At 36.0% G+C, this 57,671-nt stretch carries 57 protein-coding genes (1 of these 57 cut by a window edge); 38 read left to right on the forward strand and 19 right to left on the reverse strand.

Annotated elements, in window-relative coordinates; genetic code table 11:
* The first annotated feature begins 115 nt into the window (after window positions 1-115).
* The 5 genes from aroC (at window position 116) to miaA (ending at window position 3,734) form a co-directional block, all read left to right on the forward strand.
* Complete coding sequence (aroC, locus tag BAZ10_RS10290) at window positions 116-1,177, forward strand: chorismate synthase (protein ID WP_078771976.1); 1,062 nt, start codon at window positions 116-118, stop codon at window positions 1,175-1,177.
* Entirely contained in the window at window positions 1,177-1,755 is a 579-nt protein-coding gene (locus BAZ10_RS10295) for a thioredoxin family protein (RefSeq protein WP_078771977.1), read from the forward strand. Before aroC ends, BAZ10_RS10295 begins: the two co-directional genes overlap by 1 nt.
* A 10-nt stretch (window positions 1,756-1,765) precedes the next feature.
* Window positions 1,766-2,317, forward strand: a complete 552-nt coding sequence (locus BAZ10_RS10300) for a TlpA family protein disulfide reductase (RefSeq protein WP_078771978.1) — start codon at window positions 1,766-1,768, stop codon at window positions 2,315-2,317.
* A 57-nt stretch (window positions 2,318-2,374) separates the two neighbouring features.
* Complete coding sequence (locus BAZ10_RS10305; RefSeq protein ID WP_059326054.1) at window positions 2,375-2,713, forward strand: YkvA family protein; 339 nt, start codon at window positions 2,375-2,377, stop codon at window positions 2,711-2,713.
* Between the two features lie 85 nt (window positions 2,714-2,798).
* On the forward strand, window positions 2,799-3,734 hold the full coding sequence (miaA, locus tag BAZ10_RS10310) for a tRNA (adenosine(37)-N6)-dimethylallyltransferase MiaA (protein WP_078771979.1): 936 nt from the start codon (window positions 2,799-2,801) through the stop codon (window positions 3,732-3,734).
* Window positions 3,735-3,796: 62 nt separating this feature from the next.
* On the opposite strand, the gene BAZ10_RS10315 is transcribed toward miaA, so the two are convergent.
* The 4 genes from BAZ10_RS10315 to BAZ10_RS10330 form a co-directional block, all read right to left on the reverse strand.
* Window positions 3,797-5,209, reverse strand: a complete 1,413-nt coding sequence (locus tag BAZ10_RS10315) for an efflux transporter outer membrane subunit (protein ID WP_078771980.1) — start codon at window positions 5,207-5,209, stop codon at window positions 3,797-3,799.
* Window positions 5,210-5,224: 15 nt separating this feature from the next.
* On the reverse strand, window positions 5,225-8,401 hold the full coding sequence (locus tag BAZ10_RS10320) for an efflux RND transporter permease subunit (protein ID WP_078771981.1): 3,177 nt from the start codon (window positions 8,399-8,401) through the stop codon (window positions 5,225-5,227).
* Between the two features lie 72 nt (window positions 8,402-8,473).
* Window positions 8,474-9,637, reverse strand: a complete 1,164-nt coding sequence (locus BAZ10_RS10325) for an efflux RND transporter periplasmic adaptor subunit (protein WP_078771982.1) — start codon at window positions 9,635-9,637, stop codon at window positions 8,474-8,476.
* Window positions 9,638-9,885: 248 nt separating this feature from the next.
* Entirely contained in the window at window positions 9,886-10,482 is a 597-nt protein-coding gene (locus tag BAZ10_RS10330; protein WP_078771983.1) for a TetR/AcrR family transcriptional regulator, read from the reverse strand.
* Between the two features lie 230 nt (window positions 10,483-10,712).
* Between BAZ10_RS10330 and BAZ10_RS10335 the strand changes: the two genes are divergently transcribed.
* The gene (locus BAZ10_RS10335) at window positions 10,713-11,267 is read left to right on the forward strand and encodes a thioredoxin family protein (RefSeq protein WP_078771984.1); all 555 of its coding nucleotides are present in this window, start codon (window positions 10,713-10,715) and stop codon (window positions 11,265-11,267) included.
* Window positions 11,268-11,384: 117 nt separating this feature from the next.
* Here BAZ10_RS10335 and BAZ10_RS10340 read toward each other — a convergent pair whose 3' ends face one another.
* From BAZ10_RS10340 to BAZ10_RS10360, 5 genes are all read right to left on the reverse strand, one after another.
* Entirely contained in the window at window positions 11,385-11,807 is a 423-nt protein-coding gene (locus BAZ10_RS10340) for a DUF1330 domain-containing protein (RefSeq protein WP_078771985.1), read from the reverse strand.
* A 4-nt stretch (window positions 11,808-11,811) separates the two neighbouring features.
* Window positions 11,812-12,150, reverse strand: a complete 339-nt coding sequence (locus tag BAZ10_RS10345) for a GIY-YIG nuclease family protein (RefSeq protein ID WP_078771986.1) — start codon at window positions 12,148-12,150, stop codon at window positions 11,812-11,814.
* A gap of 11 nt (window positions 12,151-12,161) precedes the next feature.
* Window positions 12,162-12,587 carry a MarR family winged helix-turn-helix transcriptional regulator gene (locus BAZ10_RS10350; protein WP_078771987.1) on the reverse strand — a complete coding sequence of 142 codons (426 nt, stop codon included), beginning with the start codon at window positions 12,585-12,587 and terminating at the stop codon, window positions 12,162-12,164.
* 206 nt (window positions 12,588-12,793) lie between these two features.
* Window positions 12,794-13,285, reverse strand: a complete 492-nt coding sequence (locus tag BAZ10_RS10355) for a DinB family protein (RefSeq protein ID WP_078771988.1) — start codon at window positions 13,283-13,285, stop codon at window positions 12,794-12,796.
* A 5-nt stretch (window positions 13,286-13,290) separates the two neighbouring features.
* Window positions 13,291-13,929, reverse strand: coding sequence for an MBL fold metallo-hydrolase (locus BAZ10_RS10360; RefSeq protein ID WP_078771989.1), 639 nt, complete (start codon window positions 13,927-13,929; stop codon window positions 13,291-13,293).
* 92 nt (window positions 13,930-14,021) lie between these two features.
* On the opposite strand from BAZ10_RS10360, the gene BAZ10_RS10365 reads away from it, so the two are divergent.
* Both BAZ10_RS10365 and BAZ10_RS10370 read left to right on the forward strand, forming a co-directional pair.
* Entirely contained in the window at window positions 14,022-14,828 is an 807-nt protein-coding gene (locus BAZ10_RS10365) for a GLPGLI family protein (protein WP_078771990.1), read from the forward strand.
* Between the two features lie 4 nt (window positions 14,829-14,832).
* Window positions 14,833-15,642, forward strand: coding sequence for a GLPGLI family protein (locus BAZ10_RS10370; protein WP_078771991.1), 810 nt, complete (start codon window positions 14,833-14,835; stop codon window positions 15,640-15,642).
* Window positions 15,643-15,674: 32 nt separating this feature from the next.
* Here BAZ10_RS10370 and BAZ10_RS10375 read toward each other — a convergent pair whose 3' ends face one another.
* Window positions 15,675-16,556 (reverse strand): AraC family transcriptional regulator, encoded by an 882-nt coding sequence (locus tag BAZ10_RS10375; RefSeq protein ID WP_078771992.1) that lies wholly within the window; start codon window positions 16,554-16,556, stop codon window positions 15,675-15,677.
* A gap of 136 nt (window positions 16,557-16,692) precedes the next feature.
* Here BAZ10_RS10375 and BAZ10_RS10380 point away from each other — a divergent pair, with 136 nt between their 5' ends.
* Window positions 16,693-17,961: a M24 family metallopeptidase gene (locus tag BAZ10_RS10380; RefSeq protein ID WP_078771993.1), complete on the forward strand. Its 1,269-nt coding sequence runs from the start codon at window positions 16,693-16,695 to the stop codon at window positions 17,959-17,961.
* Between the two features lie 56 nt (window positions 17,962-18,017).
* On the opposite strand, the gene hemH is transcribed toward BAZ10_RS10380, so the two are convergent.
* Both hemH and BAZ10_RS10390 read right to left on the reverse strand, forming a co-directional pair.
* Window positions 18,018-19,049: a ferrochelatase gene (hemH, locus tag BAZ10_RS10385; protein WP_078771994.1), complete on the reverse strand. Its 1,032-nt coding sequence runs from the start codon at window positions 19,047-19,049 to the stop codon at window positions 18,018-18,020.
* A gap of 33 nt (window positions 19,050-19,082) precedes the next feature.
* The gene (locus tag BAZ10_RS10390; RefSeq protein WP_024564724.1) at window positions 19,083-19,961 is read right to left on the reverse strand and encodes a NifU family protein; all 879 of its coding nucleotides are present in this window, start codon (window positions 19,959-19,961) and stop codon (window positions 19,083-19,085) included.
* Between the two features lie 157 nt (window positions 19,962-20,118).
* Between BAZ10_RS10390 and BAZ10_RS10395 the strand changes: the two genes are divergently transcribed.
* The 13 genes from BAZ10_RS10395 to BAZ10_RS10455 all read left to right on the forward strand — a co-directional run bounded on the left by BAZ10_RS10395 (window position 20,119) and on the right by BAZ10_RS10455 (window position 32,471).
* Window positions 20,119-20,637: a gamma carbonic anhydrase family protein gene (locus BAZ10_RS10395; RefSeq protein WP_078771995.1), complete on the forward strand. Its 519-nt coding sequence runs from the start codon at window positions 20,119-20,121 to the stop codon at window positions 20,635-20,637.
* A gap of 118 nt (window positions 20,638-20,755) precedes the next feature.
* Complete coding sequence (locus BAZ10_RS10400; RefSeq protein WP_078771996.1) at window positions 20,756-22,903, forward strand: helix-turn-helix domain-containing protein; 2,148 nt, start codon at window positions 20,756-20,758, stop codon at window positions 22,901-22,903.
* 47 nt (window positions 22,904-22,950) lie between these two features.
* On the forward strand, window positions 22,951-23,949 hold the full coding sequence (locus BAZ10_RS10405; protein WP_078771997.1) for an LLM class flavin-dependent oxidoreductase: 999 nt from the start codon (window positions 22,951-22,953) through the stop codon (window positions 23,947-23,949).
* Between the two features lie 573 nt (window positions 23,950-24,522).
* Window positions 24,523-26,169 carry an apolipoprotein N-acyltransferase gene (gene lnt / locus BAZ10_RS10410; RefSeq protein WP_078771998.1) on the forward strand — a complete coding sequence of 549 codons (1,647 nt, stop codon included), beginning with the start codon at window positions 24,523-24,525 and terminating at the stop codon, window positions 26,167-26,169.
* The gene (locus BAZ10_RS10415; protein ID WP_078771999.1) at window positions 26,169-27,029 is read left to right on the forward strand and encodes an ROK family protein; all 861 of its coding nucleotides are present in this window, start codon (window positions 26,169-26,171) and stop codon (window positions 27,027-27,029) included. Before lnt ends, BAZ10_RS10415 begins: the two co-directional genes overlap by 1 nt.
* Window positions 27,030-27,048: 19 nt before the next feature.
* Window positions 27,049-29,328, forward strand: a complete 2,280-nt coding sequence (locus BAZ10_RS10420) for a GH92 family glycosyl hydrolase (protein WP_078772000.1) — start codon at window positions 27,049-27,051, stop codon at window positions 29,326-29,328.
* Window positions 29,329-29,347: 19 nt separating this feature from the next.
* Window positions 29,348-29,845 carry a cupin domain-containing protein gene (locus BAZ10_RS10425; RefSeq protein WP_078772001.1) on the forward strand — a complete coding sequence of 166 codons (498 nt, stop codon included), beginning with the start codon at window positions 29,348-29,350 and terminating at the stop codon, window positions 29,843-29,845.
* A 157-nt stretch (window positions 29,846-30,002) separates the two neighbouring features.
* Window positions 30,003-30,239: a 50S ribosomal protein L28 gene (gene rpmB, locus BAZ10_RS10430; protein WP_009085749.1), complete on the forward strand. Its 237-nt coding sequence runs from the start codon at window positions 30,003-30,005 to the stop codon at window positions 30,237-30,239.
* 7 nt (window positions 30,240-30,246) lie between these two features.
* Window positions 30,247-30,429, forward strand: a complete 183-nt coding sequence (gene rpmG / locus BAZ10_RS10435) for a 50S ribosomal protein L33 (RefSeq protein WP_009085751.1) — start codon at window positions 30,247-30,249, stop codon at window positions 30,427-30,429.
* A 20-nt stretch (window positions 30,430-30,449) separates the two neighbouring features.
* Window positions 30,450-30,599 carry a DUF4295 family protein gene (locus BAZ10_RS10440; RefSeq protein WP_009085754.1) on the forward strand — a complete coding sequence of 50 codons (150 nt, stop codon included), beginning with the start codon at window positions 30,450-30,452 and terminating at the stop codon, window positions 30,597-30,599.
* An 80-nt stretch (window positions 30,600-30,679) separates the two neighbouring features.
* Window positions 30,680-31,156: a RidA family protein gene (locus BAZ10_RS10445; RefSeq protein WP_245803793.1), complete on the forward strand. Its 477-nt coding sequence runs from the start codon at window positions 30,680-30,682 to the stop codon at window positions 31,154-31,156.
* 11 nt (window positions 31,157-31,167) lie between these two features.
* The gene (gene ftsY / locus BAZ10_RS10450; protein WP_078772002.1) at window positions 31,168-32,130 is read left to right on the forward strand and encodes a signal recognition particle-docking protein FtsY; all 963 of its coding nucleotides are present in this window, start codon (window positions 31,168-31,170) and stop codon (window positions 32,128-32,130) included.
* An 80-nt stretch (window positions 32,131-32,210) separates the two neighbouring features.
* Window positions 32,211-32,471 carry a GlsB/YeaQ/YmgE family stress response membrane protein gene (locus BAZ10_RS10455; protein WP_078772003.1) on the forward strand — a complete coding sequence of 87 codons (261 nt, stop codon included), beginning with the start codon at window positions 32,211-32,213 and terminating at the stop codon, window positions 32,469-32,471.
* 76 nt (window positions 32,472-32,547) lie between these two features.
* On the opposite strand, the gene sppA is transcribed toward BAZ10_RS10455, so the two are convergent.
* Entirely contained in the window at window positions 32,548-34,305 is a 1,758-nt protein-coding gene (gene sppA / locus BAZ10_RS10460; protein ID WP_078772004.1) for a signal peptide peptidase SppA, read from the reverse strand.
* A gap of 28 nt (window positions 34,306-34,333) precedes the next feature.
* Here sppA and folK point away from each other — a divergent pair, with 28 nt between their 5' ends.
* The 6 genes from folK to BAZ10_RS10490 all read left to right on the forward strand — a co-directional run bounded on the left by folK (window position 34,334) and on the right by BAZ10_RS10490 (window position 41,820).
* Window positions 34,334-34,768 (forward strand): 2-amino-4-hydroxy-6-hydroxymethyldihydropteridine diphosphokinase, encoded by a 435-nt coding sequence (gene folK, locus BAZ10_RS10465; RefSeq protein WP_078772005.1) that lies wholly within the window; start codon window positions 34,334-34,336, stop codon window positions 34,766-34,768.
* 64 nt (window positions 34,769-34,832) lie between these two features.
* Window positions 34,833-36,371 carry an OmpA family protein gene (locus BAZ10_RS10470; RefSeq protein ID WP_078772048.1) on the forward strand — a complete coding sequence of 513 codons (1,539 nt, stop codon included), beginning with the start codon at window positions 34,833-34,835 and terminating at the stop codon, window positions 36,369-36,371.
* A 479-nt stretch (window positions 36,372-36,850) separates the two neighbouring features.
* On the forward strand, window positions 36,851-38,305 hold the full coding sequence (locus tag BAZ10_RS10475; protein ID WP_078772006.1) for an OmpA family protein: 1,455 nt from the start codon (window positions 36,851-36,853) through the stop codon (window positions 38,303-38,305).
* Window positions 38,306-38,393: 88 nt separating this feature from the next.
* Entirely contained in the window at window positions 38,394-40,295 is a 1,902-nt protein-coding gene (locus tag BAZ10_RS10480) for a RecQ family ATP-dependent DNA helicase (protein WP_078772007.1), read from the forward strand.
* Entirely contained in the window at window positions 40,296-41,243 is a 948-nt protein-coding gene (fmt, locus tag BAZ10_RS10485) for a methionyl-tRNA formyltransferase (RefSeq protein ID WP_078772008.1), read from the forward strand.
* Window positions 41,244-41,250: 7 nt separating this feature from the next.
* Window positions 41,251-41,820 carry a histidine kinase gene (locus BAZ10_RS10490; protein ID WP_078772009.1) on the forward strand — a complete coding sequence of 190 codons (570 nt, stop codon included), beginning with the start codon at window positions 41,251-41,253 and terminating at the stop codon, window positions 41,818-41,820.
* Window positions 41,821-41,906: 86 nt separating this feature from the next.
* On the opposite strand, the gene ribB is transcribed toward BAZ10_RS10490, so the two are convergent.
* Entirely contained in the window at window positions 41,907-43,034 is a 1,128-nt protein-coding gene (gene ribB / locus BAZ10_RS10495; RefSeq protein WP_078772010.1) for a 3,4-dihydroxy-2-butanone-4-phosphate synthase, read from the reverse strand.
* A 338-nt stretch (window positions 43,035-43,372) separates the two neighbouring features.
* Here ribB and BAZ10_RS10500 point away from each other — a divergent pair, with 338 nt between their 5' ends.
* Window positions 43,373-44,707: a trigger factor gene (locus BAZ10_RS10500; RefSeq protein ID WP_078772011.1), complete on the forward strand. Its 1,335-nt coding sequence runs from the start codon at window positions 43,373-43,375 to the stop codon at window positions 44,705-44,707.
* Window positions 44,708-44,757: 50 nt separating this feature from the next.
* On the opposite strand, the gene BAZ10_RS10505 is transcribed toward BAZ10_RS10500, so the two are convergent.
* Window positions 44,758-45,162 (reverse strand): winged helix-turn-helix transcriptional regulator, encoded by a 405-nt coding sequence (locus BAZ10_RS10505; RefSeq protein ID WP_078772012.1) that lies wholly within the window; start codon window positions 45,160-45,162, stop codon window positions 44,758-44,760.
* Window positions 45,163-45,197: 35 nt separating this feature from the next.
* Here BAZ10_RS10505 and BAZ10_RS10510 point away from each other — a divergent pair, with 35 nt between their 5' ends.
* Window positions 45,198-46,199 carry a quinone oxidoreductase family protein gene (locus BAZ10_RS10510; protein ID WP_078772013.1) on the forward strand — a complete coding sequence of 334 codons (1,002 nt, stop codon included), beginning with the start codon at window positions 45,198-45,200 and terminating at the stop codon, window positions 46,197-46,199.
* A 38-nt stretch (window positions 46,200-46,237) separates the two neighbouring features.
* Here the strand turns inward: BAZ10_RS10510 and BAZ10_RS10515 are convergent, their stop codons facing one another.
* Window positions 46,238-46,819: a DUF3109 family protein gene (locus BAZ10_RS10515; protein WP_078772014.1), complete on the reverse strand. Its 582-nt coding sequence runs from the start codon at window positions 46,817-46,819 to the stop codon at window positions 46,238-46,240.
* 9 nt (window positions 46,820-46,828) lie between these two features.
* Window positions 46,829-47,725: a DUF6427 family protein gene (locus BAZ10_RS10520; RefSeq protein WP_078772015.1), complete on the reverse strand. Its 897-nt coding sequence runs from the start codon at window positions 47,723-47,725 to the stop codon at window positions 46,829-46,831.
* Window positions 47,726-47,769: 44 nt separating this feature from the next.
* Here BAZ10_RS10520 and BAZ10_RS10525 point away from each other — a divergent pair, with 44 nt between their 5' ends.
* Window positions 47,770-48,000 (forward strand): hypothetical protein, encoded by a 231-nt coding sequence (locus tag BAZ10_RS10525; protein WP_078772016.1) that lies wholly within the window; start codon window positions 47,770-47,772, stop codon window positions 47,998-48,000.
* A gap of 50 nt (window positions 48,001-48,050) precedes the next feature.
* Here BAZ10_RS10525 and BAZ10_RS10530 read toward each other — a convergent pair whose 3' ends face one another.
* Window positions 48,051-48,656, reverse strand: coding sequence for an RNA polymerase sigma factor (locus BAZ10_RS10530; protein ID WP_245803794.1), 606 nt, complete (start codon window positions 48,654-48,656; stop codon window positions 48,051-48,053).
* 234 nt (window positions 48,657-48,890) lie between these two features.
* On the opposite strand from BAZ10_RS10530, the gene BAZ10_RS10535 reads away from it, so the two are divergent.
* The 7 genes from BAZ10_RS10535 to BAZ10_RS10570 all read left to right on the forward strand — a co-directional run bounded on the left by BAZ10_RS10535 (window position 48,891) and on the right by BAZ10_RS10570 (window position 57,358).
* On the forward strand, window positions 48,891-49,886 hold the full coding sequence (locus tag BAZ10_RS10535) for a FecR family protein (RefSeq protein WP_078772017.1): 996 nt from the start codon (window positions 48,891-48,893) through the stop codon (window positions 49,884-49,886).
* A gap of 2 nt (window positions 49,887-49,888) precedes the next feature.
* A complete protein-coding gene (locus BAZ10_RS10540; RefSeq protein WP_078772018.1) occupies window positions 49,889-53,182 on the forward strand; it encodes a TonB-dependent receptor in 3,294 nt (1,097 codons plus the stop codon).
* A 228-nt stretch (window positions 53,183-53,410) separates the two neighbouring features.
* Window positions 53,411-54,691: a hypothetical protein gene (locus BAZ10_RS10550; protein ID WP_245803795.1), complete on the forward strand. Its 1,281-nt coding sequence runs from the start codon at window positions 53,411-53,413 to the stop codon at window positions 54,689-54,691.
* Between the two features lie 63 nt (window positions 54,692-54,754).
* A complete protein-coding gene (locus BAZ10_RS10555) occupies window positions 54,755-55,498 on the forward strand; it encodes a hypothetical protein (RefSeq protein ID WP_078772021.1) in 744 nt (247 codons plus the stop codon).
* An 84-nt stretch (window positions 55,499-55,582) separates the two neighbouring features.
* The gene (locus BAZ10_RS10560; protein ID WP_245803796.1) at window positions 55,583-56,953 is read left to right on the forward strand and encodes a S41 family peptidase; all 1,371 of its coding nucleotides are present in this window, start codon (window positions 55,583-55,585) and stop codon (window positions 56,951-56,953) included.
* The gene (locus tag BAZ10_RS10565) at window positions 56,950-57,129 is read left to right on the forward strand and encodes a hypothetical protein (RefSeq protein WP_078772023.1); all 180 of its coding nucleotides are present in this window, start codon (window positions 56,950-56,952) and stop codon (window positions 57,127-57,129) included. Before BAZ10_RS10560 ends, BAZ10_RS10565 begins: the two co-directional genes overlap by 4 nt.
* Before the next feature lie 13 nt (window positions 57,130-57,142).
* The gene (locus BAZ10_RS10570; protein ID WP_034869499.1) at window positions 57,143-57,358 is read left to right on the forward strand and encodes a hypothetical protein; all 216 of its coding nucleotides are present in this window, start codon (window positions 57,143-57,145) and stop codon (window positions 57,356-57,358) included.
* A 22-nt stretch (window positions 57,359-57,380) separates the two neighbouring features.
* Here the strand turns inward: BAZ10_RS10570 and BAZ10_RS10575 are convergent, their stop codons facing one another.
* Window positions 57,381-57,671: the 3' portion of a universal stress protein gene (locus BAZ10_RS10575; protein WP_009085808.1), read on the reverse strand. 153 nt of this gene lie beyond the right edge of the window; 291 of the gene's 444 nt are visible here — the last part of the coding sequence; its start codon lies beyond the right edge, outside the window — the gene reads right to left on this strand; the stop codon is at window positions 57,381-57,383.

The raw sequence follows: 57,671 nt of genomic DNA on the forward strand, positions 1-57,671 counted from the left end.
TCCCTTTTTTATATGTCTTTCGGGCAAAACTATATTTTCGGAATAATTGAAATAGATAAATGAGACCTCTTTTAGAGTAGTTTTTTATTCCAAAATAACCTAATTTTGTATTACTATGTCGAATCAACTAGGTAATTTACTTACACTTAATACTTTTGGAGAAAGCCACGGACTGGCTTATGGTGGAATTATAACAAATTTTCCGGCAGGGCTGGAGGTGGATCTTGAAGCCGTACAGCATGAGCTGGACAGAAGAAAGCCGGGACAGTCTGCAATCGTTACCCAGCGTAAAGAAAGCGATACGGTTAAATTCCTTTCAGGGATTTTTGATGGAAAAACAACCGGTACACCAATAGGCTTTATTATAGAAAACGAAAATCAGAAGTCTAAAGACTACGACCATTTGGCTCAGGCTTACAGACCTTCGCATGCAGATTATACCTACGACCAGAAATTTGGTTTTCGTGACCATCGTGGTGGCGGGAAGTCTTCTGCAAGAGAAACTATTAACTGGGTCGCAGCTGGAGCACTGGCAAAGCAATTATTGGCAGATGTACAGATTAACGCTTACGTATCTTCAGTAGGTGATATTTTCTGTGAAAAGCCATATCAGGATTTAGATTTTAGTAAAATCGACGATAATATTGTTCGCTGTCCGGATGAAGAGACTGCTGAAAAAATGATTACCAGAATCAAGGAAATTAAAAAGCAGGGAAATACAATTGGTGGTACGATTACATGTGTAATCAAAAATGTACCAACAGGCTGGGGAGAACCTATTTTTGGTAAGCTTCAGGCTGAATTAGGAAAGGCTATGCTTAATATTAATGCATGCAAAGGATTCGAATATGGTTCAGGTTTCTGTGGTGCTAAGATGTTGGGAAGTGAGCATAATGATCTGTTTAATGAAGACGGAACCACAAAAACAAACCTTTCGGGAGGAGTTCAGGGTGGTATTTCCAACGGTATGGATATCTACTTCAGAGCTGCTTTTAAGCCTATTGCGACTATTCTGCGTCCGCAGGAAAGTATTGATAAAGATGGCAATTCGGTAACTGTGGAAGGTAAAGGTCGTCACGATCCTTGCGTATTGCCACGTGCTGTACCGGTAGTAGAGGCTTTAGCTGCATTTGTACTGGCAGATATGATGTTAATTAATAAAACGAGAAAACTATAATGGATATTAAAAAATTCTGGGACGAGGCTGTTACTTATAACGAATACTTAAGACATGCCGGAGAAATTTTAGGAAATCCGAGAAACCAGCAGGATGTTGATTATCTTGAATACTATAAGTTAGGAATTCAGAGAATGAACAGAATGTCTGAAAAATACCTTCCTAATGAAAAGCAGGTAGAAGCGCTTGCGCAAAAAAACTTCAAAGGAAGAATACTGATTATTTCTGAAGCATGGTGTGGTGATGCAAGTCAGGCAATACCAGTTGTTGTAAAATTCTTCGAACAATATGAAGTGAAAATTACATACCGCGATCAGGAACCTTCATTAATAGATGATTTTTTAACCAATGGCGGAAAGTCTATTCCGATTATTCTGTTTTTGGATGAAGATTTCAATGTAATAGGTCAGTGGGGGCCGCGTCCGGCACACGGGAAAGAACTTTTAAATAAGCATAAAAACGATCCTGAGAATTATACAAAAGATGATTTCTACCACGAATTACAGGTATATTATGCTAAAAACAGAGGTTATGATACAATTGAAGAACTTCTGGAATTAATCCCTTCAGGTAACTAAAAAAATACAGATGAAAGGTTCAAAAATATGGATATTGGTACTGGTTGCTGTTGTTGCAGTGATCTTTCTGGTGCCGGGTCTTAGAAACTTTTTTAAAGATCAGGTGATGATGAAGCCAACGGTTGAGAAGCTGAATAATGAAGTGACTGTCACCGATGCTGAATATAATATTGAGCTTAAGGGAATGAATGTGCCAGATGCGAATCTTAAAGATTTCAAAGGTAAGGTAGTATTCCTGAATTTCTGGGGAACATGGTGCCCACCATGCCGCCAGGAATGGCCAACAATTCAGAAGTTGTACGATGGTAAAAAGGATAAAATGGATTTTGTTCTTATCGCTATGCAGGATAAAGAAGAAGATGTTGCTAAATTTTTGAAAGAAGGTAATTACACAGTTCCTGTATATATTGCAACAAGTCCGCTTCCGGATAAGTTTCTGGTAAAGATTTTCCCTTCTACATTTATTCTTGACAAGAAAGGAAGAATACTGAAGAAAGAAGAAGGTGCAGATGACTGGAACTCAGATTCTAATCGACAATTTGTAGATACTGTCACAAAATAGACATTGGTACAGATTTTGAGATTTTAATGCTATCAAACCAAAATATAATTTACAGGAATGGCATTAAAAGCATCAAAAATCAGACTGATACAAGAAGCATTCAGACATAAAGGTTTTATCCGAAAGCTTCCGGATTTATTCAGAATGATAAAATTTATTTCAAAAGGAGATTACAAACCCGATCTTAAAGGTTTTATTCTTCCCGGTCTGGCACTTGTATATGCAATATCACCAATCGATGTACTTCCGGACTGGATTCCGGTAATAGGACAAATGGATGATTTGGCAGTATTAGCACTGGCTATGCCGGTACTAATGAAAGAAGTTGAAAAATTTCTAATCTGGGAAGACGACAAGAAAAACGGAATTAAAACCATTGAAGTCGAAGCTCAGTAAAAACAATACACAGAATAAGCCACCCAATTCGGGTGGTTTTTTTATTTTTGACCTTTGAAATGAGGCCTGATAAAAATATCAGGTGATGAATATATTACGGATGAAACAAAATAACAAACTTCTGATCTCTGTTGTTGGACCTACAGGCATAGGGAAAACTAAACTTGCTATTGAAATAGCACAACGCTTCGGAACAGAAATCGTTTCATGCGATGCCCGTCAGTTTTTTAAGGAAATGCCTATAGGTACTGCAATGCCTGATAAAGAGGAACTGGCTGCAGCTCCGCATCATTTTATTGCTAACCTGAGTATTCAGGATGATTATTCTATTGGTAAATATGAAAAAGACGCCCTGAACAAATTAGATGAGCTGTTTCAAAAATATGAAGTTGTAATAATGGTTGGGGGTTCCGGAATGTATGAAAGAGCAGTTATTGATGGGTTAGACAAATTGCCGGAAGCCAATGCAGAAAATATCAAAAAACTGGAAGCTATTTTGGAATCTGAGGGTATTGCAAAACTTCAGGAGCTTTTAAAAGAAGCCGATCCGTTATATTATGATAAAGCCGATACTGAAAATCCAAGAAGACTCCTGAGAGCACTTGATATATTTTGGCAAACGGGAAGTCCATATTCTGAGCTTTTAAACAAGAGCAGAATTGAAAGAAATTTTGATGTTATCAGAATCGGAATAGAAGCGCCAAGAGAGGTTTTATATGACCGAATCAATAGGCGTGTAGACATCATGATGGAGAAAGGCTTACTGAAAGAAGCTACGCTACTTTATCTTTTCCGTGAAAAAACGGCATTACAGACGGTAGGTTATTCTGAGCTATTTAAGTACATGGATGGTGAATGGACATTGGATTTTGCGGTGGAAGAGATAAAGAAAAACAGCAGACGTTATTCAAAACGCCAACTCACCTGGTATCGTAAAGCAGAAGATATCCATTATTTGCGGTTAGGTTATACAGAGGAAGATCTTGAGAAGTTATTGCAACAATTATCCCTTCTAAAATAAAGAATCACGGCTTTCGAGCCGTGATTCACATTAAAATAGATTATATAAAAATGGATTGACATTTATTTCCATCCGCCACCAAGGGCTCTGTAAAGATCTACCATGCTGCTCAAACGCTGGCGTTTGATAGAAGCAAGATTTAATTCTGCCTGAAGCGAATTAGCCTGCGCAGTAATTACTTCCAGATAATTAGCCATTCCGCTTTTGTAAAGCATCTGTGCATTTTTTATCCCGTCTTTTAGGGTAGATACCTGATCAATAGCTGTCACTTCCTGTGTTTTTAGCTGCTCATTTGAAGCCATCGCATCCGATACTTCACCCATTGCATTCAGAACAGACTGACGAAATGCCAGTACATTTTTCTCACGCTGAATTTTTGCAACTTCCAAATCCGTTTTCAATTGTCTTTTCTGGAAGATAGGTTGGGTAATCCCTCCTAAGGCAGAACCGAAAAGAGAAGCCGGAATCTGGAACCAATTATCAAATTTGAAAGAATTAATCCCACCACCTGCAGTAATTTTCAGAGCGGGATACATATTGGCTTGTGCAATACCAACTAAAGCATTAGATTCCAGTAAGGCCAGTTCCTGCTGTCTTACATCCGGGCGGCGGCTTACCAATGCTGCAGGAAGTCCGGCGGAAATATTTGCAGGCATAGAAGCATCTGCAATATCCAGGGATCTGTTCACTGTGTTAGGAGCTTCTCCCGTAAGAATACTTAAAGCATTCTCCTGGATAGCAATATTCTGTTTCAGTTGCGAAATAAGAAGCTCGGTTGACTGTTTCTGTGCTTTTGCCTGTTGAATTCCCAAAGCTGTAGCATCACCGCTGTCCCACATTTTCTGTGTAATGGTTAATGTACTTTCACTTAGTTCCAGATTCGACTCTGCTATTTTCATTTGCTTGTCCAGCATAAGCAGGTTGTAATACCCCTGAGCAATGGCAGCGATAACCTGAGTCTGTATTGCTTTTGACGCTTCATACGTCTGTAGATACTGCATTTTGCTTACTTCCTTCTGGTTTTTAATTTTTCCCCAGATATCTGCTTCCCAAGAGAGGTTGAAAGCTGCATTATAGTCTTCTACATGGTTTTTTCCGATAAATAGATTCAGACTCTGGCCATTCATACTGTTTTTAGAAGGCCTTGATATCTGTGCCGATGTCGTAAAATTAATATCAGGGAATTGTAAATATTTGGCCTGCAATAATCTTTCCTGCGACGCGGCTACCTGCTTCAATGCAATCTGTAAATCGAGATTATGGTTAATCCCTTTTTCTATTAACTGCTGAAGTGTCTGATCACCGAAAAATTGTTTCCAACTCATATTGGCAATACTGGCTGTATCAGCAGTTGCCGTAAAACGAAACTCCGAGGGCAGCTGAAGATCAGGCTTTGTATAAGCTACTCTGGTTTTACACGAAACCACAATTGCGGCCAGTGCTACTACCAGAAATATTTGATGTATTCTTTGCATGTCTATTAAATAATTTTAGTGTGAAGCAGAATGTTGATGAGCTAATTCTTTCTGAAGTGCTCTGCGTTTTTTCTTGCTTGGCATTTTTTCATGCAGGTACTGGAAGATTACATATAATACAGGAATAATGAAGATTCCCAGTAAAACTCCGGTAAGCATTCCGCCAACAGTACTGATTCCGATAGAATGATTTCCTTTAGCCGACGCACCTTGTGTCCAAACCAATGGAAGCATACCAATAATGAAGGCGAAAGATGTCATCAGAATAGGACGAAGTCTTAATTTTGATGCCTGAAGCGCTGATTCTATCAGTGATTTACCTGCTTTTCTTCGCTGAACAGCAAATTCTACAATCAGGATTGCATTTTTCGCCAATAAACCAATAAGCATAATCAGTCCCACCTGAACATAAATATTGTTGTCGATTCCTGCCAATCCGGTGAAAGCATATACTCCGAATATCCCCGTCGGAATAGTCAGAATAATAGCGAACGGAAGAATATAACTCTCGTATTGTGCAGAAAGAAGGAAGTAAACAAATAGTATACTCAATAGGAAGATAAATACAGTCTGTCCGCCAGCTTTAATTTCTTCACGGGTAATACCCGTCCATTCATAGCCATAGCCACGAGGAAGTGATTGTTTAGCTACTTCTTCTACTGCTTTAATGGCATCTCCGGTACTATATCCTGGTTTTGGTGTTCCGTTGATGGTTACAGAATTGAACAAGTTATTTCTTGTAACTGTTTCAGGTCCATATGTTCTTTTTAGTTTAACTAGTGTTTTAGTTGGAACCATTTCGCCCATATTGTTTTTCACATAGATGCCTTCCAGTGAGTTGATATCTGTACGATACGGAACATCAGCCTGTGCCATTACCCGGTAATATTTACCAAATCTGTTGAAATCGGATACGAAGCTACTACCGAAATAGATCTGCATAGTCTGCATAAGCTCCGTAATAGATACACCTAGTTGTTTTGCTTTTTCAGAATCAACTTCTATGGTATACTGTGGGTTTCCGGCAGCAAATGTAGTAAAGGCAAATGCAATTTCCTTTCTCTTCATCAATTCACCAATAAACGCCTGAGCTGTTGTTCCCAACTGCTCGAAAGAACCATTGGTTTTGTCCTGCAGCATAAATTCAAAACCACTGACATTACCAAACCCTTGTACAGTAGGGAAGTTAAAGAAGAACGCATTAGCATCTTTTACAGCACTTACTTTTCCGGTTAAGGTAGCAGCAATCTGATCGGGATCTTTTAGATCTCCTCTTTTATCAATGTCTTTCAGTCTGATGAAACCTGCCGAGTATGGTGATGCATTGGCATTACTGATAAAGTTTAGTCCGTCTGCTACCCAAAGGTGATTCGTTGCACTTTCCTTTTTTACAATTTTATCTATTTCCTCTGTAGCCCGGTGAGTTCTTTCTAATGAACTTCCCGGAGGAGTATTTACAGCATATAATACAAAGCCCTGGTCTTCTGTCGGGATAAATCCGGATGGTGCTTTGTTGATTAGAAAAACACTGATTCCGGTAATTAATGCAAGACCAGTTACAGCAATCCATTTATTCTTAATCAAAAACTTAAGACTGTAAATGTATTTACGTGTCATCGTGTTGAACGCTGCATTGAAAGCTCTAAAGAATTTAGCTCCAAACCCTTTTTTCTCCTGATGACCATGTTCGCCCTGAGGATCATCCAAAAATAAAGCACATAATGCCGGACTTAGTGTAAGAGCATTAATCGCTGATATAATAATGGCGATAGCCAGAGTAAAGGCAAACTGTCTGTAGAAGACTCCGGCAGGTCCCTGCATAAATCCTACAGGAACAAATACTGCAGACATAACCAGAGTAATAGAAATAATAGCCCCGGAGATCTCACTCATAGAGCTCATTGTAGCTTGCTCTACAGGCATACCGGTCTGCTCCATTTTGGAGTGGACTGCTTCCACAACAACAATAGCATCATCTACAACAATACCAATCGCCAGTACCAATGCAAATAAGGTAAGCATGTTGATACTGAAGCCAAACAGCTGAAGAAAGAAGAATGTACCGATAATAGCCACCGGAACAGCAATTGCCGGAATTAATGTAGATCTGAAATCCTGAAGGAAAATGAAAACAACGATAAATACCAGTACAAACGCAATAACCAATGTCTCCACAACCTGATGGATAGAAGCATCCAGGAAGTCCTTGGAGTTATACATGATGATTGGTTTCACACCTTTTGGAAGAGTAGTAGAGAACTCATCGACCTGCTTCTCAATTTGTGTAAGAATTTCATTAGCGTTGGAGCCTGCTGTTTGCAGAATTGCAAACCCGGCTACAGGCTTACCATCTACGCGGTTTGCTGCTGTATAGGTATAAGAACCTAATTCTACTCTGGCAAGGTCTTTTAATCTTAGGAATGAACCATCTGAATTAGCTTTGATTACAATGTTTTCATAGTCATCATTCTTATTCAGTTTACCTTTATATTTAAGGATGTATTCATAAGTTTCTTTACTCCCTTGGCCCAAACGGCCAGGCGCTGCTTCCAGGTTATGATCTTTAATTGCTGCCATTACTTCCTGAGGCGAAAGATTATTTGCAGCAAGACGATCTGGCTTCAGCCAAATTCTCATAGAGTAATCTCTTGTACCAAATACCTGTGCCTGTGCAACTCCCGGAATACGCTGTATCTGAGGAATAACATTTATCTTCAGGTAATTTTGCAAGAATAGTTCGTCATATTGTTTAGGATCTTCACTGTATAATCCCATGAACATGATAAAACTGTTCTGTACTTTCTGTGTCGAGATTCCGGACTGGGTTACTTCCTGAGGAAGCTGACTCATTGCCTTGGAAACTCTGTTCTGAACATTTACAGAAGCATTATCCGGATCTGTTCCCTGTTTGAAAAATACATTCAGGGTCATTGTTCCGTCGTTACTGGAGTTGGACGTCATATAGGTCATGTTTTCCACACCGTTCACAGCCTCTTCAATAGGGTTCGCTACCGATCGGGCAACGACTTCCGCATTAGCTCCCGGGTAGAAAGCTGTAACCTGTACACTTGGAGGTGCAATATCCGGAAATAGTGTAATCGGAAGGTTAAACAATGAAAGAGTTCCCAGTAATAGTAGTATTATAGAGATAACGGTAGAGAGTACCGGTCTTTCGATAAATTTTTTTAACATAAGAATTGAATTTTCGGAGTATTATTTTGGGAATACTCCGTATTGTTATGATGTTAATAATTTCATTGTCAGCTATAGAGGCTTGGCCTGAAGCAGACTGTCGGAGGAAAGCGCTTTTGGATTTACAACAGCACCATCTTTCAGCATTCCCAAACCAGTATAGACAATTTTATCACCAGCCTTAAGGCCGTCGGAAACAAAATAGTAGCTGTCCGTTTTTCCGGAAATGCTGATAGGCTTGCTGGTTACTTTTTTATCTTTCCCCAGAATGTACACATAGGTTTTATCCTGAATTTCAAAGATTGATTCTTGAGGAACAACCAATGCATTGCTCAATAATTGAGGCATACGTACCTTACCGGTATTTCCGTTTCTTAGTGTTCCGTTGGCATTAGGGAATACAGCTCTTATGCTTATCGCTCCTGTGCTTTTGTCGAATTGACCGTCAATAATACTCATTCTTCCTTTTTGAGGATAAAGACTGTTATCGGCAATAACAAGATCTACCATTGGCATATTTTTGATTTTTTCTTCCAGAGTGGCACCTGTATATTTATTCTTAAAGGCAATAAAGTCCAGTTCACTTAGTGAGAAATAGGCATAGATCTGGCTAACGTCCGAAAGTGTAGTCAACGGATTTGCATCTGCTCTGGAAATAAGACTTCCTTTCTTATTCGGAATTCTTCCAATATATCCACTTACAGGTGCAGTAATAGTTGTAAATCCGGCATTAATTCTCGCATTTCCCAATGATGCTTTTGCCTGTTCCGCAGCTGCCACAGCTACAGCATAATTGGCTTTTGCTGTTTTCAGTTGTACATCCGAAACAACTTTGGAACTTACAAGGGGAATTAAACGGTCTACTTCAACTTTAGCCTTCTGTATATTGGCATTGGCAGCTTGTAAATTGGCTTGTGCCATGTTTACCTGCTCTCCGTATGTACGGGAATCAATTTTGAACAAAGGTTGTCCGGCTCTTACAAAAGACCCTTCTTCTACATAGATTTTATCAAGGTAACCGTCTACCTGTGATCTGATTTCTACATTATTTTTTCCTTCCAAAGCAGCAGGAAATTCCTGATAGGTAGTTGCCGGGGAGGAAACTACTGTATATACAGGTACCTGAGGTGGAGGTGGTGCCTGGCCCGCTGTTTCCGAGGCCTTGCTACAACTGTTTAGTAGTATTATGATACCAGAAAGCAGTATAATAACTCCTGATTTTTCAAGCATTTTCATTATAATTTCAGATTTTTTTGTTTATAAGCTTAGTTTCTGTTTTTACAGATTAAAATATTGTTAATAGGTGTAATATTTTCTAACAGTGTTAATATTTAGATAAAATATAACTGTCTGAAAAATAGAGCGTGTCAAATATCCGGACGCATTAGTTTTATGATTTTTTTATTAAAAAGTGTGATGAACAGTATGTTTATTATTTATACGTTAGTTTTCCTAACGGTGTTAATATTTGGTTCAAAAAAAATTTACAAAGATTTAATAAAGGAAACAACTGCTTCATCAAATGTAGCTTTGTTCATTGTTTCCGGCATATCCGCATTACGCATCATCATAATAGAAATCATTCCGTGTACCGCAGAAAATAAAGCATGAGATTTGTGACAAGCTTCATCCGTATTAGATCCATTTTTTTCAATGATCTTGAGGGTACATTCGTAAATCATCTGTTGGAAAAGAGAGAACTCGTCCTTCATCTGGCCCCTGCCACAACATTGCATTCCCAGACCAAACATCAGTTGGTAATATTCTTTGTTTTTAAAAGCAAAATCCCAGTATGCATTTACTAAAGCTGTTAGTTGTTCTTCTGGGGTCTCATATTTCTTTTGAGCTTTTATTAAATCCCTTTTTAAAAGCTTAAATCCCTGAAGAGAAATTTCAAAAAGAATAGCATCCTTATTTTCGAAATGGTCATATACTACCGGAGCACTGTATTCTATAGCATCTGCTATTTTTCTCATAGAGAGCGAAGCCCATCCTTCCGTTTTTGCCAGATTGAATGCAGCCTGCAAAATGTTTGCACGCACTGATTCTTTTTCCCGCTGTCTACGTTCATGTACTCCCATGATAAATTTTTCCTAACAGTGTTAGCAAATTTACAGACCTTATTGTTCATTTTCCAAATAAATTTTAAATTTTAACATTTTCTGCATTTATAAAAATGTGATAGGCAATAATTTTAAAAGAAATTTTATCTTTGTTGTCAAGTTAGTAGAAGCACTTTTTATTTAAAAGTGAACGATCTGTTTGCAGGAATAGATTTTTTAAACGCTTAGAACCTTAAACAATTAAAAAAATGGCAACAACACCTTCTAATATGCTGGCTTTAGGAACTAAAGCTCCTTATTTTGAACTAGAAAATCCTCTAACAGAAATATCTGAAAACCTTGAAGAACTAAAAGGTAAAAAAGGTACTTTGATTGTATTTATGAGTAACCATTGCCCGTTTGTACAACACGTAATTGACAAAGTAGTAGAATTACATGAAGATTATCAGGAACAGGGAATCCAGATTATTGGAATCAATGCAAATGATATGGAACAATCTCCAGAGGACTCTCCTGAGAAAATGCTGGACTTCATTAAAGAAAGAAATATTACATTCCCTTACTTGTATGATGAAAGCCAGGCTATAGCTAAAGCTTATCAGGCGGCCTGTACTCCGGATTTTTATTTGTTCGATGACAAACTGGATTTGGTATACAGAGGACAAATGGATGAATCTCGTCCAGGTAATCATAAGGAGGTTACCGGTGAAGACCTTATTATTGCATTTGAGAACTTACTGGCAGAACAGCCACAGGAAGAATTCCAGATACCAAGTGTAGGATGTGGAATCAAATGGAAATAATTTTCAGATAACGAATGATCTTATAATACATAAAATGGCCGGAATAGACTCCGGCCATTTTTATGTTTTTAAATAAGTATACGTGAAATTATATCAGCAAATAAAGCCAAAGAATAGTTATAACAAAACTTCTTCCAGAGGTAGTAACCTCGAATCTTCGATAGCTGCAGTTCTGTGTCCTGTTATTTTCATATAATCTTCATTCTGCTCAAAACTAAAAAAATCACTAACGCTCTTTTGTCTTATCAGCATACATAGATCCCAGTATTCATTTTCAGGGCCTATCAGAAAAAGATTCCCTTTTCCTATGAATAAGATTTCTCCGCCATTGGCTTTTAAAAAAGGTTCCGCTTCTTTAATGTAAGTTAAATAAGCTTGGTGGCCAGTTATACTATGAGCAGGTTTCAGATCGGGATGTGCAGAATAATCTGCTTCTTTCTTTAGTTTTATCAGATTCAGGTTGACAATACTTCCCTGTATATTTTTCTGAAACAAATGTTTTCCTGACTCAAAGCTTGGGGATAAATATTTTTCAGTCATAACATTAGTATGTTTCTGTATCAATACTGTTGATATAAGCTTTTTCAGCTTTCATTATTTCCTGACGATAATTGATATACTTATTGTCCTGAGAATGAATAACAGTTACAAATTCAAAAGTAAAATTGTCAGCTCCCTGTTCTGTCCAATCACTTTGTAATTGTGGATTAGTAAATAGTCTGCCGTTTAGTAAGAATTTTATTTTGTTAACCAATGCTTCCATATTCAGAGAACTCTGGACATATTGTTTTTCTGTTGTATTATTTCTTATGCTAAGGACACCCATTGTTATTTTATGTGCCTTTGCTTTTTCTCTTAATTCTTGTTTTAATGCATTTTTCATCTGATCATAGATTATCTTATATTTCCCCCTAAATCGTACAGGAAATCACTTACAGTCTTCAGTGACTTAACCTTTCCGGAAGGAAGAATGTCTTTTGTAATATTTTCTGCTGTGGCCAAAGCTTCTTCCAATATTTTTTTTCCGGTAGAAGTAATTACAACATAACTTACTCTGGCATCCCGTTCGTTGGTTTCTCTTGTTACAAGTCCTGTTTTTTCCATAGGATTTAGTAATCTGGTTACACCGGATGCTGTAAGGCCAATTTTTTCTGCCAGATCGATTCTGCGCATTTTGTTTTCAGAAGAGGAGTTGAGTATATACAAAATGGCAAAATCATTGAAACCCAGTCCATGTACACTAAGGGAATCAAATTTTCTGGCAATAACTGATTGCAGTTTATTGATGTTTATTAAAAGTAATAATTCAGCACTTATCATTGATATATATTTGATTAATCAAGTATTTTAATGTTGCAAATATATGCATTTTAATTAATTACAAAATTTATTTTTGAATTAATACTTATTTATTTTATTGAGTTTGTAGAAATGTAGGAAAGGTTGTAAAAACTTTATTTGAATTTATTCAATAAAAAGCCCATCAATCAATATTGATGAGCCTGTTTGCTATTGAGTAATGATTTTTATGCTTCGTCAGCAGACGGTCCATATAGTCCGGGAACAGGAATATCCAGTAGTCTTAGATATAAGCTCAGCTGTCCTCTGTGATGGATTAGGTGGTTGTTGATGATAAAGCGTAATGCTCCTATTTTTGGTAATTCTGCGATAACGTGATCTCCAGCCTTTAGAGTATAAGTCTGCAGCCAGAAGTTTTCATCAGTACCGTTAACAAAATCGATATTGTTTTCTACTCCTTTTGCAAGAACATCCTGTAGCTCTGCAAAGGATGTTGCCTTTAACGGAACATAATCCGTATGGAAATTAAAGCTGTCTCTTTCTAGAGCTGTCTTTAGCCATAAGTGTAATTCGACAACGTGGGAAGCAAGTTCCAATGCAGACATCGATTTTTGATGAGGTTTCCAAGTGGCATTTTCATCTTTAAGTCTCTCGATAATTCTTCGAGTATTATCTGCCTCTCTTTGATTTTCAATGAGGACTCCGTCTTTAATGCTCATATGTTTTATTTTAAAAATGGATTATGTTCCTTCTCAAATCCTATTTTAGTAGGATTTCCATGTCCTGAGAAAACTTGGGTGTCTTCGGGAAGAACCAGAAGTTTAGTTTTAATACTATCGATCAGCTGATCAAAGTTGGCTTTGAACAGATCTGTCCGTCCAATACTTCCTTCAAATAAAACGTCTCCGGAAATAATAAACTTGCCGTCCGGATTATGATAGCTGATACTTCCTGGTGAATGTCCCGGAGTAAAATAAATATGAAATACTTCATCACCTAATTTTAATTCGTCACCTTCATTAAGGAATTTTACTTCCCCATTAAAATTCTCGAAATCGAATCCAAAACGTTGTGCGGAAAGATTACCCATTGTCAGAATTTCTTCTTCATCCGGATGGAGGTATACGGGAACTTTATAAGTGTCATATGCCCATTGTAGCCCCAGAATATGATCAATATGGGCGTGGGTTAGCAGTATCTTTTCAACTTTCAAGCCATTGTCTGCAATAAAAGATTGCAGTGCTTCAGTTTCTTTCGGGTGAATATTTCCCGGATCTATAATCCAAGCCTGTTTCTGATCATTATATACAATGTAGGTATTCTCAGAAAAAGGATTAAAAGGAAAAATCTGTATATGCAGCATTTGCAGAAAAATTTTAAATTTACGTAAGACCAAATTTACAAAACCTTTTCATCGGTTCACCGTGAAAAGTACTATTTAGAATATTTAATAATATGAAAAAACGACTACCAGGATTTCTTCTTGTTTTGGCAGCGCTATGCCTCTTCGCACAGAATAAAACTTTTGTATATCAACTGGATTATAGGTATAGTGATAAGAAGGATGACAAAAAGAAAGAAATATTTACACTTGATATTGTAAACCAGCAATCTGTTTTCAGGACTGAAGATGAAAAGAAATCGGACTCATTACTTGCAAATGGAAAATACGGATATGCTACGAATTTAAATTTGGAGAATCAAATTTATGTTATAAAAGATGGAGACAAAAATGAGATTAGTAAATTCTATCGAACACTTCTTAAGACTTATTATGATGTGAAGATAACCGAAAAACTCGACTGGAAAATTCTACCGGATAAAGACAAAATAGGGGATTTTGAAGTACAGAAAGCTGAGGTTAACTATGGTGGAAGAAACTGGACGGCATGGTTCACTGCAGAAATCCCGATTACAGAAGGTCCTTATGTTTTTAATGGATTACCAGGGTTAATAGTAAAGGTAAAAGATAGCAGAGATGATTATGATTTTACACTAAAAGCAATAAAGAAAAATATGGGAGACCTTTATTTAAAAAAAAGAGGCTTAAAGGTTGATTATCCAACATTTAAAAAACTAATGATGAATTATTATAATGATCCTTATACAGAAGCAAGGATGGCTAATGTACCTATTGCCAAAGATGATGGACATGGAAATCCGGTAAGAACAACATTTACTGAAATGACACCCACTGTACAGAAGCATATTCGGGATACCAATAATCCTATAGAGCTCAATTATAAAAACGATTACAAATAAAAATATGATGACTATAAAAAAACTATTATTACTTGCTTTTTCTGTATTGTTTCTGAGTATTTCCGCTCAACTCAGGACGTTTGTTTATGAGGTAAAATACAAGAGCAATCGGGATAAAGATAGTATTACAACTTTGAAAATGAATCTGGATATTATGGATCAGCAATCAGTTTTCAGAACCGATAAGCAAAAAGAAACAGATTCGATTTTTTCAAATGCAGGAAGATGGTCATGGTTTGATATAGGATTTGGGAATCAGCTGTATATTTCTAAAAATCTGAAAACGAAAGAAACCTTTAAAAATGTACAGAATGCAAGAGAGCTTTATACTATACCAATAAAAGAAAATCTACAGTGGAAGATATTACCAGATAAAGACAAAGTAGGAGAGCTTGTTGTGCAAAAAGCTACTGCCAATTACGGAGGCAGGAACTGGAAGGCATGGTTCTCAACAGAAATTCCGATTTTAGACGGACCATATGTTTTTAGTGGCCTTCCCGGGCTTATTGTAAAAATAGAAGACGAAAAGAAAGATTACCAGTTTGCACTTACAGAAATTAAAAAAAGCGGAAAACAACTTTTTCAGAGAGGAAAAGGTCTTGTATTGACATGGGCACAGTTTCAGAAACTGGCAAAAGAGTATTACAATGATCCTTTCAAAGAATATAAAGCCGGACAATCGAAACTAAGAGTAACAGATGAACATGGTAATGTACAGCAAATTGATTATAAAGACTTGACTTTATCCGAGCAGAAAAAAATAAGAGAAACGAACAATCCTATAGAGCTTAATTATAAAGTTAGTTATCCATAGTCCTGTGGAAAAATAATGTTGTAGTAAATTTATTAACGAATAGTCTGCCTGTATTCTGAGGGGGTAAGACCTGTATGCCGCTTAAAAAATCTACAAAACATGGATGCATCGGTGAAATTCAACTCTTCTGCGATTTCTTTGACTGTTCTCTTTTGAACAACCAGCAATGATTTTGCATGTGCAATAGCGACTTCATTGATCCATGTAAGAGCAGGTTTTCCTGTACTTTTTCTAATCTCAGTCGTGAAATATCTGGGCGTTAAACAGGCTTTGTCTGCATAAAAATTAACACTGCGTTCTTGTTTATGATGTACAAAGAGTAATTGTAAAAAGCGGTTTGCTAATGATTCAGATTTTTGATATGCTTTATTCGATGGTTGCTCAGAAATGTATACTGATTTAATTTCATTTACCAGAGCCAAAATCAGATACCTTATTTTTTTATATTTATCCGGATCATTATCTCTAAAAAACAACTTGCTTATGAAGGCATGATAATCTCTGAAAATTTCAAAAGTACCCTTTTGGGGTATTATGCAAGGACATAATCTGATTTTCTGAAATGTATCAAACTCATTTATAAGAGATTCATCCGACATCAGATCATAAGAAAAAAATAAGGTATCAATATACAGATCATCCGAAATATCTAGAGGCTCCAGCATTGTATCAGGCAGAATAATCATAATAGTACCGGATTTTAGTTCCTGTTCCTGAAAATTTATCCTAAGTCTGGCTTTTCCCCTTATACATATTGCGCAAATAAACCCGTCTACAAAGTGTGGATGCTTGGTCAGGTGCTTTCGTACATCATCAGGAGATTTATTTATAGCTATTCCTGTAATGGTTTTAATTCCGAATTCCGAAGCAACAAAAGGAATGCTGTAATTATCAATTAGTGTCTTGTAGTACATATTGTATGCAATGTATGACTAATTATGATGTTAAATGTAGAAATACGAACATATTGCACATTATTACAAAATAATGAGCAGTAATTCTCTGTACCTATGTAACGTACTTTGTTCTTATTAATTCAAGTATAAAATTATGAGAACAACAATGTCAATTCCTGCACCTTTATCTTTTGCAGAACGTGATCGCCGCTGGCAACTGGCGAGAGAAATTATGAAAAATAATAATCTGGATACACTGATTATTTATGGAGATCGCGAGTCTGCGGCTCCGGCACCTTTTTGCATCGATCACTACTTTACAAATGATCGTCTGGGCTCAGTTGTAATATTTCATCAAGAAGAAAAACCGGTAGTTGTAACTTTTGCCCCTATGATGATAGCAGATCATATGCAGGCTATGTCGCGTGGGGATCAGCAGTGGATATCTCCTGATCAGATTTATGTAGGCAAAACCGGAGAATATATCGGACAAATATTGAAGAATATCGGACTTGGTGAAACCCCACAAATTGGTATTATAGGATTAGAACCATATCCACCATTTTATTTTGATGGAGCAATGCCACATCGTACATGGAAAGGTATAACAGCGCTTTTTCCTAAAGCAGTATTAAAACCGGTATTCTTAGATTTTTTTAAGCTTACATCCGTGAAAAGTGAAGAAGAACTGTCGTTGATAAAATATGCAGCACATATAGGTGAAGAGATGAGTGAGGCCATGCGAAAAACAATAAAGCCGGGAGTAAGTGAGGCTGAAGTTGCTGCAGCCATTACAGCGGCCTGTATTTCCATGGGAGGTTTTACTGCGGAGATTTTGTTAGGTTCAGGACCTGAATATATTGGATGGGGACCACCAGCATGGCAATACCGCTCGCAGGCTCCAAGAATTATACAGGAAGGAGATATTGTATTGTCTGAGATATTTGCACTATATGGAATGTATGAAACTCAGCATCAGGCTGCAGTTGCAGTTGGGAAAGTTCATTCGGATATCGAAAGGGCAGCTGAGGTAGCCCGGGAATGTTATGAAATTGGTGTAGAAAATTTAAAAGAGGGTGTGACTTTCGGAGAAGTAGTTGATGCGATGGAAAAACCTTTACTAGCGGCTAAAGGATGGCATGTGCATCCGCTTATTCATAGTATTAATCCTTACGGACCTATTGGCTTTGGTACAGCACCGGGAATAGAATCTCTTCCACATGCTAAAAATTATGGAAATGCAGGAAGGTTGCCAAACCCCGGACGGGATATTGTATTGCAGCCAGGAATGTGCTTTGCATTCGAGCCTAATTGCGCCTTTGGAAATTATCTTGCCAATATCGGCGGAACTGTGATTGTCGGAAAAGATAAAGGAATAGAACTTAATTCTAATTCGACATTTCTAATGCGGGCAGATTATTAGCCTAAATAAAAAAAAATACCTGAAGATAATTCAGGTATTTTTTTCAACAATTTATATTAATATAATTCTTCACAAAGTTCTTTCATTACCTGTATCCATTCATCATTGTCATTTAGACAAGGAATATAGGAAAAGGATTTTCCACCTGCGTGTTCGAAGATTTCTTTCCCTTCTTCGGAAATCTCTTCAAGCGTTTCCAGACAGTCTGAAACAAAAGCCGGACATACTACTGCCAGGTCTTTTACTCCTTGTTTAGGAAGGTTTTCCAGGGTAGCATCGGTATAAGGCTGAATCCATGGATCTTTTCCCAATCGTGACTGGAAAGTAAGGATTACTTTATCCTCTGCTAATCCTAATTTTTCACGAACTAATCGGGTCGTTTCATAGCAATGATTCAGATAACAGTATTCATTGAAGTGATGGTGTCCCTCGGTTCTGCAATTCTCAAGATTACAGGTTTGTGTTGGATCAGTTTTATAAATATGCCTTTCCGGTACACCATGATAAGAAAACTGAAGTTTGTCAAACGTCTCAGGCAATTGTTTTCTGATGCTATCAGCCAACACATTTATGTAAATATCGCGGTTGTAAAAAGGCTTTACATATTTAATCTTTACATCAGGAAATTTTTTCTTTCTTACCTCTTCAGCTTTTACACTAACTGTTTCGGTAGTACTCATAGCATATTGTGGGTATAAAGGAAAGAGAATGATTTCGTTTACTCCTTGATCCACAAGATCCTGGATTCCTTTTTCAATAGAGGGTTGTGCATACCGCATACCCAATGCTACAGGAACATCTACTACCTGCTGAAGCTTTTTTTGTATCTGTTCCGAGATTACAATTAATGGTGATCCCTGATCGGTCCAAACTGTTTTGTAAGCTTCTGCGGACTTTTTTGGACGGGTTTTCAGAATAATTCCCTGTACCAATAAAGACCTGAACAGCCATCTGATGTCAATTACTCTTTCATCCATCAGAAACTCATCAAGATATTCTGTTACATCTTTTACAGATGTAGACTTTGGCGAGCCAAGGTTAACCAGTAAAATTCCTTTTTTAATATTCGAAGTCTGAGGGTTACTCACAAGTTTTTTATTATTGGTGTTTGTAATAGAGAATTATCCGTTAACAGCTTCTACGTTGTTCACAAGTTCAGGAACAAACTGTTTCAGAATTCCTTCAATTCCGTTTTTCAATGTCGCTGTAGAAGAAGGACATCCGCTACATGCTCCCTGTAATAACATTCTTGCGGTTTTGCTTTCTTTATCGTATTCAATTAAAGAAATTTTTCCACCATCATTTTCTACAGCAGGAGATACATATTCATTAAGGATATCACTGATTTTTTGTTCATCGTCAGTATAATCACGATTAATGATTTTTTGTACCGGATTTTCATGCTGATGTGCAGGAACATTACTGATAGGATTTCCATTCTGAAGGTAATCTGCTATAAAGCCACGTGCATCCATCATTACTTCATGCCATTGTACATTGTCGATTTTGGTAAGTGCTACAAAGTTATCACTGATGAAAACTTCCTTCACGTAATCTAGTTTTTCAAAAATGGTTTTGGCTAAAGGAACATCTGTAGCTTCTTCAGGGGTACGTATTTCCAGAAAGCCTTCCAGTAAAATTTTGTTGGAAACAAACTTCATTACCGCAGGATTTGGAGTCATCTCAGCGTATAAGGTGTATTGTTCTTTTTTCTTTGGTAAAAAGATTTTTGGATAAGCCAGCAACTGATCTTCAATTACATTTTTAAGACTTTGTGCCACAACATCCCACTCTACAGTATCTTCTTTGGCTACAGCAATAAAGTTGGCTGTGATAAAGATACGAGTGATAAACGGATAGTTGAATAATTCCTGGGCAACAGGAATTTCTGAAATATCAGAATTTCTATCCAGTTCCAAAGAGCCTTCAATTAAAGTATGTCCAGCGACAAACTTCAGGACTTTTGGATTCTCAGTAGGTTCTATTAAGATTTGATACATTGTTATTTTGAATAAAATGAATACAAAAATATCGTAAATTGGTGGGTAATAAAAATCTAAACAAGACTTAAAATCGGTGAAGGGCTCAAACTGTTGATGGATAAAGGTTTGCGGGTATTCGATTCTTTCGATTGATTTTATTTATAAAAAATAAATTATGGCTTTAATAAAAGAATTACTGGGGAAAACACCGGAGTTTGGAGATAATGTTTATCTGGCAGAAACTGCAACGATAATTGGTGATGTTAAAATGGGTAAAGACTGTAGTGTATGGTTTAATGCAGTTATCCGCGGAGACGTAAACAGTATAAGGATAGGTAATCAGGTAAATATTCAGGACAATGCAATGATCCACTGTACTTTCGAAAAGACAGAAACCATTATTGGTGACAATGTTTCTATTGGTCATAATGCAATTGTTCACGGATGCCAGGTACACGACAATGTATTGATTGGAATGGGAGCCATTGTAATGGACGATTGTGTCGTAGAAAATAATTCGATTGTTGCTGCCGGAGCTGTTGTTACCCAGGGGACACATATAAAAGCCGGGGAAATCTGGGCAGGAGTACCAGCAAAAAAAATAAAATCTGTTTCTGTAGACTTATTGGAAGGAGAGATTAACAGAATATCGAATAACTATATCAAATACTCTTCGTGGTATAAAGAAGATTAATAATTACTACTTGTTCTATATGCTTTTATAATAGGTAAAAGCTTATATCCGAAAATTTAAAAATACAGAAAAGCATTTCCGTAAGGATTGCTTTTCGCTTTTTTATGCCTTAACTTTGATGAAACTTTTTCATTCATTGGAGGCACTCGTTGAATTACTTGAACATACAAACAGAAGCGTATTTTTAACAGGTAAAGCAGGAACTGGTAAGACTACCTTTCTGAATAATTTTGTAAAAAACACACGCAAAAAACATATCGTTGTCGCACCTACAGGTATTGCGGCTATTAATGCAGGAGGAGTAACTATACATTCGTTGTTCACAATTCCGCCACGAACTTTTGTGCCTACTACAGAGCATATCGATCGTAATCTGGCGATGAATATTAACGATCTTTTTCCACATTTTAAATACAGAAAAGACAAACTAAAACTGTTCCGCGAGATTGAACTGATTATTATAGATGAGGTATCAATGCTGCGTGCTGATGTTTTGGATATGATGGATCATTCGCTGAGACATGTCCGCAGAAATCAATTACCTTTTGGAGGTGCACAGTTATTGTTGATAGGAGATTTGTATCAGTTGCCACCAGTTGTAAGAGACGATTCGGAAAGGATATTGTCCAGATTTTATAATTCACCTTTTTTCTTCTCGGCTAAAGCATTACAGGAAGTTCCTTTGGTGACGGTTGAGCTCATGAAAGTTTATCGTCAACAGGATGAAGAGTTTCTTGAAATTCTGAATGCAGTCCGGGATGCTGATATTCGGGGTCTTGATTTTGAAAAACTAAATTCCCGATACGAACCGGATTTTGAGCCTAAGGATGAAGCATACATATATCTGTGTTCGCATAACCGGATAGCTGATAATATAAACCAGAAAAGGCTGGCTGAACTCGGTGGTAAAACCAAATTTTACAAAGCAGCTGTTGTAGGAAGCTTTAGCGAAAGCCAATTTCCCAACGAAGAAGTTTTGGAGCTGAAAGTCGGTGCTCAGATTATGTTTATCAGAAATGACACTTCTCCGGAGAAGAAATTTTATAACGGTAAACTTGCTGAGATTTCTTATATCGATGAAGATGTTATAAAAGCTGTGCTGGATGGTACAGAAGAGGAAATAACGCTGACCAAAGAAACCTGGGAACAGAAAAAATATTCTCTGGACGAAGAAAAGAATATTAAGGAAGAAGTACTGGGGAGTTTTGAACAATATCCAATACGTTTAGCATGGGCTGTTACAATACATAAGAGTCAGGGACTTACTTTCGATCGTGTGATTATAGATGCCGGTAAATCTTTTGCCAGTGGGCAGGTATATGTGGCGCTCAGCCGTTGTCGTACATTGGAAGGAATTGTGCTGAAATCGAAAATAACTCCGGAAGTTATATTTAGTGATCACAGGATTGAAAATTTCCAAAAATCTACCAATGCTAATGATATTCTGGAGCAGATCCTGGAGCAGGAAAAGTATGATTATACACTGCACAAGGTACAAATGACAATAGATGCTGCATGGTTGAAGGATTCTTCTATTACCTGGATGGCATCTGCACTTTCCACTAAAGGACTGGATCAGGAGAAAGTGAAAAATCTTTCACAGATTTTTAAAATAGAAAGTGAAAAGCTCTTTGGTATATCTGAAAAATTTAAAAAGTTTGTTCAGCAAAAATCCAAAAGTTTCATCGCCGGAAATATCAAATGGCTGGAGATTGAAGAGAAGTGTAAAGGAGCTGTAAATTTCTTTTATACAAATGTGGCAGAACAGTTTTTACTACCATTAAAAGATTATTACTCCGAAACAAAAGGAGTGAAAGGATTAAAGGCCTATAATGAAGAGGTGAAATCTTTTATAGATGATCTTGAAGAATATATCGACAGACTAAAAGAATCTTATTTGCTGGATATTCCTTTGTTTGATAAAGAAAAGGAACTGGATACTTCGGTTAAAATGATGAAAAAGCCTACGCACATTATTACGTTCCAGTTGTTTGAAGAAGGAAAAACACCAGGTGAAATTGCTAAAGAAAGAGGGCTGGTAACATCTACAGTATATGGACATCTTGCAAAGATGGCTGAATTAGGACTTGTCGATATGGAGCGAATCTTTGACAGAAAAAGAATAAAAATATTTGAAGACCAATATCTTCAGGAAGCTTTTGACAATCTTTCGGACTGGAAGAAAGCATTACCAGACGAATTTGAATTTCATGAAATCAGAATTCTGTGGAATCATTTCAATCATAAATACGAAAATAAAAGTTAGGTAACAGGAAATAAAATTTCAGGCATTAAATCTAAAATTTTAAAGAAATGACTTTACAAAATTTAAAATACTCGGTATTGGATCTGGCTTATATAGCACATGGTAATACGATTAAACAAACACTAAATAACTCACTGGATTTAGCCAGATATGTAGAGAAACTGGGATATACCCGTTTCTGGCTGGCAGAACATCATAATATGGTAAGTATTGCCAGTTCGGCAACTTCTGTACTAATAGGTTATATTGCAGGGGGAACAAATACTATTCGTGTCGGCTCCGGAGGTGTAATGTTGCCTAATCATAGTTCGCTGATTATAGCAGAACAATTTGGTACACTAGAGTCTTTGTATCCGGGAAGGATAGATTTGGGCGTTGGTCGTGCACCGGGAACAGATGGTTATACAGCTATGGCGCTGGGAAGGAATCCGCAGATTATTAATGAGCAGTTTCCGAGACAGATTTCAGAATTGCATACTTATTTCTCGGAAGAAAATAAAAATGGGCAGGTAAGAGCCATTCCTGGAGAAGGCTTGAATATTCCCGTTTATATACTGGGATCTAGTACAGATAGTGCGTGGTTGGCTGCTGGATTAGGCTTGCCTTATGCGTTTGCCGGACATTTTGCTCCTGATCAGATGGGTATGGCATTTAAGATTTACCGGGAAAATTACAAACCTTCGGATAGATTTCCGGAACCTTATATTATTGCAGCAACCAATATCATTGCAGCAGACACAGATGAAGAAGCAGAATATTTGTCTACAACTTTATACCAGGCATTTGTAAACCTTGTCCGGAATGACAGGAAGCCAGCTCAGCCACCTGTAGAAGATATGGATACAATTTGGTCACCAATGGAAGCAATGCAGGTTCGCCGAATGCTTTCCCTAAGTATCATAGGAAGTAAGGAAACAGTTCAAAAGAAATTAAATGACTTCCTTGAAGCATATCAGATCGATGAATTAATGGCTGTTACGAATGTTTATGATCATAAAACAAGGCTCAGGTCTTATGAAATTCTGAAAGAAGTAATTACAGACTAATTGGTAAGAAACAATATTTAGAAGTACAAAAAGGAGAAGGCTTTTTATCATTTCCTTTTTGTACAGTCTTTTTGTTGTTTTGGCTTTATGTTTTTTCGTTTTATAAAAACGGTTACAAATAACCAATTTTGCAGTTTGTATAACATAAAGGTTTCGATAGCTTGGTTCGTCAAGTTTTCTATAAACAGGATCGCTCTGCCTGATAATCTTTTCACCATTCAGGCATTAAGAAAATTAAGTTTTTAGCGGACTTTTCTATGTGTTAGCAGCTTTGTCTTGATATTTGTAAAATTTTTAAGGAATTGGCGAATTTCCATTTGCGACCTTAAAAAGAGTATAAGAAATGAAAAATTCTTTGCGTTCCTTACTATAAAACTATGTTTTTTTATTTTAAAAACAGTTACAAATAACCGATTTTGCGGTTTTACAATAAATCTTTTGTTCGAAAAACAATTTCGAGTTCACGTTAATATATCAACGTCCTGAAAAATAATGAATTATTTCATAAAATCTTTACAGACTTTGCGGTAAAATAATTCAGACAGTTTTTTAAATTTGTGAAGATTAAAATCTATGCTTAAATATTTATCCCTATCCGTACTTAGCGGATTGTTGTTCGCAATATCGTGGCCTGCTCACGGAATTCCTGTATTTATATTCATTGCTTTTGTTCCGCTCATGCTGCTGGAGCATCATCTTACTAATTTCAGTACAGTAAAAAGAAAAAAACTTGCTGTATTTGGATTTAGCTTTCTAAGCTTTTTCATCTGGAATGTATTGACAACGTGGTGGTTATTCAATTCTCTAATGCCGGACGGTAGTCATTCTATTATTGCTGTAGCAGTGCCTACATTGCTTAATTCTACAATGATGTCGCTGGTATTTATGTTCTATCATATTTACAAAAAAAGAATAGGAACTTACCTTGGGTTAGTATTTTTTATAGCCCTATGGATTTGTTTTGAGAAACTTCATACCAGTTGGGAGCTCAGCTGGCCTTGGCTTACGCTTGGAAATGCATTTGCAGGCTGGCATCAGTGGGTGCAGTGGTACGATACAACAGGTGTCTTCGGTGGGTCTTTATGGATTCTGACAGCCAATGTTGCTGCATACTATACATACCGACTTTTCCAGGTAACCAGAAAGAGAAAGGAACTCATAAAAAATACAGCAATTTTCCTGGCTATTATATTAATTCCGCTGAGTTTATCTCTGGTAAAGTACAATCAGATAAAACTTACCTCAGATAAAACAGTCAATGCAGTCTTGTTACAGCCTGAACTTGATCCTTATGCAGAAAAATACAGCAAGGATAGTATTACTATTGTAAATGAATTACTGGATATAGCTAAAAAGAATGCAAAAGGTAAAGTAGACTTCTTTATTGCTCCCGAAACCGCGATTCCAGGTTCGGGAGGGCTTAGCGAAAATGGTTTTGCCTATAGCCACGTTCTGAACAGTATACAGGATTTTACAAAACAATATCCGCAATCGGTATTTCTAACAGGAGCTTCTACTTATAAAGTTTACTCAAGTGAGGAAAAAGCTTCTGAAACAGCCTATCTTGTAGGAAATGTTGGTGTATGGGTCGATAGTTATAATACGGCATTGCAGATTGTTCCGGGACAAAAGATCGAAACTTATCACAAAGGCAAACTCGTACCTGGCGTAGAAAGTTTTCCGTATATAACAGTGCTAAAACCATTGCTGGGTGAAGCTATGTTAAATTTTGGCGGAACAATAGCATCATTGGGAAGTGATAAAGAAAGAAAAGTATTTTCTAACCCCTATAATACGGCTAAAGTAGCACCAATTATTTGTTACGAGAGCGTTTATGGAGAATATGTAACAGGATACGTAAAGAATGGAGCTAATCTATTAGCTATTGTTACCAATGATTCCTGGTGGGGGTATTCGCCCGGACACCGACAATTATTAGCTCTTGCAAAACTGAGAGCAATAGAAACACGTAAAGAAGTTGTGCGTGCTGCCAATAGCGGTACAAGTGCCCATATCAATGTCAGAGGGGATGTTATAGAAAATCTTCCTTATGGTGCTCAGGGGGCAATTCAGGTGAAAGCTGGGATTTTTGAAGGAGAAACGCCTTATGTAAAATACGGAGATGTAATTTATAGAATAGCATTATTTGTATTTGGTTTTCTGTTTATCTATTTTTGGTCTCAAATCTATTTATCAAGTAAAAATAAAGTCAAGAAATAATGCAAAATATAGTTGGCATAGACATAGGCGGATCACATATTACCTTAGCGCAGGTAGATCCGGAGAAGCACGAAATTATTACTCCTACTTATGTCCGTGAACGTGTGGATTCTTTTGCAGATCCCGAAACTATTTTTCAAGCCTGGATTTCCGGTATTGAAAAAGCTGCCGGAGATTTAAAGAAAGAAGAATTACGTATCGGTATAGCGATGCCGGGACCATTTGATTATGAAAACGGAATTTCATTGATGTTACAAGGAAAATTTCGTTCTATATATGAAGTAAATATCAAAGAAGAACTGGCATACCGTCTGGAAATAAATAAAAATCAGATTCATTTCATTAATGATGCTGCTGCTTTTCTGGAAGGAGAAGTATTTGGTGGCTGTGTACAAGGACAAGGGAGAATTTTCGGTGTTACACTGGGGACAGGTTTGGGAACTACATTTTATAACGGAACAGTAGCTACAGACGAAGATTTGTGGAATTCGCCTTTTCATGAAAGTATCTGTGAGGATTATCTTGCAACAAGATGGTTTGTAAACCGTTATGCTGAACTTACAGGAGAAACAATTACAGGAGCTAAAGACCTGCTGGATAAACCGGAGGAACTTCGGAACAAAATGTTCGATGAATATGCAGATTCTTTTGCGGAATTTATCCTGAAATATGTAAAGTATTATGATCCTGAAGTTTTAGTGATCGGAGGCAATATTTCTAAAGCATATCCTTATTTTTCTGAACGTTTAAATCATATTCTTGAAGAGAATCGGGTAGAACTGAAAATTGAGATATCCGAAATTTTTGAAGATGCAGCAATTCTCGGAGCAGCTAGTTATGCTTTGAAAATGAAAAACTAAAACCTGTTACTGTTAAAATATGAGAAAAAAAATTATTATAACTGTTCTGTCACTTTGCAGTTATTTCTCCTTTGGACAAGATCTTAAACCTGTAGATTATGTAAATACCCTGATGGGTACACAGTCTAAACATTCTCTGTCTAATGGAAATACGTATCCGGCAGTAGGTTTGCCATGGGGAATGAATCTGTGGACACCACAAACCGGAAAAATGGGTGACGGATGGGCTTATACTTATGATGCAGATAAAATAAAAGGCTTCAAACAAACTCATCAACCATCACCATGGATGAATGATTATGGAGCATTTGCCATAATGCCGGGAGTTGGTAAGCCGAAATTCAAAGAAGAGGAACGAGCCAGCTGGTTTAGTCATAAAGCTGAGGTTGCGACACCTTATTCCTATAGCGTATATCTGGCAGATGCAGATGTCACTACAGAACTTACACCAACAGAAAGAGCTGCTTATTTTAAGTTTGATTTTCCTAAAACAGATAGTGCGTACGTAGTAATTGATGCACTGGATAAAGGTTCATATATTAAAATATTACCTAAGGAAAAGAAAATTATTGGTTATACAACCAGATATGCAGCGGGTAAATATGAAAATTTCAAAAATTATTTTGTTGTTCAGTTTGATAAAGATTTCGATCTGACTTCAGCATGGAAAGATACTGCACTGGTGAACGATCAGTTGGAGATCACAAGTAATCATGCAGGAGCGATTGTAGGATTTAAGCTTAAGGCAAAGGAATCTGTTTATGCCAAAGTAGCATCGTCTTTTATCAGCTTCGAGCAAGCCGAAATTAATCTGAAAAGAGAAATTGGAAGTCAGTCTTTCGCTCAGGTAAAAAGCAATGCTAAAGATATCTGGAGCAAAACATTGGGGAAAATTGAGGTGAAAGGCGGAACAGATGAACAATACAGAACGTTTTATTCCGCGATGTACCGTACTTTGTTTTTCCCACAAAAACTTTATGAAATAGACGCTCAGAATAAAATAAAACACTGGAGTCCTTATAACGGGAAAATCTTAGACGGAAGAATGTTTGCAGGAACAGGCTTCTGGGATACCTTCCGGGCTTTGTATCCGTTTCTGAATCTTGTGTATCCAAGCATTAATGTAGAGATGCAGGAAGGACTGGCTAATGCGTTCAAAGAAGGAGGTTTTCTTCCGGAATGGAGCAGTCCCGGGTTTGCAGATGTAATGATTGGTAATAACTCTGCCTCCGTGGTTGCAGATGCTTACATAAAAGGGCTTAGAGGTTATGATATCGAAACATTGTGGAAAGCTGTTGTTCATGGTGCTAATAATGAAGGACCCATGGATGCTGTCGGAAGAAGAGGTGTTTCTTACTATAACTCTTTAGGCTATGTCCCTTATGATGTTCAGATTAATGAGAATGCTGCACGTACATTGGAATATGCTTATGATGATTTTGCAATTTACCAGTTAGGAAAAGCACTTGGGAAACCTGAGTCTGAAATCAGTATTTTTAAGAAAAGAGCTTATAACTATAAAAATGTTTTTGATCCCTCTACCGGAATGATGAGAGGTAAAAATAAAGATGGAAAATTCCAGTCTCCTTTTAATCCGTTTAAATGGGGTGATGCTTTTACAGAAGGTAACAGCTGGCATTATACCTGGTCGGTATTCCAGGATATTGACGGATTGTCTAAGTTAATGGGAGGTAAAAAGAAGTTTGAAGCAAAATTAGATGAGGTGTTTTCGTTACCACCCGTTTTTGATGATTCTTATTACGGATCTGTAATTCACGAAATCCGTGAGATGCAAATTATGAATATGGGACAATATGCACATGGTAATCAGCCAATTCAGCATATGATCTATTTATACAACTATGCAGGTGCCCCTTATAAAACACAATACTGGACACGTCAGGTGATTAACAAATTGTATAAGCCTACACCGGACGGGTATTGTGGAGATGAGGATAATGGGCAAACATCTGCATGGTATGTGTTTTCGGCTTTAGGATTCTATCCGGTAACGCCAGCTACCAACCAGTATGTTTTGGGAGCTCCGTTGTTTAAAGAAGCAACGATTCACTTGGAGAATGGTAAGAAAATTGAGATTAAAGCACCACAGAACAGCAAGGAAAATATATATGTGGAATCTTTAAAGGTAAATAACCAGCCATATTCCAAAAACTGGTTAAATCACCAGGAATTAATGAAAGGAGCGGTGTTAAATTTTGATATGAAAGCACAGCCTAACAAAGAAAGAGGTTCGCAGGAAAAAGATTTTCCTTACTCTATGTCAACAGAAAAATTATAACAGAGATATTTAATATATTATGAATACTGAAAAAACAGAAATCTTTAACAGAATAGAAAAAACACTTGGAGAACAAGGGTTTAATATTGTAGCAAAAGATGATAACAGACCTTGGGGAGGCTTTTTTGTAATCGAAGAAAAGCAGGCTCAGGATTTCGCTAATCAATATTTTGATGGAATTGATGTAGAAAGCCTTAAGATAGGAGGAAAGCTAAGTCCTAAAATTCTTTTGGTTGCTCCTCAGGCTAGATTAAGCTGGCAGTATCACCACAGAAGAGCTGAAATTTGGCAGGTTGTGGATGGTGTTGTAGGCATTAAAAGAAGCAATACTGACGAAGAAGGCGAATTAAAAGAATACAATCCAAAAGATCAGGTAAAGCTGGAACAGGGGGAAAGACACCGCTTAATCGGATTAGATGGATGGGGAGTAGTTGCCGAGATCTGGCAGCATACAGATGCTAATAATCCGTCCGATGAGGATGATATTGTAAGGGTACAGGATGACTTTGGAAGATAATTTTAAACTTTCATATTCATCGTAACCGCTTACTATATCGTGAACGATAAGTATTCTGAAAAGATTTTCAGGAAAATAAAATATAAAATTTTGTGGGTTTGAAAAAAAATACATAATTTTGCACTTCAATTTGAATAAGTAGTAAAAGACTAAAGATATGTCAAAAATTTGCCAGATAACAGGTAAGCGTGCAATGGTCGGGAACCACGTTTCTCACGCCAATAATAAGACCAAAAGACGCTTTGAGATTAATTTATTGGAAAAGAAATTTTACCTTCCGGAGCAAGAGAAGCACGTTACTTTGAAAGTATCTGCTCACGGATTGAGAGTTATTAACAAGATTGGTGTTGAGGAAGCTATTGAAAGAGCTACTAGAAACGGATTTATTAAATAATTAGAAAATGGCAAAGAAAGGTAATAGAGTGCAGGTAATATTAGAGTGCACTGAGCATAAAGAATCCGGAATGCCGGGGATGTCAAGATACATCACAACAAAAAACAAAAAGAATACAACTGAAAGATTAGAGTTGAAGAAATTCAACGCTGTTTTGAAGAAGTATACTGTTCATAAAGAAATTAAATAACTTCTTAAAATAATAAGACAATGGCTAAGAAAGTTGTAGCAACCCTTCAGACATCTTCTAAAAAAATGACTAAAGTGGTTAAAATGGTTAAATCACCTAAGTCCGGCGCTTACGTTTTCGAAGAAAAAGTAATGAACGCTGATGAAGTAGATGCATATCTTAAAAAATAATTTAAGTTAAGAACTTAACATACAGAAAACTACCTATTTAGGTAGTTTTTTTTATATATTTGTTTTATTAAACATTTGATATGAAATCACTCAGACGTATTTTAGTGTTCAGTTTATTGCTGGGTTTTATGATAGTGTTTGGTCAGAAGAATGTTGAAATGATACAATTTAAAAATACAGAGTCGGTATTTCAGATCAAAGGACTTTCTCAGGTAGTTGAAGTTCCTCTGGGGACTTCTAAAATGCTTATTTTATCAGGGCAGGTTCCTGTTAATCAGAAAGGAGAAGTTGTCGGTACAGATATTAAAACACAAACACAGCAGGTATTTCAGAATATCCGTGCTGTTTTGGAGCATTGCGGAGCAAGCCTTAATGATATTGTAAAGCTAGGAATCTTTACTACTGATATTTCTAAAATAGCCGAATTTAGAGAAGTCAGAGATCAGTTTATTAATACCAAAAATCCGCCTGCAAGTTCTCTTTTAGAAGTAAAAGGACTGTTCAGGAAAGATGTATTTATAGAAGTAGAAGTTACGGCAATTGTTAAAAATAAATAATATTTAGCTAAGTGAGTTGGTTTAAAAAAATATTCAGAAAAGAAGAAAAAGAATCTTTAGACAAAGGATTGGAGAAATCCAGTCAGTCATTTTTTGATAAGGTAAGCAGAGCTGTTGTTGGTAAGAGCAAGGTTGACGATGAAGTTCTGGATGATTTGGAAGAGGTATTAATTGCATCTGATGTAGGTGTGGAAACTACTGTGAAAATCATCAGAAGAATTGAAGACAGAGTAGCTAGAGACAAATATGTAAATGTAGCAGAGCTTAACAATATTCTTCGTGAAGAAATATCGGGCTTGCTTTTGGAAAACCCACATGCCGGAACGCAGAATATAGATAAGACTAAAAAGCCTTATGTAATAATGGTGGTGGGTGTAAATGGTGTTGGAAAAACAACAACGATTGGAAAACTTGCTCATCAGTTTAAATCTGAAGGACTAAATGTTGTTCTTGGTGCTGCAGATACGTTTAGGGCTGCTGCAGTGGATCAGTTGGTCATCTGGTCTGAAAGAGTAGGAGTGCCGATTGTAAAACAGGCTATGGGATCTGATCCCGCATCTGTTGCTTTCGATACAGTCCAGTCTGCAGTATCACAAAATGCAGATGTTGTAATTATAGATACAGCAGGTAGGCTTCATAATAAGGTAAATCTTATGAATGAACTTTCTAAGATTAAAAGAGTTATGCAAAAGGTGATTCCTGATGCTCCACACGAGGTACTTTTGGTATTGGATGGATCTACAGGACAAAATGCCTTCGAGCAGGCAAAACAATTTACGGCAGCTACAGAAGTTTCAGCTTTGGCAGTTACTAAACTGGACGGAACAGCTAGAGGTGGAGTCGTTATTGGTATTTCGGATCAGTTCCAGGTACCGGTGAAATATATAGGTGTAGGAGAAAAGATGCAGGATCTGCAGCTTTTTAATGGTACAGAATTTGTTGACTCATTCTTCAAAAAGAGAGAAGAAAATTAATTTGCAGTTTTTAATTAAATTCTGCTAAATTTGAGATAGCTAATTAAACTATTTTATAATCTATTAAAAATCACAAAATTATGGGCTGGATTACATATATTGTATTTGGACTTATTGCTGGGGCAATAGCTAAAGCATTACATCCGGGTAAGGATCCGGGAGGCTGGTTAGTAACTATTCTTCTTGGTATTCTGGGATCTATTTTAGGACGCTGGATAGCTGGTGCGATAGGTTGGTATGCAGCTGACAGTTTCTGGAGTTTCAAAAACTGGCTGTTCTCAATCGGAGGTGCAATTCTACTATTGTTTATCTATAGTAAGGTAGTCTCTAATAAGGAGTAAGAAATTATTGATGTTTAATAAAAAGTAAAGGCGGGAAATTTTCCCGCCTTTACTTTTTATCCATTCTTTACAATGGCTATTCTATTTTCAGTACATATGGAAGTGCCATTTGTACCCCTTTATTATTAGGATTGTTGATCTTCTGGAATAACTGATAATTCTCTTTACCAAATTTCGTTTCTATGGCTTTAGCAGCAATATCTTCTTCGTTCATACTCTCGAAGAACTTTTCGAAATTACTCTTATCCTTAGGGTAGTTTTTGATGCTGAAATCTTTGGTTTTAGCTAACCCTGCAGCATATTTTACAGCATCATCCAATGTGCCTATTTCATCAACCAGACCCAGCTCTTTTGCTCTTGTTCCGGACCATACATGCCCTCCTCCGATAGCATCTATTTCTTCAAAAGTTTTCTTTCTGTTCTGGGTTACAAAATAAACAAAACGCTTATAGGTTTGTTCAACGCTTTTCTGCATCATGTTTCTTGTACCGGGAGTCATGCCAGATATGGTGGAGAACATTTTGGAATTAGCATTAGTTGCTACAACATCCGAACGAAGTCCGTTTTTGTTAGCAAGTTCTTTAAAGTTCATTACCAATCCGAATACTCCGATAGAACCTGTTAATGTGTTGGCTTCTGAGAAAATCTTTTGTCCGGCCATAGCAATGTAATAACCTCCGGATGCTGCATAGTCTCCAAATGAAACAACTAATGGTTTCTTAGCTTTTAGCTGTTGTAATTCAAAAAGAATTTCGTCGCTGGCATTAGCACTTCCTCCGGGAGAATTAATTCTAAGAACTACTGCTTTTACATTGTCGTTCTTTTCAATCTTTTTTATCTCTTTAATGAAGTTTTCAGAGAAAATGCCTGTATTTCCTTTTCCACTGAAAATCTCTCCGGAAGCATAAAGAACAGCTACCTGATCTTTAGCACTAGAGCTGGATGCATTTTTATTTACATACTCAATATAATTTCCAATAGATACTTTATTAAGGTCGTCTTTGGCTGCAATTTTTAATTTGCCTTTAATAAGATTATCGTATTCTGACTTCTGAAGAAGCTTGTCAATCAATTTACTTTTTAGAGCATATTCAGGTATAATACCATAAAGACTGTCTGTAGTTGTTTTTAATTCTTCGGCGCTCAGCTTTCTGGAAGTTTCTATTTTTTTAGAAATGTTACCCCATAAATCATTTAGTAAGAATGATAATTGCTCCTTATTTTCATCAGAAATTTTGTTAGTTAAATAAGGTTCCACAGCAGATTTGTATTTTCCGTGACGTATAACATCTGCCCCTATTCCGTATTTATCAAATAAATCTTTGAAGAATACGACTTCGGTAGAGAGTCCTTTTAGTTCTACACCTCCGGTTGGATTCAGGTAATACTGATCGGCTACAGTAGAAAGGTAATATGAACTTTGGGAAACGTTATTTCCATAAGCATAGACAAACTTTCCTGACTTTTTGAAATCCTCCAGCGCTTTTCTGATATCATCTATTTGAGTGATACCAGCAGTAGTTCCGTCTGTCTCTATAGATATACCGGATATCTTTTTGTCATCTTTTGCTTGTTTGATAGCATTTAATATATCGGAAATTTTCAGGCTGCTGTCGTTTCCTAAATCAAATATCGAACTGGAAAGCTCCGATGTAGACTCAATAATATTATCTTTTAAATTAATGGTTAGTACGGAATTATCTTTAACATTTACGCTACCTTTGCCGGACATGGACGAAATGAGGATGAACAGGAATAATCCTATCATGCCTATGAATCCTACTATAAATATGGCAACTATATTGGCCATAACTGTCTTGAAAAAATTTTTCATCTTTTTAAAAACTGTATATTTTTGTAATATGTCGTCAAATAACGTGATTTTGTTACTAGGAAGCAATATTAATTTTCCGGAAAAAAATATTGATATTGCTATAGAGTTGATCAATAATAGATTAGGGAGTATAATTGCAAGGTCTTCAAAACTGATGACAGATCCTGTCGAATTTGACAGTAAGAATATTTTTTGTAATATTGCCGTGTTAATAAAAACACAATTCTCACCTGTTCAGTTACTAAAGAATATTAAAGAAATTGAACATGAAATGGGAAGAGAAGAAGACTCTTTTGCAAAAGGTGGCTACGAGGACAGGATAATTGATATAGATATTGTAGAATTTGGTAATATTAGATTTTATTCACAAAAATTAATGATCCCGCATCTGAAACACTTATACGAAAGAGATTTTTCGAAGGAGTTATTAACAGAATTAAACACAAATATTGAAAAGAAATAATGTTGAAGTTCTCATTCAGTATTATTTGACACAAAAATCATTTATTAACTTAAAAACAAGATTTATGAAATTAAATTTTGCTAGTGTGGCTTTGGCATGTGTACTGCCAATTGCAATGTATGGCCAGGATTCTACGGCTGTAACTAAGACAACTGCTACTCAGGGGCAGTATCCTAATGCGTATACATCTGGTTCTGCCAATGTATCTCCTTTTACTAACAAATCTAAAAGATTTAACGACTGGTCGATTTCTGCCGGAGCTGGTACTGTTATCATGAAAAGTGGTAGCTTATATTCACTTCATGATGAATCTGGGTCTAAAAACTTATTTGGCTGGACGGCTTATTTTAGTGTTGACAAAGCTATTACTCATGCATTTGGATTGAAACTTCAATATGACAAAGGAGAGACAAGACAAGGTTGGGTAAATACCAAAGACCATGTTGCAAGTGGTCAGCCTGGAGGAAGAACGCAATATGACGCGATTTCAATTTTAGGAGATGTTAATGTTTCTAACCTTTTCAGAAGAGTAGATAATCATTCTCCTTACAGATGGGCGCTTCATGCTTACGGAGGTGTGGGGACTATTGCTTACAGATCTTATTTGCAAGAGCCAGGAACAGATTACAACCAGTCTTTAACAAAAGAAGTAAAGCCGTTTAAATTAAACTCATTCTACGCACAATTAGGTGCTGGATTAAAGTACAGAGTTAGCAAGGCCTTTGATTTAGAAGGAAGAGTAATGTATTCTCTTACAGGAGGAAAAGGCTTTGATGGTGCAAGAGGAAGCTATGTAGATCCTGCAAGAGCTGGTAACAATGATATGATCAATGCAACACTAGGTCTAACCTATAACATCGGAAAACACGAATCTCATTTATTCTGGCATGATCCATTACAAGAGATCTATTACAAACTTGATGTTTTAGAAAACAAAAATCAGGATCTTGAAGTTTGTAAGAAAGGAGATGCTGATAATGATGGTGTATGCGATGATTGGGATAGAGAATTGAATACTCCTGCAGGAGCAAGAGTGGATGGTTCTGGTAAAGCATTAGATACAGATTTAGACGGAGTAATCGATCTTTACGATAAGTGTGTTACTGTTCCTGGACCAGTTGAAAACAACGGATGTCCTGTGAAAAAAGACAATAACCAGGTTGCAACGGAAGTAGAAACAGAATTAAAAAATGTGTATTTCCATTTTAATAAGGCGACAATAACAAATGAATCAGGTGCAAAACTAGATGTAGCTGCTAACATTATTAAAAGCAACGGTGGAAATTATCTATTGACCGGACATACAGATGCTAAAGGTAGTGCAGCATACAACCTTAAGCTTTCCAGAGAAAGGGCAGCTGCTGTTGTTGGAGCTTTAGAAGCTAGAGGAGTGTCTTCCAGTACTCTTAAATCAAAAGGAGTTGGTTCTGCTGATGCAAATGTACCTGCTACGGCATCTGATGCTGAAAGAATGGCAGATAGAAAAGTTACTGTAAGATTCGTAGATGAGAATGAATGGAACAATCTTCCTAAAAAAGATTACAGTGATACTTCTGTAAAAAAGACTAAAACTGTTAAAAAAGTAACTAAAAAGAAAAAGTAAATTTTTTATCATAAACTAAAATAGAGTGCACATAATTGTGCACTCTATTTTTTTTAATCACTATGAATAGTGATATAGATAATTTTATAATAGTTTGTTTATTAATTTTTAAATCGTAATTACTTTTATTAATGAATTTTCAAATAAAATAAAGAATTGTATAAGATTTGTCAGTAATAATATTTTTTGTAATATTGCATTGTTAATGAGAACATAAATTTTGTCTGTTTATTTGTTAAAAACTGTTAGAAAAGTTGAAAATACGTTAAGCAGAAAAGAAAGAGTTTTATATTAAAAAGGTATGATAAAGTACTGTTGAACATAAATTTTAACTTTACTTTTGCAGAATATCTCTTTTGAATTATAAGTATTCTTAAATGGGAGTTGATTAGCAAGACGAAACACAAACAGAAAATTAATATTGAATTCTCATCAATGTTATAAAGACAAAATCATTTATTAACTTAAAATACTGAATTATGAAACTAAATTTCGCAAGTGTAGCTTTAGCATTTGTATTGCCTGTTGCCATTTACGGTCAGGATTCTACAGCTGTCGCTACAACATCTGCAGCCCAGGGGCAATACCCCAACGCGTATACGTCTGGTTCAGCTAATGTATCTCCTTTCACAAACAAATCTAAAAGATTTAACGATTGGTCTATTTCTGCCGGAGCAGGTACTGTTATCATGAAAAGTGGTAGCTTATATTCACTTCATGATGAATCTGGGTCTAAAAACTTATTTGGCTGGACAGCTTATTTTAGTGTAGACAAAGCTATTACTCATGCATTCGGTTTGAAACTTCAATATGACAAAGGAGAGACAAGACAAGGTTGGGTAAATACCAAAGACCATGTTGCAAGTGGTCAGCCTGGAGGAAGAACGCAATATGATGCCATTTCAATCTTGGGAGATGTTAATATTTCTAATCTTTTCAGAAGAGTAGATAATCATTCTCCATACAGATGGGCGCTTCATGCTTACGGAGGTGTGGGGACTATTGCTTACAGATCTTACTTACAAGAGTCTGGACCAGCTTATAACCAATCTTTAACAAAAGAAGTAAAGCCATTTAAATTAAACTCATTCTACGCACAATTAGGTACTGGATTAAAGTACAGAGTTAGCAAATCTTTCGATTTAGAAGGAAGAGTGATGTATTCTCTTACAGGAGGAAAAGGCTTTGATGGTGCAAGAGGAAACTATGTAGATCCTGCAAGAGCTGGTAACAATGATATGATCAATGCAACATTAGGTCTAACCTACAACATCGGAAAACATGAATCTCATTTATTCTGGCATGATCCATTACAAGAAATCTATTATAAGCTTGATGTCTTAGAAAACAAAAATCAGGATATAGAAGTATGTAAGAAAGGAGACGCTGATAACGATGGTGTATGCGATGACTGGGATAGAGAATTAAATACTCCTGCAGGAGCAAGAGTAGATGGTTCTGGTAGAGCATTGGACGTAGATTTAGATGGAGTAATTGATCTTTACGATAAGTGTGTTACTGTTCCTGGACCACCAGAAAATAATGGATGTCCTACAAACAATCAGGTTGTTACTGAAGTTTCAAGAAGTTTAGAAGGGATCGAATTTGATTTGAATTCAGACAGAATTCTTTCTTCTAATACTGCTATTTTGAACAGTGCTGTTAACTATATTAACTCATCTGAAATGGGTTCTAAATATACAGTTGTAGGTGCTGCTGATGCAAGAGGTACAGTTCAGTATAACCAGAAATTATCTCAGAAAAGAGCTAATAATGTGAAGAACTATTTAATCCAGAACGGCGTTCAGTCCTCAAGATTAGATGCAGTAGGACATGGTAAGAGTGATCTTAAATATCCTGAATGTAATCCTGCAAGCAAATGCCCAGAATGGAAAAACAGAGCTAACAGAAGAGTTTATTTCCAACAGAAATAATCATTCTTAATAACTTATATAACAAAAGGTGTGCTACTGGCACACCTTTTTATTTTTTAATACCCTTGAAAAGCTTTAATTTTACCCGATGATTCCGAGCCGGTCCTATAATGAACAGATTTTAGATCAAACCCTTAAGCAATTTTGGGGTTATGACCATTTTAGAGATCAGCAAAAAGAAATTATCCGGTCTGTCTTATCCTCCAATGATACATTAGCTTTACTACCTACAGGAGGAGGGAAATCTTTATGTTACCAATTACCATCTTTGCTTTTAGAAGGTGCTACAATAGTAATATCTCCGCTTCTGGCTTTAATGAAAGAGCAGGTTCATGAGCTTAATCTAAGAGGTATTCCTGCTGCTTATCTTAGTTCCGAATTCGATGATGAACAAGAAGAACTTATTTATCAGAATTTAAAAAATGAAGAATATAAGCTGCTTTATGTTTCCCCGGAAAGATTATCCAACAGGAATTTTCTGGAAAATATTGCGGATGCCAAAATCTCGCTTATTGCTGTAGACGAAGCTCATTGTATTTCGGAATGGGGTAGTGATTTTCGCCCGAGTTATCAGAATATAAAGGATTTCAGACAGATGTATCCATATCTTCCGTGTCTGGCATTAACGGCGACTGCTTCTGTTAAAGTGATGCAGGAAATTCAGCAAAAACTGGACTTCAAAAAGACAAATATTTTCAAAAAGTCTTACAGGAGAGATAATCTTTATATCCAGCTGAGAGAGCTTTCAGATAAGTATAATCATATTCTGTATTATCTCAGAAGTAATGAAAAATCGGGTCTTATCTATGTAAGAACTAGGAAGGAAGCGGAATACCTGAGTAATTGGTTAAAGATTAGTGGTATAGAGCAGGTAGATTATTATCATGCAGGTTTACCGGTAAAAGAAAAGCAGATACGTCAGAATTATTGGCTTAGTAAAAATAATTATACGCTTGTTTCCACCAATGCATTCGGAATGGGTATTGACAAAGATAATGTAGGATTTGTAATACATCTTTCTCCATCCCCGTCTATTGAGAATTATTATCAGGAAATAGGTCGTGCTGGTAGAAATGGCCAAAATGCAGAAACTATTCTACTTTGGAATAAGAGCGAGCTTACTCAGATCGATGATTTAATGAGAAGCCAGTTAGCCAGTAAAACCGATTACCAAAGAGTTTGTTCCTATGTCTATTCCTTCTGCCAGGTTGCAGAACATGAACTTCCTGAGGGTTTCTTTGAAATTCAAACCAATAAGATTCAGAAACTCACCAAAATTTCCCGTCCTAAAATAGTATCTATTCTTCGGTTTCTTCATAATCAGGAAATTATTTATCTGAAAGAATCCAAAGGAATGTCATCATTGGAATTAAAATTTGATATCTCAGAAGTTGAGAGCTTAGGAAAGAAAGACAGTTTCTTCGTAGAAAAATTATCCCGTGCATTAGATGGAGTAGCAACTCATCGTACCTATTTTCGGGAAAAAAAGCTTACCGATAAAATGAATGTTGATGAGCAGACAATACGGGTGCGACTAAAGGAATTACATGAAAAGGGATTAGTAGATTATTTTGATGGTAATTCAGCAGGAATAAGGTTTCTGGTCCCACGAAATGATAAAGAACTACAAAACAGATACTGGAATCTATTTGCCAGCATACAAAAAAATAAAATGCAGAAATGGGAAGAAATGAAATATTTTATAAATGATACTTCCTATTGCAAAATGAGACTTATTCTCTCTTATTTTGGAGAAAAAGAAACACAGAACTGCGGGAAATGCAGTTATTGCCTTACAAGCAAAATGAGGACCAGCGACAGAGAGTACAAAAAAATTATTTTTGAAGCCCTTATGCGGTCTCCAATGACTTTGGATGAATTAGCTGTTCATCTGAAATTTTATCCCAAAGATGAACTATTGGAACACCTGAAAATTTTGTTAGACAAAGGCCAGGTCAGAATGTTGAATTATAAAACTTATACACTATAAATGAATAAACTAAAAGTTGTTTTTTTCGGAACACCGGATTTTGCTAGAGCCTCCTTACAAGCAATTCATAATAGTAATCATGAAGTTGTAGGTGTAGTTACTGTAGCAGATAAAGCTAGTGGCAGAGGACAGAAAATTAATGAGTCTCCTGTGAAAAAATATGCTGTAGACCATCAGCTTCCTGTATTTCAGCCTGAAAAACTACGTAATCCGGAATTTTTGAAAGAAATAGAAAACCTTCATGCAGATATATTTGTAGTTGTAGCCTTCAGAATGATGCCAAAAGTATTATTCTCTATGCCACGCCTTGGTACTTTCAATCTACATGGATCTCTGTTGCCTGATTACAGAGGTGCAGCACCTATTAATTATGCGGTAATTAATGGAGAAAAGAAAACAGGAGTAACAAGTTTCTTTATCAACGAAAAAATAGATGAAGGGCATATTCTTTTGCAAGAAGAAACAGATGTACCTTTCGATGAGGACGCTGGGCAGCTCCACGACAGACTTATGGATATAGGTGCTGGATTAGTTGTAAAGACCCTGGATGGTCTTGCAGAAGGGATTATAGAAGAAAAGCCTCAACCACAAGTAGAAAACCCTAAAACAGCCTATAAAATATTCAAAGAAGATACTCGGATCAACTGGGAGAATGATGTAGAAGTTGTATATAATTTTATCCGTGGTATGTCTCCTTATCCGGCTGCATTTACAACTATTGAAATTTCAGGACAGCCTAAAACGTTAAAAGTATTTAAAGGTAAATTCGAAAAAAAGCAGCATGATAAATCTGCAGGGCAGATTGAAATTGACAAAAATAGTTTTGCTGTTTATACACATGATGGAATCTACTATCCTGAAGAATTACAACTGGAAGGTAAAAAGAGAATGACATTGAAAGATTTTCTAAATGGATTTCAAAGCTTCACAGATATTAAAATAGTTTAGGCTTGTTATGAAATTTAAAGAAATTTTTGCATTTTCTCTGATTGGGATAATAGTGTTGGCTGGCGGATTATATTTTTATAGTAGCTGGAAAATGAAACAGGAGATACAGGATGTTACTACAGGAAGTTTATTGTTTCGTAAAGTTTCCGGATTTTCTGGTAGTCAGGGAAGAAAAACATATTATACGGCATATAGGGTTGAGAAAATTGTAGCAGATACTGTATTTGTTAATCCGATAAACGAAGTGATGGCGGTTCCTTATTCTGTTTTGGGAGAAGAGTCTTATTCTTTACTAAAAAAAGAGGGCAGAAAAGCTATAATCACAGCTCTTGCTTCGGATCGTGCTTTTTTTGAAAAGAATATATCTAATAAAGAACAAGCGGAAAAGATGTTTCCTGAGTTGAACAAATCTCCTTTTTATTATTTCAAAGGCGAAACTGAAAAAGTAATGAAGAAAGACCTTATCACCGAGCAGGTTATCAGGAGGTGGACTAATGAGCCTTCTGTTAATAATAATTTCTCAAATACTTATTATCCGGAAGGAAATTTCCAAAGTGTAGATGCTTTTATAAAATAAACGATATAAAACTTAGTATAGAAACATATAGGTTTATTAGTAAATAAAAAAGTCCGGCAATTATCTTTATTGCCGGACTTTTTGTTTTATACTGTTAGCTCTACCAGTTCGCTAACCTCCACATCGTAACCACTTACAATTGGCCTTTGGTCAGGGCTCTGAGTAAGAACCTTTAGATTGTTAATTCCTAAATCTTTCAGAATCTGGATACCAATACCATAATCCTTATAGTTGGCTCTTATTGTCGGTTTGCCCTGAGCTCCGGACTGATAAGCTAAAAACTGTTGAAGTTTGTTCATTGTTTTTTCTGAATCTGATACATTATTGATAAAAACAATGGCACCTTTTCCTTCAGCATTAATCATCTGGATTGCTTTTTCCATTAAAGGCTTTTCACCGTTAGCTAAACGGGTAAATATATCGAAGTAAGCACTACTGGATTGTACGCGGATCAATACAGGTTCCTTATCTGCCCATTTTCCTTTTGTTATCGCATAATGAATTTGGTCAGTATGTCTTTCTTTGTATGCATAAAAATTGAAATCTCCAAAATACGTCTGAATAGCCTGTTCTTCAATTCTTTCTACAAGATCTCCCTGCTTCATACGATACTGAATAAGATCTTCGATAGAGACTATTTTCAGATCATGTTTTTCCGAAAATTTCTTTAGCTCCGGGAGTCTTGCCATACTGCCGTCCTCATTCATAATTTCACAGATGACACCACCTTCGTTCAGACCTGCTAATCTTGTAAGATCTATTGAGGCCTCAGTATGTCCAGCACGTTTTAATACACCACCTTCCTTAGCACGTAAAGGGAAAATATGTCCCGGACGCATAAAATCAGACGGTTTAGTATTAGGATCCATCATAGCCTGTATAGTTCTGGAACGATCGCCTGCAGAAATTCCTGTAGAATTTCCGTTGCCTAAAAGGTCGATAGAAACCGTAAAAGCGGTTTCTTTTGGATCACTGCTGCGGCTTACCATAATATCCAGACCCAGCTCATCACATCTTTTTTCAGGAAGAGGAACACAAACTAGTCCACGAGCGTGCACCGTCATAAAGTTTATCATTTCCGGGGTTACCAGATCGGCAGCGCCAATAAGGTCTCCTTCATTTTCACGATCTTCATCGTCTACTACGACGATCATTTTCCCTTGGCGTAAGTGTTCTATAGCTTCAGGAATAGTATCGAGTTGGATTTTATCCATTTTTACTTGTATTATATTATTTTCCACAAATTTACTTATTCCGATAGCAATTCGCAATTTTTGAAAATTGTTTTAAATTTTTCTTGTGTAAATAGTGGCTCCTTATTGTAGGTGCTTGAACTTCTGAAGATACTTTTTAATAAAGTTCACAACAGTTTTCTATGCTATGTAAGAAATACAGATGTAAAAGAATCGTGGGTCGGACTATATTTGAGTATAGCTTTGGAATACGATTTTTAGTCAATTCATAAAATTTTCACAAAAAAGCATCCTAAATAAAACGAGGCTTTTTAATAAAGTAAATATTTCTTATTTTTGCCGTCTAAAAATTTCAATTAATGAAGATTACGAATAAAAATCACGATGAAGTAAGTGCATTACTTACAGTGACACTGGATAAGTCTGATTATAAAGAGAAAGTTGAAAAAACTTTGCTTAACTATGCTAAAAATGCAAACATTCCGGGTTTTAGAAAAGGTAAAGCTCCTTTAAGTCTTATTCGTAGACAATATGAAGCAGGGGTAGCTTATGAAGAAATCAACAAACAGGTTTCCGATGCTTTAAACAATTATATTAATGAAAATAACCTTAGACTTGTTGGGCAACCTGTGCCACAGCCGGTAGAAGAGTTAGATTATAATAATGATAACGTAACTGTATCTTTTGAAGTTGGTTACGAGCCTCAAATTACGATTGATCTTGCTAAATATGAAGCTCCTCATTACAAAGTGGAAGCTTCTGAAAAGGAGATCAACCAGAGTATTGAGAACATGCAGAAGAGATTTGCTGAACGTGTACCTCAAGACAAAATGAACAAAGACTCTTACATTGCTTTACAAATTGAGCAGGTTGTAGAAGAAGATGCTGAAGGTGAGCACCACCATGCACCTAAAAATGTTACAATTAACAAAGATAACAAAGAAGTTTACGCTGTAATTAAAGGTAAAAAAGTTGATGAAAGCGTTATTGTAACTAAAGAAGATCTTCAGAAAGATGAAACTTTAGCAAAAGAATTAGGATTCGCTCAGGGAGAGGTAGAGCACCTTCACCACAATGAAGTAAAAGTTACAGTAAAAGAAATCTATTCTTTAGATTTAGCTGAATTAAATCAAGAGCTTTTCGATAAAGTTTATGGTAACGATAACATTAAGTCTGAAGAAGAACTTAAGAACAAAGTAAAAGAAGAATTAGACGAATACTTCCAACAAAATGCAGACGTACACTATGTGAACAAAATGTTGGAGCAAATCGTTGAAAAAGAAGAAATCCAGCTTCCTGAAACTTTCTTAATCAAGTGGTTAATGTTCAACAACCAGAACATCCAGTCAGAGGAGCAGGCTAAAGAAATTCTTGAAAATGAAAAAGCTCAGTTGAAATATCAGATCATCGAAGGTAAACTAATGAATGATAATGATGTTAAAATTGACTATGCAGATATTTTAGCACAATCCGAGCAATTGGTAAGAAACCAATTAGCGATCTATGGTATTCACCACCTTTCTGACGAGGAAGTTCAGAAATATGCTGTTGAAATGCTAAAAGATCAAGAGCAAGTAAGACAAATTTCTTCTGAAGTAGCAATGGCTAAATTGAAAGATACTATCCTTGAAAAAGGAGGTAAGAAAGAAGAGGTAATCTCTCACGACCAATTTATGGAAGAATTGAAAAAATAATTGATGTTGTTTTTCTATTTATACGAACTCCGCTATTAAGCGGAGTTTTTTTATTCTGTTATTTTGCTTCTGTGATCCAAACCCCACTGAACAATATTCTCCGTCAACGGAATAACTGTTTTGCCATATTCACTAATACTATAGAAGACTTTTGGAACTTTATCATTGTTCTGTTTGCGGCATATTAATTGGTTTTGCTCCAGATCTTTTAATTCTTTGATGAGAACTTTAGGCGAAATGCCACTTATATCCTGAAGAATCTTAGTGTAATTTAATTCTAGGTGTTGTCTGTTAGCAAGATACCGCAGAATCAGAAGTTTCCACTTTCCTCCTATTACAAATAAACAATCCCGCATTGCACGCAGCTCCTCGTCGCAGGATGCTTCTCTTATATTACCATTTTTTTTAATGTTTCCCATATACTTTCTTCCGGGTAAGTCTATTGCTTTTGACATCTTACACCGGCTAAATTTACATAAAAATAAAATTTATGAATGCAGTAAAACTCGTTTCTCTACAAGGAGAGAATAGATTGGTTAATGATAGTACTTATTCTAAACCTGAAATTAAAAATGATAGTCAGATTCTTATAAAAGTTAAAGCAGTTGCCGTTAATCCGATAGATTTGCAAATGTTTCAGGGAAAGAATGAAGCAAGAATTATGAGCTCAGATATTCTTGGACGTGAGCTGGCAGGTATAATAGAGGAAACCGGAAATAAGGTGAAAAACTTTAAAAAGGGAGAGGAGGTTTTTCTGGCTGTTGGCAGTATGGGGAGTAATGGAGCCTTTGCAGAATATGTTGTAGTTTCTGAGGAGATATTAGCGCATAAACCTAAAGAATTAAGTTTTGAACAGGTTACAGCTCTTCCAATTGCCTATGTCACAGCCTGGCAGGCAGTGTCCAGACTAAAATTGCCAAAAGAATCATCGGTACTAATCCTGGGAGCATCAGGCAGCGTTGGGAAAGCATTAATTAATGTATTGCATCATTTTGGATACCATAAGATTATAGCTACTGCCGGAAATGATTATAGTATAGGTGAATTAATGAAGCAAGAGTTGTCCAAAGAGCAAATCGTTTCTTATAAGCAGCCTGATCTGGATAGAATAATACTGACACAGAATAATGGTCTTTATGATATTGTAATTGATTGTATTGGCGGTAAAATGACGGAAATAGGTGCTAATTCCCTGAAAAGAGAAGGTCTGTTTGTAGATATTACCAATTTGCGAACTGAAGAAGCCAATTACATACTGTTTCAGAAAGCGGCAATAATTATGAATGTTGCCCGTTATGCAGAACCTGAATTGCACTTTAAATACGGAGAAATTTTGAATGAAGTTTCTTCTGTTTTAGGAAGTAAAGAGAATTGGTATCTGCAAGAGGTTTTAAATCTCGGAAAGTTGTCTGCAGAAAATCTTATGGCAGCTTTTAATTTAATGGAAGAGAATAAAACCAACGGGAAAAAGCTGGTTTTAGAGATAGAATAAAAAAGAAGCGGGAAAACCATTTTCCCGCTTCTTTATATTTATTTATTGAATTCCTGTTTCCATGCCACTGCAGCATCGGTTAGGGTACTGTAAAACTCTTCACCATATTTTCGGATCAGAGGTTTTTTCAGGAACTGGTAAACACTCACTTTTAGTTCATCACCAAGTGTACAGGCATCAGCACAAATCTTCCAAACATCATAATTCAATGCGTCGAAAGTAGAGTATTTTGTTACCCGGATAGGATACAAGTGACAAGAAATAGGCTTCTGATAATCGATTACGCCATCTTCATAAGCTTTTTCAATACCACATTTGGTATATCCCTTTTCATCAAAGATAACATATGCACATTCTTTTCCGTGTACCAAAGGTGTAACAAGGTCTCCATCTACATCAACAACGTGGGTACCCTGAGCATCTATAGCTGCAGCGCCTTCAGGGCGTAAGTAGTCTTTAATTTTTGGGTAGATTTCTGCAAGAATTTCTGTTTCATCTTGGTCCAACGGTGCTCCGGCATCTCCGTCCACACAGCATATTCCTTTACATTTGCTAAGATTGCAGACAAAGTTTTCTGCAAATACATCTTCTGAAATAATTTTATCGTCTATCTGAATCATAATCTGTTTTTAAAAATAATAAGCAAGCTTGAAAAGCAATGCAAAAATAATAATACCCCATAATATAACTTCCTTTACCCAGTATTTGGATATAAAACGAAGCCCTCTGCTGGTAATAACACTTACCGGAAAAGCAATGAGTAAGAGGAATTCGTATTGGGTTCCCATATAAAATATAAGAATAATCAATATACTTAGCGAATAAACCAGTAGTAATGTATAACGAAACTTACTGGAAGGGCTTTTCTTAGAAAAATGTACAAAATGATCATAAATACTGTATAGCAGAAACAGTAAAACAGGAGAGAGAAATATCAGAGGCTCTATATTGGCGATCATTTTATCCGATACATACGGAATAAGTCTTGTGTAATAATCGGGAATATCCAGTAAATAATATAATCCGGCGTAATTTACAAACAATAGGAATATCCCAAAGAATAGTCGGAAAAGATTAGCCGAAATATTGCCCGAAGTAGCAAAAATGTGCAGTATAATAAATATAATGAGAGGCCATGTTTGTGGCATCACAACATACATGAATCCCATAAGACAACCTACAAGAAAATAGGATCTTTTTCCTATTTTTTCGTTGTTACTTATTAGTATCAGCGTAGAAAGATTGGCAGTAAGAATGGTAAATGCCAAAGGGAAACTTACATCTCCGAAATAGAAACTAAATACTAATATGGTATATATAAAAAGAGGTAAATGAGTGTTTCTGTTCAGTCCTATATTGTTAAAAAGGAAATATCCCAAAGCTATTCCCATAAAAGCAATAATACTGGAAATTATATTTAGTAAATTGAAATTCAGTATATTAAACAGGGATATGAAAACCAGCAGACAAACCAAATAGGCCGGAATTGAAAAAATATTGGTTTGTTTAGACAGTAATCGGAACATTTTTATTAAATTTGCGACAAAGTTAATATTAAAATAAAGAAATAATGACGTCTTTTTGGTTATTCTTGAGCAAAGTTTTCAAATGGTCATTCGGGTTTTACGATACCTTCGGAAATGTTCTTAACTGGATTCTATTCATAGTAGCATGTGGATATTTCGTATACTGGTGCTGGATATTGGTAGCTCCATTAGGAAATAATAAAGATAATGAATACCACTCTGATACGGAAGACAACAACCCTTATTACAGAGAAGATTTATATAAGCAAGGTTAGGCCTTACTTAATAAAATATAATATAAAACCGACTGATATTTCAGTCGGTTTTATTTATTTAGAAATAGCTCTATATAGAATATTGCTGCAACGTAACGTGAAGCCTTATAATGCTTTTTTAGTTGTTTCCTTACTTCACTCAGAGTAGACGAAAGATAATTTCTGACCGTTTTTTCACTTATATTTAATATTCTTGCTGTTTCTTCAACAGACTTTCTTTTCAGCATTCGAAGTTCGAAAACCTGTTTTTCGGTTGTGGTAAGCTGGTCTATAATTGCCTGTATTTTTTGCAACAATTCTTTTGTATCAAATGTATCCAGTATTTCCAGATATTCATCATCAGATATCTCCGGATAATTTTCCTCAGAAAATTCAGTTTTATATTTAAGGTTGCGAAAATAATCCAGAATACGGTAATCGCAATGTTTTAGGAGAAAAGCATTTAGTTGTATCTCCTTTTTCAGGATAAAATCCGGCTCTTCCCATACTTTCATCCAGGTTTCCTGAAGAATGTCCCGTGCGATTTCTTCATTTTTAATTTTGGCATAAACTCTCCTGAATAACAGTGTAAAATATCTGTTATACAACATACGAAAGGCCTGCTGGTCTTTGCGTTTTACTCTTTCCAAAAGAGCTATGTCAGTCTCTGTTTTCACTGCTTCAAATTTATGGGTAAATGGATTAAGTTTTCGTGAACAATCTATTAATACATTATTAATTTAATTGATATAATGAAAAAAAATGTAAACTTTAATTCCATGTAAATAATTATTAATCAATGTTATATAATATTAATTATTGTTCAGGAAAAAAAGATGCTGCTGAAAAAGAACCAAAAAGGTTAAAGGACAAATTGGTTTTTGATACGATATACTATCGAAAACTTATTTATGAAATTTACAACAGAAAAGATAACAGCTTTTTTCTTCCGCCTTCTGGAAAGGGAAGATAAGTTGCTACCTAAGGAGAAGGAATTAATAGAGAATTTACTGGATAAAGAAACAGAAATTACATCTGATGAGAGTAGAGAAAAGGATTTGATATGGAAGCAGCTTTCTCAGAAAATACAAATTAGTGTAAGAACCAACAGACAAAGACAAATTGCTATCAGATCTTATGCTGTGGCAGCATCTGTTGTTTTCATTTTTGCATTAGGATTTCTTTTCTTCAAGCTAAATAAATCTTCAGAAAGCGAAAGAGCAATATTTTCTACCGCTAAAAATGAAATTAAAAAAATAGTACTTCCGGATGGTAGTGAGGTATTCATTAATAATGCTACAAGAGTAGCTTATAACAAGGCAAAATTCAATGACAAACTTCGTGAAGTATGGTTAGAAGAGGGGGAAGCTTTCTTTTCTGTGACTAAAAATCCTAAAAAGCCATTTATTGTTCATTATCAAAATCTTAAAACAACCGTTTTAGGAACTTCATTTAATATCAAATCCTATAAGGCACTCGGAGAGAGTATTGTCACGGTGAGGACTGGTAAGGTTCAGATTTCTGATGCGAAGCATGTATATGGTGTTTTCGAAAAAAATGAAAGACTAATCTATGATCAGCGTAATAAAACTTCGCGTGTAAATGAAGCCGATGCAGATCGTACAGCATCATGGCGTACAGGTGATCTTGTGTTTTCCAATGCGGGATTCCAGGAAGTTGCCATGCGTGTAAAAATGAAATATGGGGTAACACTTATCTCAACATTCAATATGGATAATATCCGCCTTAACGCGAGTTTCAGGAATGATGAAAGCCTGCAGAATATATTAGATGCTATTTGCGGTATTTACCAACTGCAGTATAAAAAACAGGGGAAACAAATTATTTTCTCTCATAAAACAGAAACTGATGAATCTGAAAATAAAAAAAATAAATCTGTTAAGTAAAAATGAAAAAGAACTACCAGAGTATTGTTAACCTGAAAAGCATACTGCTACTAGCCGGCATTAGCTTAGTAGGTTTTCTGCCAGCGCAAAGCATTAGTTTTGCATCAGAAAATCTGACGACAAGGTTACAAAAAATTAGCCTGCAAACAGGCCGTAACATCGCATTTGATAATGCTATGTTGCAAAATACCAATGCCCCGTCTGTGGAGGGGGACTCCAAATCTGCTGAACAACTTATCCGTAAATCTTTGTCCGGTACAGCATTTACTTACCGTCCATTAGGAGAGAGTTCCTTTATGATTGTACAAAGAAATCAATCTCTTGGAAAAGGAAGGGTCTCCGGAAAAATATTAGATGAAGTAGGTGCTCCGCTTGCAGGAGCTGTAATAAGTGTTAATCCTGAAGGGATAACTATTGTAACAGGTAATAACGGAGATTTTTCCATAGAATTACCGGAAGGGCAATATACACTTACAATAAAGGCAAAAGGTTACAGTACTACAATATTGGATGATGTTATTGTAAAAAATAGCGAGACCAATCAGGTTTCCCTTAGTCTTAGCCCAATAGGTAAAGATGAACGTGTTATAAAAGAAGTAACAATTTCAGCAGCTAAAAAACAGAATACGATAAATGGGTTATTGGTAAGACAGAAAAAAGCGGCTGAAGTATCTGATGGAATTTCTGCTGAGCAAATATCCAAAACACCAGATAATAATGCTGCAGATGCTTTGAACAGAGTGACAGGAATTACGATGATGGATAATAAGTATGTTGTAGTTAGAGGAATGGGTGAGCGCTGGAATGAAACTGCATTGGATGGAATAACACAACCAAGTACAGATCCAAATAAAAAAACATTTTCATTCGATTTAGTTCCGGCTAATTTGATTGATAATATTGTAATTAGCAAAACTCCAACGCCAGATATGAATGCAAATTTTACTGGAGGTTTTGTGCAAATCAACACGAAAGATATTCCGGAACAAAATTTTTTCAATTTTACAATGGGTTCATCTTATAATGATCTCAGTACGTTTAAACAACAACTTGGTCGTAAAATTGGAAAACATGATTATTTTGGGGTTGATGATGGAAGGAGAGATTTGCCAAAAGCTAGTGTGAAAACTATCACTGAGCTGTCAAATGAAATAGGGGGAAAGGATGCTGCTAATAATCCATATCTATATGAGCAATCTAAGCTATTTGTAAATGATAATTTTACTACATATACTTATGGAACACCACTGGGAATAAATTACCAGATGTCAGCTGGTAGAATATTTAAGCTAAATAAAAATAATGACAATAAATTAGGGATTATTGCATCCATATCATATAGGAATAGACAAGAGAAAGAGCAAATTGATCAAATGACCAGAGGAGGCTGGTTGCAAGGGTTAGGTGATAATGTATCCAATGATCATGTGAATAGAAAATATGCTAATCAAGGAGCTACCTATAATTTTAATACCACATGGGGAGGATTGTTGAATGCAGGTATACAATTCGGGAAAAATAGAATATCTATTCGTAATTTATATACTAAGATTTTTAATAATGATTTTACTCAAGTAAAGGGATGGAATAATGATAGTGAGCCTAGTAAAAGCGATCCATATATAGAAGAAGTTAATAGACCTCTTTTTACAGATTTATTACAAAATAAAATAGATGGCCAGCATCAAATAGGACGTGTAAAGTTAGATTGGAACATAGCCCGTACTGAGATCAATAGAAATCAGAAAGATGTTACTTATCTTCTTTATTTTGTGGATAGAATCAATAATGAAGTGATTTATTCACCTGCTCTTGATGATATTGGAACATTAGGACGTTTTCCATTTGGAAGAGGGAATTATGATTATAAAGGAATAGACTGGAATTGGAATGCATCCTTGACTTTTCCATTTAAAATAGGAAATGCAAATCAGATATTTAAAGCAGGCTATTTTGGAGCAACAAAAAATGCAACTCAAGACTATTTTGAAGCTGGATTATATCATGTTTCACAAAACCTGAATCCTGAATTAAGGTTTTTATCGGCTGCAGAAAAACAAAATCCTAAATACTTTAATAAAGATGGTCTTGCTTGGGTTCCAACTTTTGCCGGAAATATGAAATATGAAGGTAAAGTATTCCAGCATTCACCTTTTGCAATGTTTGATAATCGTTTTGATAAATTTCGTATTGTGTGGGGGCTTAGAGCTGAATATTATGAGTATAAAGAAATATCGAATCCCAATGATGGCCGTATAGGGGTAAACAATAGCCTAAAACAGCCTGAAGAAAAAAAATGGCAATATCTTCCTTCAGTTAACTTTACCTATTCACCATGGAATAATTTTAATTTCCGTTTAGCTTATGCCAGAACTGTTTCCAGACCTCAATTTGCAGAAAGAAATCGCTTCTCATATTACGATCCTGTTTACTCTGCCTATATATGGAATAGCCCAGTTAAATCTTCAATAACTAATGGTTACGATTTTAAGGTTGAATGGTATCCTGAAGCAGGGGATGTCTTATCAGCAGGACTCTATTACAGAGATATTGCAGATCCGATCGAGATGTATAACTTCCTGACAGCAACAAATAAGAGTGAATTTTCATTGAGAAATTCTCATAAAGCTCAGGTATATGGGGTTGAGTTTGATGTACAGAAAAATTTTGGATTTATTACAGAGTGGCTTCGGAACTTGAAATTTACAGGTAATCTATCACTGAATAAGAGTAAAGTGGATGCTTATGGTAGTACAACAATAGATGAAAATGGAAAACCTTTTGAGATAAATGATAGAGGAGAAGCGGTAAGTAAAGAAATCATATATAGAGATAATCGTCCTTTATATGGGCAAGCTCCTTATGCTTTTAATCTTGGATTAGGATATTATGCAGATAGGTTAGGAATAAATGTTTTGTATAATAAAACAGGTAGAAAATATACATTGGTCGGGCAAGAAATGAGATATTCTGAAATGCAGAATCCTTATGGTAAAGTAGACGCTCAGATTAGTTATAAATTAATGAAAAATAAGCAGTTAGAAATTGTTTTGAATATTTCGAATTTATTTAATGAACAAGTTCTATTCTATAATAACCTTCCAAGCTATCAATACGATGCTGAGGTAAAAAATGAACCAAACAAGCCAGACCCTAGATTGGGTAATCCTATTTTTGAACGAAAACATTTAGTATTAAAAGATGGATATAGTGAAAATTATGATCAAGGAGATGTCATACGTTATAAAGCTTTTACTGGTAGAAGGTTTTCTTTAAGCTTCACATATAATTTCTAAAATATTCTTTTACCACTGCATAGTATGGAGTTTTCAAGTAAGAACCAATCACATTATAGTATAACAGAAACTCATCACATATTGCAGGGGCAAAGAAGCTTTCGCTCTGTAGAAAGTAAAAAAAGCAGAGAGCAAAGAGGGAACAGAATATTTGCCATGCTGTAACCAATTGCTCCCCACCAAATTGAAATTCTTCTAAAGATGGCAAAAGTAAAAAAATCAATTAATATGAAAAAACTTTTTTTAACTGCCTCAGTTGCAGCATTAATGTTAAACTCTTGTAGCCGTGAGGGAATAGCAGAACAAGACAATTTTAAAATGCAGTCTACAACTGCTGACTACACAGGTTTTCCTGCTGCGGTACAAACAGTAAGTGGTACTATCACTTCTAATACTACATGGACAAGTGACAAAGTTTGGGAACTTGACGGACAAGTTGATGTTGCTCCAGGGGTTACTTTAACTATTCAGCCAGGTACTTTCGTTAAAGGAAAACAAGGTACTGTTTCTGCTCTTATTGTTCTAAGAGGAGCTAAGATTAATGCAACTGGAACTGAACAAAACCCAATCATATTCACAAGTTATAGATTGTTGGATAATGATGCTTCTACTACTGCAACTCCAGGAGATTTTGGCGGTATTATCTTATTAGGAAATGCACCTGCCAATGTTAAAAAAACAATTGAAGGACTTCCTAGCTCTGATGATAAATATAAATTCGGAGGTGATTTAGGTACAAACGCTGCAGATAACTCAGGTATTTTAAAATATGTAAGAATCGAATATGCAGGTTATAATCTTTCTCCTGACAACGAAATCAATGGTCTTACTTGTGGTGGTGTGGGTAACGGTACTACTTTAGATCATATCCAGGTTTCTTATGGTAGAGACGACTCTTTCGAATTCTTTGGAGGAACAGTTAATGCTTCTAATTTAGTTTCATTTGCTGCAGATGATGACGGATTAGACTTTGATAATGGTTTTACAGGAACAATTACAAATGCTGTTGTAATCGCGGACAAAAACTCCACTCACAGCCAAAGTAGTGGAAAACCAGATTCTAACGGTATCGAATTAGATAACAATTCTCAAGCAGAAGATGCAAGCTTTGGATTATTGCCTAAGACGCACCCTACATTAAATAATGTAAGTGTTTATGGTGTTAATAATACAGGTGATGCTGCACTTTACAAATATGGTGCTAGAATCAGAAGAGGTGGGGAGATTACATTGAATAATGTAGTTATTACCGGATTTACTCATGGCTTAGTATTCGACGGAGATACTAATGCAGCATGGTCTTCAGTTAATAATTCCGGATTTAGCGGATTTACAGCTGCTGTTACACCTGCAGGATCAGTTAACAACACCAATTCAATTTTCAATGGATCGGCTAATACTTTCGGAGCATCAAGTCCATTCTTTGATATTCTTGATTTTAGTGGTTCAAACAAAGGGGCTTTCGTTAATGGTGATTGGACTCAGGGATGGGTACAATACGCTTTTTAATAAGCAAATAGTTTTAAATTTTCAGAGTGGTGGTTTCCACCACTCTTTTCTAAAATCAATTTTATGAAAACAAAGCAAAATCTATATTCTTTTCTTTATATCCTTTTCTTTTTTATTGTATTTACTTCCTGTTCTGATGACCAAAGGGAATATTACCCAGATAGAAAAGTAATGAAGGTAAATATCAAAGGGTATATTGCAAAAGATTCGTTACAAATAATAATGGGGAATACCATTGTTACCACAGACGATGGAAATAAAAAATATTTCAAAAATGCTGTAGATAAAAATGTTGATGCATTTGCTCCGTCTGTTTTTAGCCTTGTAGACGGAAAAGGAAAGGTGCTGACAACCAGGAATTATGAGGGAAATACCTTTAATAATAATTTCAAGTTTTTTTACGATGGTACAACCCTTATAGATAAAATACCCGATGTTCCCAAACCGACCATCGGTAATGTTGGGATCCTACTCGATTTTTCGGAGAGGAGAATAACCAAAACACCGCTTTCAGATATTGAAATTTATGTTTTTGCAACCAGATTGGGGAAAACTACAGATATTACAAGAGCAAAATTTAATAATGACGGGCAGGTATATCTGGATTTAGCTGTACCAACACAAAATACGGCTTTTACAATAGCACTTGTAAAGCCCGGAACAAAAATTTCTTATGTATCTACGATAAACTCAAGAATTAATCAGAATTCTGTAAGAGATAAAGGTTTAATGATGCTAATTCAGGAAACCGGAGATAGTGAAATAACTGGGATACAGGGTACTGAGCTTACACAATATTTAAATTAAACAGATTTAATACTAAATTAAAATATAGGTAATGCCAACTTTTGATATTTGAAGGATTTTTACTTACAAATTAATAGTTAGAAAATGAAAAAGTTAATGCGATGGTCTTTGTTGTGTTATACTATTTTATTCACAATATTATATTCTTGTCGGGCAGATGAGGATATGCTTAGTACATATCCGGCAGGGAGCAGCCAACAGGTCAATCAGTGGATGCTGAAGACTATGCAGCGCTATTATCTGTGGGCAGATCAAATACCTTCGCAAACAAACATTGATCAAAATCCTAAAGATTACTTCAAAAGTTTGTTGACAAAAGAGGATCAGTTTTCTGTAGCTATAAAAAAAGATGATCCGGGAACTATTCCGCAATCTGTACGTACCTTATTTGGTTTTGATTTTTCTGTAATACAGCAACAGAATCAGCTTACTTTTGCACTTGTAAAAATGGTATTGGAAGATTCACCTGCAAAACGTGCAGGATTACAGCGTGGAGATATTATTACCGGAATTAATGAGCTTAACGTTAGTCCGGAAAATATTAATAAGATAATGGCAATGGTCTCCGGATCACGAACTTTATCATTGAAGATCGCTGAGTTAAAAGATAACCAGCTGGTCTTTAAGCGTTCGGTAGATGTTCAGGCGATGCTTAGCTTTAATCAGCCTTTATTGTCTAAAATACTAGAGGTAAATAATGATAAAGCAGGTTATCTTTATCTTGCCGATTTTCAGGACGGGTTAGCAAGTTCATTAGTAAAACCGTTTCAGGAATTTAAGGGACAAAATATTCGTCACCTGATATTAGATCTGCGCTATAACGGTGGAGGCTCTGTTTCATCGGCTGCAGCACTTTGTGCGCTGATAACGGGTAAGCTAAAATCTGGAACACCTTTTATCGTTTATAAAGGAAATAAAAACGGCGGAACAGTAAGTCATTCAATTGATCAGGCATTTGCAAATGGGAATCAGAATATAAGCTTTGATGCTCTGAAAGCTTCTGCATTATCTTTGTCAGAAGTCTATATTATTACTTCTGCTAATACCGCTTCAGCTGCTGAGGTGGTTATTAATAATCTTAAGCCCTATATTAAAGTTACTCAAATTGGTGATAAGACGCTGGGTAAGGATATGGCGGCATTTACATTATCTGATACTGAAACGCCTGAAAATAAATGGGTCATTTATCCTATGGTGTACAAAATATTTAATATTCTGGATTCCGGAAATTATACCTCAGGAATCGAACCTGCTCTTATTGCAGACGAATATGCACAGCTTCCGTTACAACCATTGGGGAGTAAAGACGAAACACTATTAGCCTCCGCATTATTAGTGATAACAGGACAGGCAAGTAGCAACTTAAAAACAAAAAGCCACAACACAAAAAATATAGTTTTCCGCATTCTGGCAGAAAGTGAAAAACCTGAAAATTTTATAAAAATACCATTATGAAAGGAATAACAGCTTTTGAACATTTTAAGAATATCGAACGTATACGAAAGTTGCAAGACATTGAAGCAGAAGAGAAACTGCAGTTTATGTACATACGCTACGAAAAAGCAATTGCACGCTTAATTAATTCCAATGCACTGTATAAAGAGTGTATGATAAAATTGTCTGAACGCTAAAATAATTATAGTTATGAGACTTATATCCAAAGAAGATCATGCCCGGAATCTCCGAAAACTCCGGAAAAAATATGATGAGATTAATCCTGAACTTACTCAGGGAAAAGTCGAGGAGCTTAATGCAATATTTCTGGATTACCTGAATACCTGCAACGAGCTAAAGAATCTTATTTTTGCTTACCAGCGGGAGGTAGAAGCGGGTACTACAAAACAAAAGAGTAAGGTATAACCTTACTCTTCATATTTTATTTTTATTTAGCATCATGTATCGGGACAACCAATACCGGAATGCTGGATTTCTTAGTAATGGACTTTGTTAGGCTGCCAATAAATACATCGTACATACCGCTTCGTCCGTGAGAACCGATTACAATGTAGTCGGCATTTTTTTCTTCAGCAAATTCCAGAATAATAGAGGATGCTTCGCCTTGTTTTAGAAGGTGATCGCAGTCTATATCCTGTGCAATAATTCTTTGCTCCAGACGGTTTAGCTGTAACAGCTCTTCTTTTATTTCGGATTTTTCTATTTCAGGAAAATATTG

It is taken from the genome of Elizabethkingia occulta, assembly GCF_002023715.1.
Lineage (GTDB): Bacteria > Bacteroidota > Bacteroidia > Flavobacteriales > Weeksellaceae > Elizabethkingia > Elizabethkingia occulta.

Excerpts from the sequence above, each read along its gene's own strand:
- BAZ10_RS10515 (WP_078772014.1), bottom strand. The coding sequence starts at position 46,819 with ATGATTCAGATAGACGATAAAATTATTTCAGAAGATGTATTTGCAGAA.
- BAZ10_RS10520 (WP_078772015.1), bottom strand. The coding sequence starts at position 47,725 with ATGTTCCGATTACTGTCTAAACAAACCAATATTTTTTCAATTCCGGCC.
- BAZ10_RS10500 (WP_078772011.1), top strand. The coding sequence starts at position 43,373 with ATGAAGATTACGAATAAAAATCACGATGAAGTAAGTGCATTACTTACA.
- BAZ10_RS10390 (WP_024564724.1), bottom strand. The coding sequence starts at position 19,961 with ATGTATCAAATCTTAATAGAACCTACTGAGAATCCAAAAGTCCTGAAG.
- BAZ10_RS10525 (WP_078772016.1), top strand. The coding sequence starts at position 47,770 with ATGACGTCTTTTTGGTTATTCTTGAGCAAAGTTTTCAAATGGTCATTC.
- BAZ10_RS10395 (WP_078771995.1), top strand. The coding sequence starts at position 20,119 with ATGGCTTTAATAAAAGAATTACTGGGGAAAACACCGGAGTTTGGAGAT.
- BAZ10_RS10350 (WP_078771987.1), bottom strand. The coding sequence starts at position 12,587 with ATGATAAGTGCTGAATTATTACTTTTAATAAACATCAATAAACTGCAA.
- BAZ10_RS10445 (WP_245803793.1), top strand. The coding sequence starts at position 30,680 with ATGAAATCACTCAGACGTATTTTAGTGTTCAGTTTATTGCTGGGTTTT.
- BAZ10_RS10415 (WP_078771999.1), top strand. The coding sequence starts at position 26,169 with ATGCAAAATATAGTTGGCATAGACATAGGCGGATCACATATTACCTTA.
- BAZ10_RS10555 (WP_078772021.1), top strand. The coding sequence starts at position 54,755 with ATGAAAACAAAGCAAAATCTATATTCTTTTCTTTATATCCTTTTCTTT.
- rpmG (WP_009085751.1), top strand. The coding sequence starts at position 30,247 with ATGGCAAAGAAAGGTAATAGAGTGCAGGTAATATTAGAGTGCACTGAG.
- BAZ10_RS10355 (WP_078771988.1), bottom strand. The coding sequence starts at position 13,285 with ATGAGCATTAAAGACGGAGTCCTCATTGAAAATCAAAGAGAGGCAGAT.
- BAZ10_RS10305 (WP_059326054.1), top strand. The coding sequence starts at position 2,375 with ATGGCATTAAAAGCATCAAAAATCAGACTGATACAAGAAGCATTCAGA.
- BAZ10_RS10380 (WP_078771993.1), top strand. The coding sequence starts at position 16,693 with ATGAGAACAACAATGTCAATTCCTGCACCTTTATCTTTTGCAGAACGT.
- BAZ10_RS10550 (WP_245803795.1), top strand. The coding sequence starts at position 53,411 with ATGAAAAAACTTTTTTTAACTGCCTCAGTTGCAGCATTAATGTTAAAC.
- sppA (WP_078772004.1), bottom strand. The coding sequence starts at position 34,305 with ATGAAAAATTTTTTCAAGACAGTTATGGCCAATATAGTTGCCATATTT.
- BAZ10_RS10300 (WP_078771978.1), top strand. The coding sequence starts at position 1,766 with ATGAAAGGTTCAAAAATATGGATATTGGTACTGGTTGCTGTTGTTGCA.
- BAZ10_RS10330 (WP_078771983.1), bottom strand. The coding sequence starts at position 10,482 with ATGGGAGTACATGAACGTAGACAGCGGGAAAAAGAATCAGTGCGTGCA.
- BAZ10_RS10540 (WP_078772018.1), top strand. The coding sequence starts at position 49,889 with ATGAAAAAGAACTACCAGAGTATTGTTAACCTGAAAAGCATACTGCTA.
- BAZ10_RS10320 (WP_078771981.1), bottom strand. The coding sequence starts at position 8,401 with ATGTTAAAAAAATTTATCGAAAGACCGGTACTCTCTACCGTTATCTCT.
- BAZ10_RS10565 (WP_078772023.1), top strand. The coding sequence starts at position 56,950 with ATGAAAGGAATAACAGCTTTTGAACATTTTAAGAATATCGAACGTATA.
- BAZ10_RS10345 (WP_078771986.1), bottom strand. The coding sequence starts at position 12,150 with ATGAAAAATGCATTAAAACAAGAATTAAGAGAAAAAGCAAAGGCACAT.
- BAZ10_RS10420 (WP_078772000.1), top strand. The coding sequence starts at position 27,049 with ATGAGAAAAAAAATTATTATAACTGTTCTGTCACTTTGCAGTTATTTC.
- BAZ10_RS10505 (WP_078772012.1), bottom strand. The coding sequence starts at position 45,162 with ATGTCAAAAGCAATAGACTTACCCGGAAGAAAGTATATGGGAAACATT.
- BAZ10_RS10335 (WP_078771984.1), top strand. The coding sequence starts at position 10,713 with ATGGCAACAACACCTTCTAATATGCTGGCTTTAGGAACTAAAGCTCCT.
- lnt (WP_078771998.1), top strand. The coding sequence starts at position 24,523 with ATGCTTAAATATTTATCCCTATCCGTACTTAGCGGATTGTTGTTCGCA.
- BAZ10_RS10490 (WP_078772009.1), top strand. The coding sequence starts at position 41,251 with ATGAAATTTAAAGAAATTTTTGCATTTTCTCTGATTGGGATAATAGTG.
- BAZ10_RS10370 (WP_078771991.1), top strand. The coding sequence starts at position 14,833 with ATGATGACTATAAAAAAACTATTATTACTTGCTTTTTCTGTATTGTTT.
- BAZ10_RS10510 (WP_078772013.1), top strand. The coding sequence starts at position 45,198 with ATGAATGCAGTAAAACTCGTTTCTCTACAAGGAGAGAATAGATTGGTT.
- fmt (WP_078772008.1), top strand. The coding sequence starts at position 40,296 with ATGAATAAACTAAAAGTTGTTTTTTTCGGAACACCGGATTTTGCTAGA.
- BAZ10_RS10440 (WP_009085754.1), top strand. The coding sequence starts at position 30,450 with ATGGCTAAGAAAGTTGTAGCAACCCTTCAGACATCTTCTAAAAAAATG.
- BAZ10_RS10455 (WP_078772003.1), top strand. The coding sequence starts at position 32,211 with ATGGGCTGGATTACATATATTGTATTTGGACTTATTGCTGGGGCAATA.
- BAZ10_RS10570 (WP_034869499.1), top strand. The coding sequence starts at position 57,143 with ATGAGACTTATATCCAAAGAAGATCATGCCCGGAATCTCCGAAAACTC.
- BAZ10_RS10375 (WP_078771992.1), bottom strand. The coding sequence starts at position 16,556 with ATGTACTACAAGACACTAATTGATAATTACAGCATTCCTTTTGTTGCT.
- BAZ10_RS10295 (WP_078771977.1), top strand. The coding sequence starts at position 1,177 with ATGGATATTAAAAAATTCTGGGACGAGGCTGTTACTTATAACGAATAC.
- BAZ10_RS10400 (WP_078771996.1), top strand. The coding sequence starts at position 20,756 with ATGAAACTTTTTCATTCATTGGAGGCACTCGTTGAATTACTTGAACAT.
- BAZ10_RS10470 (WP_078772048.1), top strand. The coding sequence starts at position 34,833 with ATGAAATTAAATTTTGCTAGTGTGGCTTTGGCATGTGTACTGCCAATT.
- BAZ10_RS10425 (WP_078772001.1), top strand. The coding sequence starts at position 29,348 with ATGAATACTGAAAAAACAGAAATCTTTAACAGAATAGAAAAAACACTT.
- BAZ10_RS10480 (WP_078772007.1), top strand. The coding sequence starts at position 38,394 with ATGATTCCGAGCCGGTCCTATAATGAACAGATTTTAGATCAAACCCTT.
- BAZ10_RS10560 (WP_245803796.1), top strand. The coding sequence starts at position 55,583 with ATGAAAAAGTTAATGCGATGGTCTTTGTTGTGTTATACTATTTTATTC.
- BAZ10_RS10340 (WP_078771985.1), bottom strand. The coding sequence starts at position 11,807 with ATGACTGAAAAATATTTATCCCCAAGCTTTGAGTCAGGAAAACATTTG.
- rpmB (WP_009085749.1), top strand. The coding sequence starts at position 30,003 with ATGTCAAAAATTTGCCAGATAACAGGTAAGCGTGCAATGGTCGGGAAC.
- miaA (WP_078771979.1), top strand. The coding sequence starts at position 2,799 with ATGAATATATTACGGATGAAACAAAATAACAAACTTCTGATCTCTGTT.
- BAZ10_RS10360 (WP_078771989.1), bottom strand. The coding sequence starts at position 13,929 with ATGCTGCATATACAGATTTTTCCTTTTAATCCTTTTTCTGAGAATACC.
- ribB (WP_078772010.1), bottom strand. The coding sequence starts at position 43,034 with ATGGATAAAATCCAACTCGATACTATTCCTGAAGCTATAGAACACTTA.
- BAZ10_RS10365 (WP_078771990.1), top strand. The coding sequence starts at position 14,022 with ATGAAAAAACGACTACCAGGATTTCTTCTTGTTTTGGCAGCGCTATGC.
- folK (WP_078772005.1), top strand. The coding sequence starts at position 34,334 with ATGTCGTCAAATAACGTGATTTTGTTACTAGGAAGCAATATTAATTTT.
- BAZ10_RS10325 (WP_078771982.1), bottom strand. The coding sequence starts at position 9,637 with ATGAAAATGCTTGAAAAATCAGGAGTTATTATACTGCTTTCTGGTATC.
- BAZ10_RS10535 (WP_078772017.1), top strand. The coding sequence starts at position 48,891 with ATGAAATTTACAACAGAAAAGATAACAGCTTTTTTCTTCCGCCTTCTG.
- aroC (WP_078771976.1), top strand. The coding sequence starts at position 116 with ATGTCGAATCAACTAGGTAATTTACTTACACTTAATACTTTTGGAGAA.
- BAZ10_RS10405 (WP_078771997.1), top strand. The coding sequence starts at position 22,951 with ATGACTTTACAAAATTTAAAATACTCGGTATTGGATCTGGCTTATATA.
- BAZ10_RS10475 (WP_078772006.1), top strand. The coding sequence starts at position 36,851 with ATGAAACTAAATTTCGCAAGTGTAGCTTTAGCATTTGTATTGCCTGTT.
- BAZ10_RS10315 (WP_078771980.1), bottom strand. The coding sequence starts at position 5,209 with ATGCAAAGAATACATCAAATATTTCTGGTAGTAGCACTGGCCGCAATT.